At 37.5% G+C, this 57,671-nt stretch carries 42 protein-coding genes, 2 rRNA genes and 2 pseudogenes (2 of these 46 running past the window's edge); 25 read left to right on the top strand and 21 right to left on the bottom strand.

Annotation, left to right across the window (positions count from 1 at the left end; all coding sequences use genetic code 11):
• The 16 genes from AC0L6O_RS15590 to AC0L6O_RS15515 form a co-directional block, all read left to right on the top strand.
• Positions 1–322 (top strand): 23S ribosomal RNA (locus AC0L6O_RS15590); it begins 2,506 nt to the left of the window's first position.
• A 162-nt stretch (positions 323–484) separates the two neighbouring features.
• Positions 485–596, top strand: a 5S ribosomal RNA gene (gene rrf / locus AC0L6O_RS15585).
• A gap of 594 nt (positions 597–1,190) precedes the next feature.
• On the top strand, positions 1,191–2,402 hold the full coding sequence (locus tag AC0L6O_RS15580) for a saccharopine dehydrogenase family protein (protein ID WP_473303623.1): 1,212 nt from the start codon (positions 1,191–1,193) through the stop codon (positions 2,400–2,402).
• A gap of 90 nt (positions 2,403–2,492) precedes the next feature.
• Positions 2,493–2,927, top strand: coding sequence for an IS200/IS605 family transposase (tnpA, locus tag AC0L6O_RS15575; RefSeq protein ID WP_473303403.1), 435 nt, complete (start codon positions 2,493–2,495; stop codon positions 2,925–2,927).
• Positions 2,928–3,321: 394 nt separating this feature from the next.
• Positions 3,322–6,522, top strand: a complete 3,201-nt coding sequence (locus tag AC0L6O_RS15570) for an amidohydrolase family protein (RefSeq protein ID WP_473303621.1) — start codon at positions 3,322–3,324, stop codon at positions 6,520–6,522.
• 204 nt (positions 6,523–6,726) lie between these two features.
• Complete coding sequence (locus tag AC0L6O_RS15565; RefSeq protein ID WP_473303620.1) at positions 6,727–7,566, top strand: energy transducer TonB; 840 nt, start codon at positions 6,727–6,729, stop codon at positions 7,564–7,566.
• 130 nt (positions 7,567–7,696) lie between these two features.
• Complete coding sequence (locus tag AC0L6O_RS15560; RefSeq protein ID WP_473303619.1) at positions 7,697–8,353, top strand: MCP four helix bundle domain-containing protein; 657 nt, start codon at positions 7,697–7,699, stop codon at positions 8,351–8,353.
• Between the two features lie 39 nt (positions 8,354–8,392).
• Entirely contained in the window at positions 8,393–9,526 is a 1,134-nt protein-coding gene (gene nspC / locus AC0L6O_RS15555) for a carboxynorspermidine decarboxylase (protein WP_473303617.1), read from the top strand.
• 89 nt (positions 9,527–9,615) lie between these two features.
• The gene (locus AC0L6O_RS15550) at positions 9,616–12,273 is read left to right on the top strand and encodes a TonB-dependent receptor plug domain-containing protein (RefSeq protein WP_473303616.1); all 2,658 of its coding nucleotides are present in this window, start codon (positions 9,616–9,618) and stop codon (positions 12,271–12,273) included.
• A 6-nt stretch (positions 12,274–12,279) separates the two neighbouring features.
• Positions 12,280–13,389, top strand: a complete 1,110-nt coding sequence (locus AC0L6O_RS15545; protein WP_473303615.1) for a DUF4249 family protein — start codon at positions 12,280–12,282, stop codon at positions 13,387–13,389.
• A 92-nt stretch (positions 13,390–13,481) separates the two neighbouring features.
• Positions 13,482–14,585: a DUF4249 family protein gene (locus AC0L6O_RS15540; RefSeq protein ID WP_473303614.1), complete on the top strand. Its 1,104-nt coding sequence runs from the start codon at positions 13,482–13,484 to the stop codon at positions 14,583–14,585.
• Complete coding sequence (locus AC0L6O_RS15535; RefSeq protein WP_473303613.1) at positions 14,586–15,692, top strand: DUF4249 family protein; 1,107 nt, start codon at positions 14,586–14,588, stop codon at positions 15,690–15,692.
• An 85-nt stretch (positions 15,693–15,777) separates the two neighbouring features.
• Positions 15,778–16,617: a Nif3-like dinuclear metal center hexameric protein gene (locus AC0L6O_RS15530; protein ID WP_473303612.1), complete on the top strand. Its 840-nt coding sequence runs from the start codon at positions 15,778–15,780 to the stop codon at positions 16,615–16,617.
• A 150-nt stretch (positions 16,618–16,767) separates the two neighbouring features.
• Positions 16,768–19,047 carry a T9SS type A sorting domain-containing protein gene (locus tag AC0L6O_RS15525; RefSeq protein ID WP_473303610.1) on the top strand — a complete coding sequence of 760 codons (2,280 nt, stop codon included), beginning with the start codon at positions 16,768–16,770 and terminating at the stop codon, positions 19,045–19,047.
• Positions 19,048–19,113: 66 nt separating this feature from the next.
• The gene (locus AC0L6O_RS15520; RefSeq protein WP_473303608.1) at positions 19,114–20,937 is read left to right on the top strand and encodes a sodium:solute symporter family protein; all 1,824 of its coding nucleotides are present in this window, start codon (positions 19,114–19,116) and stop codon (positions 20,935–20,937) included.
• Between the two features lie 126 nt (positions 20,938–21,063).
• A complete protein-coding gene (locus AC0L6O_RS15515; protein ID WP_473303606.1) occupies positions 21,064–21,963 on the top strand; it encodes a hypothetical protein in 900 nt (299 codons plus the stop codon).
• Positions 21,964–22,070: 107 nt separating this feature from the next.
• Here the strand turns inward: AC0L6O_RS15515 and AC0L6O_RS15510 are convergent, their stop codons facing one another.
• The 4 genes from AC0L6O_RS15510 to AC0L6O_RS15495 all read right to left on the bottom strand — a co-directional run bounded on the left by AC0L6O_RS15510 (position 22,071) and on the right by AC0L6O_RS15495 (position 26,322).
• Positions 22,071–23,471, bottom strand: a complete 1,401-nt coding sequence (locus AC0L6O_RS15510; protein WP_473303605.1) for a TlpA family protein disulfide reductase — start codon at positions 23,469–23,471, stop codon at positions 22,071–22,073.
• 238 nt (positions 23,472–23,709) lie between these two features.
• The gene (gene msrA, locus AC0L6O_RS15505) at positions 23,710–24,345 is read right to left on the bottom strand and encodes a peptide-methionine (S)-S-oxide reductase MsrA (RefSeq protein WP_473303603.1); all 636 of its coding nucleotides are present in this window, start codon (positions 24,343–24,345) and stop codon (positions 23,710–23,712) included.
• A gap of 10 nt (positions 24,346–24,355) precedes the next feature.
• The gene (kynU, locus tag AC0L6O_RS15500; protein ID WP_473303601.1) at positions 24,356–25,624 is read right to left on the bottom strand and encodes a kynureninase; all 1,269 of its coding nucleotides are present in this window, start codon (positions 25,622–25,624) and stop codon (positions 24,356–24,358) included.
• A complete protein-coding gene (locus AC0L6O_RS15495; protein ID WP_473303600.1) occupies positions 25,624–26,322 on the bottom strand; it encodes an SGNH/GDSL hydrolase family protein in 699 nt (232 codons plus the stop codon). The genes kynU and AC0L6O_RS15495 overlap by 1 nt, the downstream gene beginning before the upstream one ends.
• Positions 26,323–26,512: 190 nt before the next feature.
• On the opposite strand from AC0L6O_RS15495, the gene AC0L6O_RS15490 reads away from it, so the two are divergent.
• The gene (locus AC0L6O_RS15490; protein WP_473303598.1) at positions 26,513–27,085 is read left to right on the top strand and encodes a DUF2911 domain-containing protein; all 573 of its coding nucleotides are present in this window, start codon (positions 26,513–26,515) and stop codon (positions 27,083–27,085) included.
• Positions 27,086–27,162: 77 nt separating this feature from the next.
• On the opposite strand, the gene AC0L6O_RS15485 is transcribed toward AC0L6O_RS15490, so the two are convergent.
• From AC0L6O_RS15485 to AC0L6O_RS15475, 3 genes are all read right to left on the bottom strand, one after another.
• Positions 27,163–27,609, bottom strand: a complete 447-nt coding sequence (locus AC0L6O_RS15485; protein ID WP_473303597.1) for a hypothetical protein — start codon at positions 27,607–27,609, stop codon at positions 27,163–27,165.
• Positions 27,610–27,684: 75 nt separating this feature from the next.
• Positions 27,685–28,341 (bottom strand): hypothetical protein, encoded by a 657-nt coding sequence (locus AC0L6O_RS15480; protein WP_473303596.1) that lies wholly within the window; start codon positions 28,339–28,341, stop codon positions 27,685–27,687.
• On the bottom strand, positions 28,325–28,816 hold the full coding sequence (locus AC0L6O_RS15475) for an RNA polymerase sigma factor (protein ID WP_473303594.1): 492 nt from the start codon (positions 28,814–28,816) through the stop codon (positions 28,325–28,327). Before AC0L6O_RS15475 ends, AC0L6O_RS15480 begins: the two co-directional genes overlap by 17 nt.
• A 153-nt stretch (positions 28,817–28,969) precedes the next feature.
• Between AC0L6O_RS15475 and AC0L6O_RS15470 the strand changes: the two genes are divergently transcribed.
• On the top strand, positions 28,970–29,545 hold the full coding sequence (locus AC0L6O_RS15470) for a DUF2911 domain-containing protein (RefSeq protein ID WP_473303593.1): 576 nt from the start codon (positions 28,970–28,972) through the stop codon (positions 29,543–29,545).
• A gap of 69 nt (positions 29,546–29,614) precedes the next feature.
• Here AC0L6O_RS15470 and AC0L6O_RS15465 read toward each other — a convergent pair whose 3' ends face one another.
• The 4 genes from AC0L6O_RS15465 to AC0L6O_RS15450 all read right to left on the bottom strand — a co-directional run bounded on the left by AC0L6O_RS15465 (position 29,615) and on the right by AC0L6O_RS15450 (position 33,263).
• Positions 29,615–30,484: a bile acid:sodium symporter family protein gene (locus AC0L6O_RS15465; RefSeq protein ID WP_473303591.1), complete on the bottom strand. Its 870-nt coding sequence runs from the start codon at positions 30,482–30,484 to the stop codon at positions 29,615–29,617.
• Between the two features lie 95 nt (positions 30,485–30,579).
• Positions 30,580–31,038, bottom strand: a complete 459-nt coding sequence (locus tag AC0L6O_RS15460) for a DoxX family protein (RefSeq protein WP_473303590.1) — start codon at positions 31,036–31,038, stop codon at positions 30,580–30,582.
• Positions 31,039–31,084: 46 nt separating this feature from the next.
• Entirely contained in the window at positions 31,085–31,651 is a 567-nt protein-coding gene (locus AC0L6O_RS15455; protein WP_473303588.1) for a Crp/Fnr family transcriptional regulator, read from the bottom strand.
• A gap of 85 nt (positions 31,652–31,736) precedes the next feature.
• Positions 31,737–33,263, bottom strand: a complete 1,527-nt coding sequence (locus tag AC0L6O_RS15450; protein ID WP_473303587.1) for a GNAT family N-acetyltransferase — start codon at positions 33,261–33,263, stop codon at positions 31,737–31,739.
• A gap of 358 nt (positions 33,264–33,621) precedes the next feature.
• Here AC0L6O_RS15450 and AC0L6O_RS15445 point away from each other — a divergent pair, with 358 nt between their 5' ends.
• From AC0L6O_RS15445 to AC0L6O_RS15425, 5 genes are all read left to right on the top strand, one after another.
• Positions 33,622–34,599: a pectinesterase family protein gene (locus AC0L6O_RS15445; RefSeq protein WP_473303586.1), complete on the top strand. Its 978-nt coding sequence runs from the start codon at positions 33,622–33,624 to the stop codon at positions 34,597–34,599.
• A gap of 179 nt (positions 34,600–34,778) precedes the next feature.
• Positions 34,779–35,108: a hypothetical protein gene (locus AC0L6O_RS15440; protein ID WP_473303585.1), complete on the top strand. Its 330-nt coding sequence runs from the start codon at positions 34,779–34,781 to the stop codon at positions 35,106–35,108.
• A gap of 102 nt (positions 35,109–35,210) precedes the next feature.
• A complete protein-coding gene (locus AC0L6O_RS15435; RefSeq protein WP_473303583.1) occupies positions 35,211–35,627 on the top strand; it encodes a hypothetical protein in 417 nt (138 codons plus the stop codon).
• A 14-nt stretch (positions 35,628–35,641) separates the two neighbouring features.
• Positions 35,642–36,061 carry a hypothetical protein gene (locus AC0L6O_RS15430; RefSeq protein ID WP_473303582.1) on the top strand — a complete coding sequence of 140 codons (420 nt, stop codon included), beginning with the start codon at positions 35,642–35,644 and terminating at the stop codon, positions 36,059–36,061.
• A 139-nt stretch (positions 36,062–36,200) separates the two neighbouring features.
• The gene (locus AC0L6O_RS15425; RefSeq protein WP_473303581.1) at positions 36,201–37,127 is read left to right on the top strand and encodes a ThuA domain-containing protein; all 927 of its coding nucleotides are present in this window, start codon (positions 36,201–36,203) and stop codon (positions 37,125–37,127) included.
• 77 nt (positions 37,128–37,204) lie between these two features.
• Here the strand turns inward: AC0L6O_RS15425 and AC0L6O_RS15420 are convergent, their stop codons facing one another.
• The 3 genes from AC0L6O_RS15420 to AC0L6O_RS15410 form a co-directional block, all read right to left on the bottom strand.
• Positions 37,205–38,323, bottom strand: a complete 1,119-nt coding sequence (locus AC0L6O_RS15420) for an FG-GAP repeat domain-containing protein (RefSeq protein ID WP_473308536.1) — start codon at positions 38,321–38,323, stop codon at positions 37,205–37,207.
• A gap of 271 nt (positions 38,324–38,594) precedes the next feature.
• Complete coding sequence (locus tag AC0L6O_RS15415; protein ID WP_473303580.1) at positions 38,595–40,079, bottom strand: NAD(P)H-hydrate dehydratase; 1,485 nt, start codon at positions 40,077–40,079, stop codon at positions 38,595–38,597.
• A 112-nt stretch (positions 40,080–40,191) separates the two neighbouring features.
• A complete protein-coding gene (locus AC0L6O_RS15410; RefSeq protein WP_473308534.1) occupies positions 40,192–41,313 on the bottom strand; it encodes an FG-GAP repeat domain-containing protein in 1,122 nt (373 codons plus the stop codon).
• 324 nt (positions 41,314–41,637) lie between these two features.
• Between AC0L6O_RS15410 and AC0L6O_RS15405 the strand changes: the two genes are divergently transcribed.
• Positions 41,638–44,274: a DUF7133 domain-containing protein gene (locus AC0L6O_RS15405; RefSeq protein WP_473303578.1), complete on the top strand. Its 2,637-nt coding sequence runs from the start codon at positions 41,638–41,640 to the stop codon at positions 44,272–44,274.
• Between the two features lie 249 nt (positions 44,275–44,523).
• A complete protein-coding gene (locus AC0L6O_RS15400) occupies positions 44,524–46,635 on the top strand; it encodes a MopE-related protein (RefSeq protein WP_473303577.1) in 2,112 nt (703 codons plus the stop codon).
• A gap of 31 nt (positions 46,636–46,666) precedes the next feature.
• Here the strand turns inward: AC0L6O_RS15400 and AC0L6O_RS15395 are convergent.
• From AC0L6O_RS15395 to AC0L6O_RS15365, 7 genes and pseudogenes are all read right to left on the bottom strand, one after another.
• A pseudogene (locus tag AC0L6O_RS15395) lies at positions 46,667–47,050 on the bottom strand (hypothetical protein).
• Positions 47,051–47,298: 248 nt separating this feature from the next.
• Complete coding sequence (locus tag AC0L6O_RS15390) at positions 47,299–47,871, bottom strand: hypothetical protein (protein ID WP_473303575.1); 573 nt, start codon at positions 47,869–47,871, stop codon at positions 47,299–47,301.
• Between the two features lie 445 nt (positions 47,872–48,316).
• Complete coding sequence (locus AC0L6O_RS15385; protein WP_473303573.1) at positions 48,317–49,111, bottom strand: polysaccharide deacetylase family protein; 795 nt, start codon at positions 49,109–49,111, stop codon at positions 48,317–48,319.
• 131 nt (positions 49,112–49,242) lie between these two features.
• A pseudogene (locus tag AC0L6O_RS15380) lies at positions 49,243–49,488 on the bottom strand (cupredoxin domain-containing protein); the annotation flags it as partial.
• Positions 49,489–49,879: 391 nt separating this feature from the next.
• Positions 49,880–50,515, bottom strand: a complete 636-nt coding sequence (locus AC0L6O_RS15375; protein WP_473303572.1) for a 3-keto-disaccharide hydrolase — start codon at positions 50,513–50,515, stop codon at positions 49,880–49,882.
• 100 nt (positions 50,516–50,615) lie between these two features.
• Positions 50,616–51,932, bottom strand: a complete 1,317-nt coding sequence (locus tag AC0L6O_RS15370; protein ID WP_473303570.1) for a rhamnogalacturonidase — start codon at positions 51,930–51,932, stop codon at positions 50,616–50,618.
• Positions 51,933–52,196: 264 nt separating this feature from the next.
• Positions 52,197–57,671, bottom strand: partial view of a choice-of-anchor Q domain-containing protein gene (locus tag AC0L6O_RS15365; protein ID WP_473303568.1) — the 3' portion only. The gene runs 4,056 nt beyond the window's last position; only the last 5,475 of its 9,531 coding nucleotides appear in the window; its start codon lies beyond the right edge, outside the window — the gene reads right to left on this strand; the stop codon is at positions 52,197–52,199.

The following is a 57,671-nucleotide window of genomic DNA, read 5'->3' as shown; positions in this document are numbered from 1 at the left end:
AAGTGGCACGCGAGCTGGGTTCAGAACGTCGTGAGACAGTTCGGTCCCTATCTGTGGTGGGCGTAGGAAGTTTGAGAGGCTCTGATTTTAGTACGAGAGGACCGAATTGGACATACCGCTGGTGTATCTGTTGTCTTGCCAAGGGCACGGCAGAGTAGCTACGTATGGACGGGATAAACACTGAAAGCATCTAAGTGTGAAACCCACCTCAAGATGAGACTTCCATAGAGGAACGTTGGAGATTACGACGTAGATAGGCTATAGGTGTAAGTGCAGCAATGTATGTAGCCGAGTAGTACTAATGAACCGATAAGTTCTCTTTTTTATATAATTTATTCTACTCAGTCTTTCTTCATCTCAATGATTTTAATTGCGAAAGGCTTAAAGTCGAAGGCAGAAGTAAAATCGTTAATGTCAGTTTGTTGATTTAGATATGAACTAAATTCATCAAAAGAAATTGGTTCAGTGATGAACCTGAAGATTTGATGGTGTTTATAGGACGGGTGTCCACCTCTTCCCATTCCGAACAGAGAAGTTAAGCCCCGAACCGCCGATGGTACTTGGATCAAACCTGGGAGAGTAGGTAGACGCCGCATTTTTATTAAACCTCAATACGTAACGTGTTGGGGTTTTTTTATGCATGAATAGTTGGTCTCGTCTGGGTAGGTAGACGGACTACGCGTCCCGACACCCTTTTTAGTAAACCTCAATACGTAAAGTGTTTTTTTTTATGCCTAATAAATTAGAGGAAACTTAGAACAGTTCCGTATATCTAGGGTCGGAGATGTAATTGAACGGATACATTGGAGTGACCTCTAGACTTAGAAAATCAAACGGGGCAAGAGCAAAGGTTGAGGGAAGAATAGATTGAAATAGATTGGGAATAGTCTAAAAAGAATGAATTGAACACTTCGAAATTAATTTTTCGAAGATCTGTTGGGTCAGAGGTAATATAGATAGGAGTTTGTAAAATGCTCCATTACCTCGCATAGTAATAGATCCTTTGTTTAGATAAGCTAACTTTAAAAACACGGTTTGCATAATAATAAGTAGAATGCACAATTTTAATTTCCAAGAATGTAAACATTCCCAAAATTCCTTTTTCTTTGTGAAGAATTAGAGTTGAGGTGAAAATCTGACATCCGGCTCATTAATAAAAGCTAAAATAATAGACAAACAATAAACCAAACATGTCAAAAGTAATCATCATTGGTGCAGGAGGTGTAGGAACGGTAGTTGCTCATAAATGTGCCATGAACAATTCTGTTTTTACAGATATTATGTTGGCGAGTCGTACTAAATCTAAGTGCGATAAAATAGCGACAGATATCAAGGAAATGCATGACGTAGAAATTTCTACAGCCGGTGTCGATGCCGATAATGTTCCTGACTTAGTGGCTTTAATAAAGTCATTTGGTCCTAAAATGGTTATCAACGTGGCATTGCCATATCAAGATTTAACTATCATGGATGCTTGTCTAGAAACAGGTGTACATTATATCGATACAGCCAATTATGAACCTAAAGATGTAGCCAAATTTGAATACAGCTGGCAGTGGGCATACCAAGAGCGTTTTAAAGAAGCGGGATTGATGGCACTTCTAGGTTGCGGTTTTGACCCAGGTGTTACACAGGTGTTTACGGCTTATGCCAATAAACATTACTTTGACGAAATGCATTACCTAGATATTATCGACTGTAATGCAGGTGACCACGGAAAAGCTTTTGCTACCAACTTTAATCCTGAGATAAACATCAGAGAGATTACGCAGCCAGGAAGATATTGGGAAAATGGCGAGTGGAAAGAAATAGAAGCTTTAAGTATTCACAAGCCAATAGATTATCCGAATATTGGAGAGAAGGAGTCTTACGTGCTTTATCATGAAGAATTGGAGTCTTTAGTAAAGAACTTCCCAACGCTTAAGAGAGCACGTTTCTGGATGACTTTTGGTCAAGCTTATATTACGCACTTACAGGTTTTAGAAAATATAGGAATGACGAGCATAGCTCCAATCAATTTCCAAGGCCAGCAAATAGTGCCTTTAGAATTCTTGAAAGCGGTACTGCCGCCACCAGAGTCTTTAGGAGAAAATTATACGGGTCAAACGTCAATTGGTTGTCAAATTAAAGGAATCAAAGATGGCAAAGACAGAACATATTATATCTGGAATAATAGCGACCACGCTTTGGCTTACAAAGAAGTGCGTTCGCAGGCGGTTTCTTATACCACAGGTGTGCCGGCTATGATAGGTGCCATGCTAATGCTGACCAATGAAGATTGGATGAAGCCAGGTGTTTATAACTGCGAAGAACTAAACCCAGATCCATTTATGGAAAAATTAAACATTCATGGTTTACCATGGAATGAGAAGGTAGATATTGAGTTACCTCATACGTATTAATTCAAACGATTTATTGGTCTCAGAAATAGTTAAAACTATGCAATTTATTGCATTTCGCTTTCAGCTTCTAAAAATGTGCTATTTTGGTATATGGATTTTCAAAGATCAAACGGGCATAGTATTTCCAGACTTACAGTTCACATAGTGTGGTCAACAAAATATCGCCATGCAGTTCTAAGTGGGGATATCAAGCTTCGTTGTCGTACCTTGTTGATACAGATTTGTGAGGCAGAAGGAGTTCAAATATTGAAGGGAGTCGTTTCAAAAGATCATGTACACATGCACCTGGAATACCGTCCCTCTCAGTCGATAAGTCAATTGGTTAAACTGCTAAAAGGACGTTCATCGAGGAAGTTGCAAATGGAGTTTCCTGAATTGAAGAAGCGTTACTGGGGTCGCCATTTCTGGGCAATAGGCTTTGGTTGTTGGAGTACTGGAAATATTACCGATGAAATGGTTAACGAGTATTTGGATCATCATAGAAATCCAAATGAGAGTAATAATACTAATTTTATCGTCGAATAGGCAGACTTTCAGTCTGGACTCAAAACTATGGACTTTCAGTCCATAGTGGTTTATTTTGAATTTAAAAATGACGCTTCCGTAAGGGGGCGTCATTTTTTCGTTTTAAAGAACTGAAATTGTTTACTTATACGGAGCGGATTAGTTTCGATGATTTAACAACTGTCAGTCCGAGCGAAGGCGAGGACTTGTTATAGTACATGGGAGTATGTAGAACTGTTCTCCTTTTCTAAAGGCTGGCAGGATTTGTAATAGAGGATAGGGATATGTGAGACTGTTCTCGGCTACGCTCGAACTGACACACGACTACTGCCTGCTCTTTTGTTTCACGATATCAAACGAAACTCGCATTTAAAAGCTAATTTTGAACAACAAAATCAACCTTAAATCAAGAGCTATGATAAACAAACTACTCATCCTTCTTTTATTTTGTGCCGCTTTGGTGGCAACTGCACAAGAAAAACCTAAATGGGATATCAGCGAGCCAGCACTCCCATATTCTGAACTTAAAATAGAAACAGACGAAGGCACTTGGATGAATTTGGACGTGAGTCCAGACGGAAAACAAATTGTTTTTGATTTACTTGGAGATATTTACGTCATGCCGATTTCAGGTGGCGATGCAAAATTAATTAGTGGCGGACATGCTTTTGAGGTGCAGCCTAGATTTAGCCCAGACGGAAAGAAGATAAGTTTCACTAGTGATAGAGGTGGGGCAGATAATATTTGGATGATGAACACGGACGGTTCTGACGCTACACAAATCACCAAAGAAGATTTTAGATTGGTGAATAATGCCGTTTGGAGCTTGGATGGCGAGTACATCATTTGTAAAAAGCATTTTACGTCTAGGCGTTCTTTAGGGGCGGGGGAGATTTGGATGTATCACACTTCTGGAGGTAAAGGCATTCAATTGACCAAAAGAAAAAACGACCAACAAGATGTGGGAGAACCTTGGCTCTCACCTGACGGGAAGCATGTTTACTTTAGCGAAGACATGTACCCAGGCGGAAGTTTTCAATATAACAAAGACCCAAACAGTCAAATATATGTCATTAAGAGATATAGCTTAGAAGATGGAAAAACGGAGACGGTAACAGGTGGTTCTGGCGGAGCTATTCGTCCTGTGATTTCTCATAATGGTGAGTTGATGGCTTTTGTGAAACGAATTAGAGAGAAGTCGGTATTGTATCTGCATGACCTAAAATCAGGAAAGAAGTGGCCTATTTACAGTCAACTAAGTCAAGACCAACAGGAAACTTGGGCTGTTTTTGGTGCCTTCACGGGTTTCAATTGGACACCAGACGATAAACATATCATAGTATGGGCACAAGGTAAGATTAGAAAAGTTGAAGTTAGCTCAGGCGAATCTACTATTATACCTTTCAAAGCTACAGCGAACCATAAAATTGTCGATGCTCTTAGATTTAGGAATGAGGCTGCACCAGACCAGTTTACGGCTAAAGCAATTCGCCATGCAGTGACTTCTCCAAATGGTGAACTTTTGGTGTTTAATGCTGCTGGCTATTTATGGAAAAAGCCATTGCCAGATGGTAAACCTACTAGACTGACAAATGGCGGAGATTTAGAGTTTGACCCTTCTTTTTCAAAAGATGGTTCTAAGGTGCTTTTTGTTACTTGGAATGATGAAAATATGGGAGCTATCCAGCTTTTGGATTTAACTAAGTCTAACGCTCAGCCTCAAAAATTAAGCACTGAAAAGGGGATTTATAGAACGCCCACTTTTTCGCCAAGAGATGAAAATCTTATAGTTTTTAAAAAGGAAGGTTCCAATAGAGAGTTGGGCTATGAATACACCAAGAACCCAGGGATATACCTTTTAAATACGAATACTAAGAAGACAGAACGAATAGTAGAAGGTGGGGAATATCCAATTTTTACACAAGATGGAAAGAGGGTTTATTATCAAGAAGGTGGCTTAACCAAAACCCTATGTTCTGTCAATTTAGCAGGAGGAGACAAGAAAGAACTTATTAAATCAAAGTATTCTCAAAGGCTGGTACCAAGTCCAGATGATAAATGGGTAGCTTTTACTAATTATTTCAAAATTTATATTGCAGCTATTCCTAAAACAGGTCAATTGATTGAAATTGATAATAACTCCAAGAGTTTGCCGATAGCTCAGGTGGCAAAAGATGCAGGCGATAATATTCACTGGTCAGGAGATAGTAAGAAATTGCATTGGACACTGGGTGAGCAATATTTTAGTAAAGAGATTAATCAACGTTTTGCCTTTTTGCCAGGTGCTCCAGATTCTATTGCTGGTCTTGATTCTGTAGGTTTAAAAATAGACCTAGTGCTAAAAGCTGATAAACCTGAAGGCAAAATAGCTTTTACCAATGCCCGTATCATCACCATGAAAAATGACAAAGTTATTGAGAGTGGAACGGTGCTTATTGAGGGTAATAAAATACTGGGAGTAGGACGCGTTTCAATTCCTAAAGATGCTAAAGTTATTGATGCCTCCGGCAAAACCATCATGCCAGGTTTTATTGATTCACATGCTCACCTTGGGCAATTTGGAACGGGGCTTAACCCTCAAAAGCATTGGGAGTATTATGCTAATTTGGCTTATGGCGTTACAACAACGCACGACCCGTCATCCACATCTGAATTGGCTTTTTCTCAGTCTGAAATGGTTAAAACGGGTACAATGGTAGGCCCTAGAATCTTCACCACGGGAACCATCTTGTATGGAGCAGATGCTCTTTTTAAGGCTAATATTAATGATTATGAAGACGCCAAATCGGCAGTTTATAGAACTAAGGCTTATGGAGCATTTACCGTTAAAAGTTATAACCAACCTCGCAGAAATCAACGTCAGCAAGTCATTAAGGCTGCTCATGATTTAAAAGTGGGTGTGGTGCCTGAAGGTGGTTCTACTTTATATCATAATTTAACTATGATTCTAGATGGGCACTCTAGTATTGAGCATAATATTCCTGTAGCCCCACTTTATAAAGATGTTATTCAGCTTTGGGGAGCTAGTAAGACCTCTTATACACCTACTTTAATAGTAAATTATGGGGCAATAAATGGGGAGTATTATTGGTATCAAAACAGTAATGTTTGGGAAGATAAGAAGCTGTTGACCTTTACACCTAGAGATATAATAGACGCTAGGACCCGACATAGAACCATGGTACCCATGGAGGAATATGAAAACGGCTATATCAAAGTTTCTAAAAGTGCTAAAAAACTGAGTGATGCTGGTGTAAGAGTAAATCTTGGTGCTCATGGCCAGCGTCAAGGACTCGGCGTTCATTGGGAGTTATGGATGCTGTCTCAAGGTGGCATGAATAACATGGAAGCTTTAAAAACGGCCACTACTAATGGTGCTCTTTTGTTAGGCATGGAAGATGAAATAGGTTCTTTAGAAAAAGGAAAGCTTGCAGATTTAATCGTCTTAGATGAAAACCCATTAGAGGATATTAGAAATTCAAATACGGTTATCTGGACTATGGTAAATGGCAGACTTTATGACGCTAATACCATGAATGAAAAAGGCAATTATGACAAGCCTAAAGGCAAATTCTTCTGGGAAGAAGAAAATGCCGTTTTAAACTTTGAGAAATGATAAATAGGTATTAAACGTCATTTTGACACTGATTATTTAATTCAAAGCTTATAACTAAATATTTAGTTATAAGCTTTGTTTCTTGAAATAATCCTTCTACATTGAGTTTGAAAGCTGGCCAGCAGCCTGTCTAATACTAGTTAATTTCTTTAAAATATTCCGGAATTTCTGGCAGGGGATTTCTTTGACCAAAAACAAATTTCAATGATGGAAAATGAGAAAGATTTACAAACACTAGACGACATGCTTTTTGAAGGAAAAAATAAAGCCTACGGTGCTTATGACCTTCGCAAAAAGTATAGCTCACATCTAACTAAAGCTTTTATTCTGGGCGTTTCGGGCGTCGTATTTATTTCACTTAGCAGTTTTTTTGTGGTGAAGTCACAAAAAGTGCCAAAGGTTATAGATGAAACCCCTTACATCATACATGATTTAGAAGATTGGTTCGAGCCAAAAGTAGAATTGCCAAAAGGAGAAACATTTCAACCTCCCGTAAAGCAAGAAGTACTGAAGCAGGTAGTAATCCCCGAATTTGTGGAACCCGTAGCAGACAATAAAGATATTCTGGAAGTGGATTTGCCTACGGAAGAAGAAATTGAAACAGCTGTAATTAGTACAATTAAGCAAGAAGGAAAGGTGTCAACTAGTCCTTTTGATAATTCTGGACCTAAAATTCAAGAAGGACTTGCTATTAAAGCTCTAGCACCGCCCGTTCCGCCAAAAGAAGAAAAGGAGTTTTTGAGGTCTGAAATTATGCCTGAGTTTAATGGTGGACTAAAGAAAATGTACAAATGGCTCGGGAGAAACTTAAGATACCCTCACAATGCTGCTGCAAATGAGGTAGAGGGCAAGGTAATAGTGACATTTATTGTAGAGAAGGATGGTGGCATATCTGATGTGAAAGTTTTAAAAGGAATAGGTTTTGGCTGTGATGAAGAGGCCGAAAGGGTCATTAAGAAAATGCCTAAGTGGAAAGCAGGTATTCAAAATGGTAAGGCTGTGAGAGTTAGATATACCATTCCTTTGAGTTTTCAAATTAACTAGAACTTGAAAGTGTCTCATCCATCAAAAGTGAGGCACTTTTTTTTGTAAAACATGTGTTCACAATAATGCTAGGAATTATGTATGAATAATTGTATAATTGATGGAAATATTTCAATAAATAGATTTTGGTATGAGTTTAAAAAAGTGGGCATACGGAATTAAGGGTAAAGTGAAGATTGCAGCAGTACTCGGTGGTGTACTTTCTCTATTGCTTTGGAGTAATTTGATGGACAGGAAGCGTGTAACACAGCTTCAGACGTCGTTTTCGGCTATATATGAAGATAGATTGATGGTGGAGAGTTTTATATTTGATTTATCGTCTATCCTGCATGAAAGAGAGCAGCTAATAATAACCAGTTTAAGTTCAAAAGAATTAAATGATGCAAGTAAGGCTCACTTGAAGGCCTTAGATAGTAAAATGATGACCATTGTAGATGATTACGAGGCTACCCGATTTACTGATTTAGAAAAGCGTGTGTTCTTGGAGTTTAAGGAGCTTATACCATCTATTTCCCAAATGGGGTATAACTTGCAAGAGAATGACTTGGCTCAAACCAACAAGACACTTACCCATAAAGGGTTATCTAAACTTACTGTACTGTCTAATATTCAAACCTCAGAAGGGCAGCGACTGTGGGAAGAGACCAAGGCTATCATGCTTCAAAAACAATCTTCTTCGCAATTTGAAATCATTTCCTTGATAGCTCTAGCCATAATGATTCAGGTGCTTTTATTTTCTTCTACATCTGTTTTCAAAAAAATACAGCAGAAACCGCATTTGAACTAAGGGAAATTGCAACTTTTGTAAAAAAAACAAACTGTTGTAATGGATATTTCATCAATACCCTCTCCTTGTTACGTTTTAGAGGAAGCCAAACTTATAGATAACCTAAGGTTAATTAGCTCTGTTCAGGAGCAAAGTGGCGGCCATATTATATTGGCTTTGAAAGGTTTTTCTATGTACAAGATGTTTCCGCTGGTCAAACAATATTTGAGCGGAGCCACGGCTAGTAGTTTAAATGAGGCCCGTCTCATATTTGAGGAGATGAAATGCAAGGCTCATACCTATGCCCCAGTTTATAAGGAAAATGAGTTTGACGAATTAATGAGCTATAGTTCGCATATTACTTTCAATTCCTTAAACCAATTTGAACGTTTTAAAGATAAGGTAGCCGCTAATAAAGAGCATATATCTATGGGTTTGAGAATAAATCCGCAGTATGCTGAGGTAGAAACAGATATGTATAATCCCTGCATAGTGGGGAGTAGACTAGGTATTACCAGAGAAGCTCTAGGAGAAACACTACCAGAAGGCATAGAAGGATTACATTTTCACTCTTTGTGTGAGAATGACTCTTTTGTTTTAGAAAGAACGCTTGTTCATGTAGAAGAGAAGTTTGGTGACTTGCTGCATCAAGTTAAATGGCTAAACATGGGCGGAGGTCATCTTATGACACGCTCTGGCTATAATATTGGGCATGTAGCTAAGCAAATTGAAAGATTAAGGAAGACCTATAATATTGAAGTGATTTTGGAGCCGGGTTCGGCCATAGCTTGGGAAACAGGCGTTTTGGTGTCAACAGTTCAAGATATTGTGGATGCTCAGGGAGTCAATGTTGCTATTCTTGATGTTAGTTTTGCTGCACATATGCCAGACACTTTAGAGATGCCTTACAAACCACGTATTTTAGGAGCATATCAGACCGAACTTCCCGGAAAATATAACTACAGAATGGGTGGAACCACTTGTTTAGCTGGTGATTTTATGGGCGACTATGCGTTTGACGAGCCTTTAAAGATTGGAGATAAAGTGATTTTTGATGATATGATACATTACACCATGGTGAAAACTACCACATTTAATGGTGTTGCGTTGCCATCTATTGGTGTTTTGTCGACAAATGGGGAGTTTGAGCTGCATAAGAGCTTCGGATATGAGACTTTTAAAGAAAAACTATAAACCTTTGATCTTCTAAACTATGGAGTTAAATGAATAATTGAATTCATAGTTGAATTTGATTAACCACCTTCATCATAAATATATAGGTATTGAAAAAAGTACTACTAATATTTCTTTGTGCTCTGAGTATTTCGGCATCTGCACAGATAGAAAAACAGGATTTCTTTATTCCAGCTTCAAAAAATGGAATGACGCTAGGCCAAGTAGCAGAAGAAAAGTTTAAAGAGTTTGGTTTAGAAATTATTTTTCAAAACGAAGGGGTTAAAAATACCCTAATTCAAAACATTCTGGTTAAAAGGCATTTCTTTGATTATGTGGAAGATACTTTTCCTAATCTTATAGGCTTGAGAGTGAAAGACCAGCTATATGTGGTACTTGAAAACTCGCTTAAATCTAAGTTATACGACGAAGATGGCAACCTTAATTTATACTTCAGACCATTAGACGCCTCATCGGTGAAAGGAAGGTTGGTAAACAAGGCCGACTATACTGCCGTAAATGATGCAGTAGTTTATAACCCGGATACTAGAACAGGTTCAGCTGTAGATGGCTCTGGAGTTTTCGAAAGTAACTTTTACAACGATTTTCTTCAATTAGAAATAAAGCACCCAGGTATTAATAAACAAAGCCTTGTATTCATAAGGCATAAATCTGGGGAGTCTTCGCTTATAGATATTCCTTTAGATACAAAGCTAAATTATTTAGAAGAGTTAAGAGTAACTGCTACTAAAGCTGATGCTAATGTGAGCGATAATCGCTCAGGTATTCAGAAAATGAGTATTCAAACCATTAAGCAAATTCCAACTTTTTTAGGAGAGATAGACCCAATAAGAAGTATTACTACCATGCCAGGAGTTACCTCAAGTGGTGATTTGGGTGCTGGCTATAATGTTAGAGGAGGTGAAACAAGTCAAAACTTAATTCTACAAGATGGGGCTTTGATATTTAATCCAAGTCATTTGTTTGGATTCTTTTCTTCGTTTAATCCTGATATAATTCAGAGCATTCAGCTTTTAAAAGGTTGTGGGCCTTCTAGTTATGGTGGCAGGGTAGCTTCTGTTTTAGATTTACGTACTAGAAATGGTGATGTAACTAAATTTAAAGTAAAAGGTGGTATAGGATTAGTATCTAGTAGATTAACTGCGGAAGGGCCTATTGAGAAAGGAAAATCATCATTCTTAATTAGCGGAAGGAGTTCTTATTCTGATTGGTTAATTCATCAGTATGATGACATTGATTTGAAAAACTCCACAGCTAAGTTTAATGATATTTCAGGTAAGCTATTTTTCACTTTTAGCGAAGACGATATCTTAACGTTTACTGGGTACAGAAGTGCAGATGATTTTAGACTGGGGAGTTCGGAAACCTATTCATGGGAAACTGCGAATGTTTCATCTAACTGGAACCACAAATTTACAGATAAGCTAAGGTCTGACTTAGTGTTGGCTTCGAGTAATTATAAATCTTCAGAATTAAGTGACGACGAACTCTTTGGCTTTATTAATAAAAATCAAGTAAATGTTCTAACAGCAAACTTGAATTTCAATTATTTAAAATCGGAGAAATACGGATTAGATTTTGGTTTTAGTGCCAATAGATACAAAATTCTACCAGGTGAGTCTAGACCAAATTCAGTAAGAAGTCAATCTGAGCCTTTAGATATAAACTTTCAATATGGACTAGAGCTGGCTGGTTATATTGAAAACAGTATAGACATTACTCCAAAGTTAGGAGTAGATTTAGGACTGCGTTATGCACACTTCCTAAGACAAGGTCCTGGTGAAATTTATACGCTTAATTATGAGGTTAGAGACGGAAGACTACCAAGTGTTTCTGATAGCGAAACTTTTGCAAAAGGTGATGTGGTTTCACAGTCTTCTGGTTTTGAGCCTAGGTTTTCATTAAGATATAACTTAAAGGAGTCATCATCTATTAAAATGGCTTTTTCTAGGACTCAGCAGTTTGTGCAGCAGGTTTCTCCTACTATTAGTCCATCACCAATAGACTATTGGGTACTAAGCAGTAATAATCTTAAACCTCAACGTAGTAACCAGTTTTCATTAGGCTACTTCAGTAACTTTAATGAAAACAAACTAGAGGCCTCTTTAGAAGCTTTTTATAATAAAACATTTAACTCCTTAGACTACCTAGATGGTGTTGATTTAAAATTAAATCCTTTTTATGAAGCAGGTTTGGCTCAAGGCTTGGGAGAGGCTTATGGTTTAGAATTTTTCTTAAAGAAGCGTGGTGGCCTTTTTAATGGTTGGATAGCCTATACGCTATCTAAGAGCTGGCGTACATTTAATAGTGAGTTTGAGGGACAGTCTATTAATGAAGGAGTGAGATACCCTTCTACTTTTGACCAGCCTCATCAATTATCTGTGGTGATGAACGTTAATATGCCTAACAGGGTAGTATTCTCATCAAATATCACTTATAACAGTGGTAGACCTATCACAATTCCTATTTCGAAGTATTCATATGATGATTTACTGTCTATTAATAATTATTCAGGAAGAAATCAGTTTAGAACGCCAGATTATATGAGATTGGATATTTCTTTTGCTTTTAATGGAAAGCATATAGAAGATAAATTACTTTCTGGTGATTTGATATTTTCTGTGTTTAATCTTTTGTCAAGAAAAAATGCATACGCTATATGGTTTGACAATACTGGACAAGCGTTTAAGACTTCTATTTTGGCGTCAATGTTTCCATCTCTTACGTACAACTTTTCTATAAACTAAAGAGCTGTGAAAAAATATTGGTTTTTCGTAATCGCTGTTGGGTTTACTTCCTGTTTGGAAAAGTATGATTTCAACGTATTGAACTTAAATGAAGGTTTGGTGGTAGAAGGCTCTATCTCAAATGTTTCATTTAATGAGTCTCAGGGTTTTCCTTCTGTTGGACGTTACTTTCAGGTAGAACTATCAAAGACTAGTGATGTAGACAATCAAAGAGATGAAAAGGTTAATGGAGCTACGGTTAAAATTAAAACCAGCGAAGGACAAGAGTTCTTATATACTGAAAGTGGTTTAGATGATGGCATTTACTTATTAAAAGACGATTTATTCCATGCAAACGGTACAGCAGAATATCAATTACAAATAATACTTGAAGATGGGCAGTTGATTGAATCTGATTGGGAGGCATTACCTGCAGTAGAGAACACGCTAGGTAGTTTAGAATACATAGAAGATAGTAGAGAGCAGTATGTATTTGAAGCTGGCGAAAAGGTGATAGGCGTAGGAAAAGGGATAAAGTTAGAATTGAAAGTGCCAGAGGGGGACTTTGAAGAAAATCAATTGGTAAAATGGACCTTTGACCCTTTTTGGACGTATTCGGCAGCTTTACTTGATTCAGATAGTCCTATTAAAAAATGTTGGGTTTCTTCAAATCTATATCTAAAAAATGTTGTTTTAGGAAAGTATAAAAAAGGCGGTTTTGGGCAGGAGCTATTTTTTATAGAGACAAAAGGAAACTGGCGTTTATATGATTATTTCTCCGTTTTGATTCATCAAGAAAAATTAAGTCCTGGCTATTATCAGTTTTGGAAAGATTTAGAAGCACAGGGAGACAAAGGAGGGCTTTTTGACCAGCCACCTTTTGGTTTATCAACCAATTTTACTAATACCAACGGTAATTGGACGGTGAATGGTTATTTCGGAGTAGTTAATGAAAGTACAGTTCGTTGGACATTCGACCCTGAAAATCTATCTTATATTATAGAAGATGATTTGTATGACTTTTGCCTTGCCAATGCTCGGTTTGACCCTAGGCTACCCGCTGATCAATGTTATGATTGCAGGTCGCATACTTTAGGGACAGCTGTAAATACTCCTCCATTTTGGTGGGAAGAATAAAAAAATATAATAAGGTCTTTCACTCATGAAATGTGGTTTCGATATGTTGAATAATAATGAGTGTTTGGTTGAGAGGAGACAGGAATAGTATTATGAGAATAGTTTTTATATTTCTTTTTTTTATACTGACTTCGTGTAATGAGAAATACGATTTTAATGTTACGTCTGACTCGCCAGGGATAGTAATTGAGGCTTCTGTTTCTGACGTTTCGTATACCGAGTCAATTGATTTTCCATCTGAAGGCCGATACTTCAAGGTAAGGTTAAGTCAAACGAGCACCGTAGACAATGTTAGAGATGTATTAATTAGTGGAGCTCAAGTGGTCTTAAACGATTCAGAAGGTAACTCTTGGCAGTATGAAGAAAGCCCTGATGAAAAAGGATTGTATTATTTGAGAGATGACGCATTCGGGGCTCAGCGAGAGCTCCTATATCAATTAGCAATTAGTCTAGTAGAAGGACAGCATTTTGAGTCTGACTGGGAAAAGCTCCCTAATACCAAAAATTCATTAGGAGATGTGTCTTTTGATGAAGTTAGCAAGAGCGTATTTGAATATGAAGCTGGCGAACGAATCATAAAAGAAAAAGAAGGCGTTAATGTTAGAATTGATGTAAGCGGTGAGACAGCAGAAGAACCAAGGTTCTTTCGATGGAGTATTGACCCGCTTTGGCTTTATAAAGCAGAATTAACAGACACTAGATCACCAGTTAGGTATTGTTGGGTTACTTCTAGGTATAATTTCAAAGACTTTGTTCTACAAGAAGATAATGGTAAAGATGGCTATCAAAAAGAACTTTTCTTTTTAGAAACTAAAGGGAATGAATTTGTATATCAATATTTTTCGGCTTTGATTCATCAAGAATTGATGTCGGAGGGATATTATAATTTTTGGAGAGATTTTGAAGCTCAAAAAAATAAGGGCGGGCTTTTTGACCAACCACCATTTGGACTTCCAAGTAACTTCACAGCTACTAATAGCGATTGGACGGTTAATGGATATTTCGGCGTAGTAGCTGAAAAAACAACACGATGGGAATTTACAGTTGACATGCTTTCTTACAATGTCTCAAATAACTTAAAGGCGATTTGTGAGGAAATCAGTGACGGAACTGATCAATGTGTAAACTGCCTTCGATATAATATAGGAACACCAACTAATGTTGCTCCATGGTGGTGGACTAGAGAATTGTTTTAAATGAAGAAAACAGGTATACTATTCTTAGTGTTTCTCACTAGCTGTGTAGAAAAGTTTGATTTCAATATTACACGCGAAAACGAGGGTGTAGTTATAGAGTCTTATATCTCTAATATGTCTTATAACGAAAGCCTTGTTATACCTTCTGATGGAGAACATTTTAGAGTAAAAGTGAGTCAAATAAGCGATGTAGATAACATCAGGGATGTGAAAATAGAAGACGCCAGTGTATTCTTAAAAGATAGTGAGGGAAATGAATGGGAGTATACGCCCTCTAATATAACACCAGGTGAGTATGTCTTGTTTTATAATGATTTGAAGGCAAAGCCAGGTGTGAATTACCAGTTGAATGTGGTATTAAGCGGAGGGCAACATTTCGAGTCTGCTTGGGAAGCCCTACCAGAGTTTTCTAATGAAGAAATGGGCAACTTTGTTATAAGTGAAGAGGCTAAAGAAGAATACGTTTATGAAGCAGGAGAGCCAGTAGTTAAAGAAATTGAAGGACTTAATGTTTCAATACAGATTCTTCAAAAAACTAATGAAGAACAATACAATTATAGATGGTCTTTTGAACCACTTTGGATGTACAAAGCTACTTTAGCAGAGGTAGTAAGGTCTGATAGAGTAGACTGCTGGGTTAGAAATGATTTTTATCAGAGAGAATTTGTTTTAGGGCAAGTAAAGAATGGTGGGGTGCCTAAAGAACTTTTCTACTTGCAGACTAAAGGGAATGAAAAAGCTTTTCTATATTTCTCTACTTTAGTAAATCAAGATATACTCTCTGATGGTTATTATAACTTTTGGAAAGAATTAGAATCTCAAAAAAATAAAGGAGGCTTATTCGACCAACCACCTTTTGGCTTGTCTACAAATTTTAAGGCGACTAACAGCGACTGGACAGTCAATGGCTATTTTGGCGTGGTTGCTAGAAGTGGTAAAAGGTGGACTTTAGACCCTAAAGAACTGAGCTATATTATAAAGAATACCACTTATGATACGTGCTTACTCCGAATTAATGAACCAGGGCCAAAGGTAGACCAATGCTATTTCTGCGATGCTTATAATATGGGAGATGCTACTATTACCCCTCCAAATTGGTGGGAGTAAGGCTAGGCGATTATTGATGTGTTTTTTTATATTTTTACATCAAATCGTTCTATCTAACAGAATCCCTATGTCATTATTCATTGAAATGAAAAAGATACTTTACGCTCTATTTATTTTTGTTACTGTTCCTTCTTTTGGACAGCTGACGGCAAATGAAGTTATAAACAAAATTAAAGCTGAAGTAAACTGCAACTGGGCGGCGGAAACTGTTGACAATATAAAGGCTGGCAACCCTAATACAGAAGTCAAAGGAATTGCCACCACTTTTATGGCTACACTAGAGGTACTTAAAAAGGCGAATGCTAGAGGTCTGAACTTTGTTATTACCCACGAACCTACTTTTTACTCTCATACAGATGATTTAAGCACACATGCCAACTCGGCAATTCAGCAGGCAAAGCTTAAGTATATTAAGGATAATGATATGGTGGTTTGGCGTTTTCATGACCATATCCACAGAAATAATCCTGACATGATTTATGAGGGTGTAGTTGATGTTTTTGACTGGCAACAGTACAGAAAAGACGGTGTGTTTTTTGAAATTCCTGAAATGACTTTGGCGGAAATAGTAACTCATATTGAAACAAAGTTTGGAGCCAAAACGCTCAGAGTTGTAGGCGACCCAGAAGAGAAATTTACCAAAGTAGGCATGGCATTAGGAGCTTCAGGTTCAGGAAGTCATTTTACTAGATTAGATAATCCCAACACAGAGTTACTGATAGTAGGAGAAACCAACGAATGGGAAACGGTACCTTATGTGCAGGATGCCATTGAATTGGGATATAAAAAAGCTTTGATAGTGATGGGACATGCAGACTCTGAAGAAGCAGGTATGGCTTATTTTGCCAAATGGCTGAAAGGTTTTTATAAGTCATTGCCCATTGAATTTATAGAAGCGAGAAATCCATATTGGCGTTCAAAATAAGTTTATAATTAGAGTTTTAACCAATCTGATTCATAATAGTTGACGTGTCAATCCGTTCATTTTGAAACTTTTAGTATCTTCACAAGCTCAAAATAGCCCCTTCAATTGAAAAATCGTTATTTAATCCCACTTACAAAAAGCCTATTTTTAATGGTAGTAATACTTTTTGGCTTTTCAGCCAAAAGTCAAATAGCCATTCAGTTCCCTACGGAGAGAGCTGTTTTTCAAAGAAACTTATCTAACGAAGGCGATATCTATATTAGTGGTACCATAGCACAGCGAGTAGACCAAATTCAGGCTCGTCTATTAGAATATCGTGATGGGGAGCTGTCAGAATTTCAAGATTGGGTCGCTATTGAAAACAATTCAAGCATAGGAAGCTTTAAAGGAAAATTGACCGTCAAAGGTGGTTGGTATCAACTTCAAATTAGAGGCTTAGTAGGAGAACAAGAAACTGGGCTGGCTACGCTTAGCAAAGTCGGAGTAGGAGAAGTATTTATCATTTCAGGTCAATCAAACGCTCAAGGAGTTCCGGGTTACGGAGGAACAGGAGCAAAGGATGACAGAGTGAATACTGCAGATTTTTTGAATCAAAACTTCAGCAAAGAGCCTAATACAGACCTTGTTTTTAGTCAACTAAACGACAATGCTAACATTGGACCCATTGGATTAACACCATGGTGTTGGGGGCAAATTGGCGATAGCCTTGCCAAAAGCTTAGACGTGCCTATCATGTTTTTTAATACAGCTCTCACGAGAACACTCAGCAGTAATTGGTATCAAAGTTCTATAGGGCAGCCTACAAAAGATGCTATTTTTCAAGGCTACTTTCAGCCGGGTTTTCCTTATGAATACCTAAAAACTACTATGAAGCATTATGCTTCTCTTTTTGGCTTGCGAGCAGTTTTATGGCACCAAGGCGAGACGGATACATACCCAGGTGTGCCGGTAGAAGATGAGATTTTTGGATACTATAAAGGTGTGATTGAGAATATAAGAACAGACTTTGGCCATAACATGGCTTGGATGTTTTCACGTGTCTCTTACAGTGATGGAAGAACCTCTCAAGTGGTTTTGAATTCGCATGATAGAATAATAAATGAACCGAATTTTAATATTTATGAAGGCCCTTCAACCGATGCCTTGATGATACCAAGATATGACGGTGTGCATTTTGGTAATAAGGGAGACATTAAAGGACTAGAGCAATTAGCGGAAGCTTGGTTAGAGAAATTGAATAACAGTTTTTTTGATTCTTGTAAGCCAGTCTTGTTAAATCCTTTGGTGGATTTGACTGTGGAGTGTTTTCAAAATAATCAGGCAAGAATAAGTGTTCCTGAAAATTATAATATTTACAAATGGTCTGATGGTGGCGGAGGAAATGAACGTTTTATGCCTGCAGGGGTGGTTTCTGCCGATTTGACAAACAGTTTAGGAAACTTTAAAATAGGAACAGCGGTCAATATGGATGCGGTAGTTTTTGACCAACCAACTGTATTTTCAAATAAGACTTTTATCTGTGATGAAGAGACTTTGGTGCTTTCTAGCGATGCCAGATTTACAGATATTATTTGGAATAATGATTCTTTAACTTCTGCCATTGAAATTAGGAACGGAGGTGCTTTTTCTTATCAAGCACAAAATGCGATAGGCTGTGAATATGAATCGGAGGTTTTGAGTATTGAGGATATAGCTCTTCCGGAGTTTGCTGAAAGTATTAGTTTTTCTATCAATAGTAGTGTGGCCACAGGCGACACCACCGTAGGTTTTTGTGATGGAACTAATCTTTCCATAGAAGCAAATACTGGTTTTGATACCTACTTTTGGTCAGATGGAGTTGATTTACAAAGTCGCCTTATTGATGATGTAGCCACTGTTTCTTATTTTGGTAGTTATGCTCCTGGTTGCATTTCGAAAACATCACCTGTTTTATCTGCAGTGAAATATGAAAATCCAGTGAAGCCAGTAATTTCGTCAGAAGCTATATTTGACTTAAATATTAATAATAGTTTAGACTACGATGGTTTTCAATGGGAAAAAGACGGTGTCGCCATTTCTCAAACAAACTCTAATATCAAAGTTTTGGAAAGTGGCGAATATGCTGTGAGTGGCTTTAAGACTTATGAGGATGGCGTGATTTGTTATTCTGAAGTGTCGGAAGGTTTTCAGAAAGACTTGGTAACTGGAGACATGAATGTGGCTTACCCCAATCCGGCAGAGAATTTTATTTATTTGGAGTCGCCAGAAATTCAAACAAATGTAAAGATTAGCCTTTACGATGAAATGGGTAAAAGAGTTCTTCCAATAATTCCAAGAGCTACTTGGGAAACAAGAATTTCTATTCCTGTTAGTAAATTGTCAGGTGGAGTCTATATTTTAGTGTTAGAAAGTGACCAAAGCCTGTTGAGAAAGAAAATAGTGATTCCTTAAACTTCTTGCTTAGATTTTGTAGCATTGTAAGCTTTTCTTTGAATCTCAAAGTTCTGCCTTATTCAAATGAAGTTATACCTTATAGATTTTTTAATAATACTGCTCTATTTGGTCGCTACGGTGGCCATAGGTATTTTTTTAAAGAAAAATGCGGAGCGTTCTAAAGCCGACTATCTCTTAGGTGGCAACAAGATTCCCTGGTATTATCTCGGTCTTTCTAATGCCTCTGGCATGTTTGATATTTCTGGCACCATGTGGCTGGTTACTTTGCTTTTTGTTTATGGTTTAAAATCTGCTTGGATTCCATTTCTTTGGCCCGTATTTAATCAAATATTTCTAATGGTTTTCCTTTCCATATGGCTTAGGAAATCTAATGTGACCACAGGGGCCGAATGGATTAATACTCGTTTTAGTGGAAAAGGGGCTTCGCTATCTCACAGTATTATTGTGGTGTTTGCCATCATTTTAGGCATGGGCTATTTAGCTTATGGCTTTATAGGCATAGGCAAGTTTGTTGAGATTTTTGTGCCGTGGGAGCTAATCTCTGCCTATGTTCCTTTTGATGTATCTCCCGAATATGTACCTCATTTTTACGGCATTATTTTTACTTGTTTTGCTGTGTTTTATTCGCTTTTAGGGGGGATGATGAGCATCGTTTGGACAGATATTTTGCAGTATGCTCTTCTCATGATATCTGGAATAGTGATTGGCGTAATAGCCATGAATGCAGTGGCAACTCACGGACTCAATGTGCCAGACGGCTGGATGACACCTTTCTTTGGCAAACGGTTAGATTTAGACTGGACGCATATCATTCCAGAAGTAAATGCTAAAATAGAGAGCGATGGTTATAACCTCTTTTCATTGTTTTTTATGATGATGCTGATGAAAGGGCTTTTGGTGTCTTTTGCTGGTCCTGCACCTACTTATGATATGCAGAAGATTTTGTCAAGCAGGTCGCCACGCGAAGCTGCTTTAATTAGTGGGTCTGTAAGTGCTATTTTGATGCCTTTGCGTTATTTCATGATTGCAGGTTTTGCGGCTTTAGCCCTAATCTTTTATGAACGATTAGATTTGGTAGTAGGTGGGGAGATTGATTTTGAACAAATTTTGCCTTCCGCTATTCATGAGTTTGTGCCAGTAGGTTTTCTGGGGCTTTTATTAGCTGGCCTTTTGGCAGCTTTTATGTCAACTTTTGCAGGGACACTGAATGCAACCCAGGCTTACCTGGTCAATGATATTTTTCTGAAATATATTAATCCAAAGGCGAGTAACAGAACCATTAAGTATAGCAACTGGCTGGCAGGTATTGCTATGGTCTTAGTTAGCCTTGTGCTTGGCTTTTATGCTAGAGATGTTAATGATATACTTCAATGGATAGTTTCAGGCTTATATGGCTCTTATGTGGTTTCTAATATGCTGAAATGGTACTGGTGGCGATTTAATGGCACTGGTTTTTTCTGGGGAATGGTAGGTGGTTTGATTCCTGCTTTGTCTTTCAGATTCATTTTTGAAGGTGTTTTAGATTTGTACACGTTTCCACTTATGCTTTTCATAGCATTGCTGGCAGCTGTGGCCGGAACATACGCTGCTCCACCTACAGAAGAAAAAACGTTAAAGAGTTTTTATAAAAACATTACGCCATGGGGTTTCTGGAAACCTATAAGAGAAAAGGTTATGGCGGAAAACCCAACATGGGAAGGGCAAACCTATTTCAAAAGAGATATGTTTAATGTCTTTGTAGGTATTGTATGGCAAACGTCTCTGGTCATTTTTCCTATGTACCTGGTTTTCTTAGAAGTGGTACCCTTCTTTATCACTTTAGGTGTCACAGTGCTTTGCACGCTCATTTTGAAGAGAACGTGGTTCGATACTTTGCCGAAGGATTGAGTCTGTCTAAAACCTGTGGAGTCTAGAAACAGGTGTGCTCTCACTTATCCATTACCATAAAATAAAACCCTCCTTAGAAATTTTGATAATGGGCTTGAGAATGCGTTTTTTATGAAAAAGTAAAAGATGAAATCTCCCATTATTGTATTGTTTTTTGGAATTATTTTAAGCCTAGGTGTAGATGCTCAGGTAGTTATGCGGCCTGCTGACGCAGGGCTTCAAATGTTTTTGGGAACTGATAATGATAGACCAGCAGTTTTTGGTGTAGATAATGAAGCAGTTATGATTATAGAACCATCTTATGGAAATATAGGCGTTAACACAAGTTTTTATTCAGGTAACACCCTATATTATCCTACTCATGCAAAGTTTCATATACGTACTACTTCAACAGGTAGCAATGATGGAAGCGAACAAGGGCCTCAATTACTTTTAGATGAAAGCAGCACTACTGGATATGCTAGACTCAGATTTAGGAATTCGTCTCTAGTAACCACTGGTTTTACGCAAACGGGAACAGAGATTAATGAATTACAGGGATTTAGAAGGTATTGGGATTTGGCCGCTTTTGGCGGAGGAGATTCAGAAGGGGAGGATAAACTTAATTTTTTCCATAGTGGATTTGGGAACGCTATGAGTATTCTTGGAAATGGAAGGGTTGGAATAAATACTACTTCACCACAGACCACTTTAGATGTGAATGGATTCACTAAAAGCGGAAGCGAATCTACAGCATATAAAACGAAATTTGTTAATGTACAGGAAACAAGCGATTGCACTAATAATGAAACTGAATCTATTGCTTTAGGGGTGAGTGAACATCGTATTATTTCAGTAGATGTTCTTGTTAATGCAGGTACCGGTGGCTGGTACGGACCTGGTGACCGCTATGATAACCATGAATACAGCTACAAGGTAAATGGTAGTAATCTAGATTTTAAATTTGCTGCAGTTTCCGGTTGTGATTTTATTATTAGACAATATCGAATTTTGGTTACCTATTCGTCCACTAATTTGACTTATTAATTACTCACCTTCTTTCAGTAACTCAGGAAACTTAGCCTTAAACCTATTTAATCTAGGAATAGAAACCGACCTTACATAAGGCTGATTTAGGTTGAGTTTTTGATAACCTACAACCCCTTAAGTCTTTTCAACGTTTCGGATTCCGAAGGACGTGTCATATTATGTTCAATCAAAATTCCTTTGTCATCGATAAGAATGTACCTAGGTACTCCAGATATATCATAAGATTTGTAGAAATTTGTAATAGCTTCTTGGTTAGACATGTTGAGATTAAGAGCAGTTAGTTCAGTTTGTTTAGCTAAATAGTTGAGCCATTTTTCTTTATCTTGGTCAATTGATAGAAAAACAAAAAGTAGGTTTTTCTTATCAGCAAGTTCTTTTTGTAATTTGATTGAGTATGGAATTTCAGCAATGCAAGGAGCACACCAGGTAGCCCAAACATCTATGTAAAGCCATTTTCCTTTCAAATCGGATATGGCAGTCGATGTGCCATTCACTGTTAGTGCTTCAAAGTATGGAGCGGGTTTGTCTCTGTTCAATTCTATTAATTCTTGATGTCTTTTTTTTAGAATTGAATAGTAATAGGACTTACCATACTCCACTTCAAATAGGCTAAGTAGCTCCTCCCAATCTTTCATTGATAAAGCATTAGAGAACTCATGAATGATTGAAGCCTTTAGATATTCCTTAAATTCTTCGTTATACGGAAATTCGCTTATCCTATTTAGGAAAGGTACTATATGTGTTTTTGCTTCGGCTTCTGGAAGGAGAACTATAAATTTGAAGAACTCTAATCTGAGCATTTGGCTTAAAATTCCATGATAATTTATAGTATTTGTGTGAAGTAATTTATTGTCAAATTCAATTCTGGAAATTAAACTGTTGGCTACTTTGACATCACTGCTGTAATTGGAAGCCTCGGAAAATAAATTTGGTGTCCAGATAAATTCAAATAGAAATATATTAGCATTAAGGATTTCTCTAATTAGAGTTTCCGTCTCTTGATTTAGGTCTTCTTTTGCAAAGAAACTATTCCTTTTTGGCTCTAAGTTATCTCTAATTAGCTTGTGTCCAGTGGTTAATTCATCTTTATCCCATTCGAAATATTTTTTTTCTTTATATCGGAAATTTCTGAAAAAATCTTGTTCTTGTCTTACGTAATTATTTACTTCTCCTAAAATACCAGAAAATCTAATTTTGGGTTGTGAACTGTTCTTAAACTCGATGTTTACTGAAATTTCAGTTTCGGCTTTCACAAGTAAGTTAATGGTTGTTTTACCCCAGTCAAGCCATATTTCCTTAATTCCAGAGATGCCTTCAAAGCTTAATGAAGTTGAATTAGTTTCATTGAAATAGGCTGTATCTAAAGCAATTTTCTGATTTAGAATTTGATAATAGGCGAATATGGGTTCTTTTGAGAGGGAATCTGATGTGATGTGTACCTGCGTATTGGCAAAAGAATTTAGTGTAAAAATACTTAGGAATAGGATATAATGTTGTGCTTTCATATTCAAGATATTTATGATAGTAAATATATTTAAAATGCTACGAATATGTAATTATTTAAAGAATTATTGTCCTATTTTTTTGCAGATGTAAGTCACTCTAAAGTTCGAAACTCCATTCATATAGATACTTGGGAGTATTATTGAGGGGAGAAATTTAAGAACACCGCACGTAGTATATAGGTCTGATATAGATTACTATGACTCTTCCTATAACTAGTAGTAAATTTTCGTAAATACTTTACTCGCCCTCCTTCAACAACTCAGGGAACTTAGCCTTAAACCTATTTAATCTAGGAATAGAAACCGACCTTACATAAGGCTGATTCGGATTTAGCTTCTCATAGTTTTGGTGATAGTCTTCTGCTTTCCAAAACTTTTCAAAAGGTACTATTTCTGTTACAATTGGCTTTTTGTAGTCTTTTGCTACTGCTGCTTTAGCTGCATCTGCAATGGCTTTCTCCTCGGCGTTTTTGTAGAAAATAACAGAACGGTAAGAGTCGCCAAAGTCAGGCTGTTGTCCAACGGTAGTTGGGTCTTGAGAACCGTAAAATACTTTGACCAAAGTTGTAAAACTAATTACTTCTGGGTCATAATACACTTCTACAGCTTCAGTATGGCCTGTTCTGTGTGAACCTACTTGTTGATACGTAGGGTTTTTCTCTTTACCACCAGAGTAGCCAGAAACTACTTCTTTGACCCCTTCTAAGCTTTCATAAATAGCTTCAACACACCAAAAGCAACCTGAGGCAAAATAGGCAGTTTCGTATTTGGCGAGTTCTTCACTTGGAATTTCTTGAACATTGTTGGTTTGATTGCCGCTTTGGCATTCCTGAAGATTGAAAAGAAGTACAAGGCTTATTAATAAGGTTTTCATAATGTATGTTTTAAATAACGCCACTTTTTAGGGACGAATGATTTTCAAATTCTTTAGTATCCACTATTTCTACTAAGCGTATTACAGCCTCGCAGAGTTCCGAAAAGCTTAAATATAAAGGTGTAAGAGCTATTCTGATAATATCTGGCGGACGGTGGTCGGTGATAATAGTCTTTCTATTTATACGAGGATTAATCAAAGAAAGATTTATTCGATAAGCTTCTTTATGCCTTAAGGCTATATGAGAGCCTCGTTCCTCTGGGTTTAATGGTGTAGAAATGGTATATTCTCTTTCTTTCAGAAATAATTGAAATAACTGTAAAAATAACTCAAACAATAATTCCGATTTGTTTTGAATGTTATGAATTCCTGCATTTAGAAAGATGTCAATACCTGGTTCAATAGCTTTCATTGATAAAACTGGAGGTGTGCCTACAGCAAAATTCTGGATATTTTCAGCCCCTTCAAAAGTAGAACTAAAATCAAAAGGAGCGGCATGCGAAAACCAACCTGCAATTGGGTTTTGAAGCTTGCTTTGTAACTCCTTAGAAACATAAAGAAAAGCGGGAGCACCAGGACCACCGTTAAGGTATTTGTATGTGCAGCCCACTGCCATGTCAATTTTTAAAGCTTTAACATCAATAGGCACAGCACCTACAGAATGACTCAAATCCCATAGGTTTAGAGCTTCCATTTCTTTTGCTTTTTCATTGATGCTTTTTACATCATAACGGAAAGCATTTTGAAAGGTTACATGACTTAAACTTAGCAAAGAAGTGTCTTCTGTAATTGCACTTAAAATGTTGGCATTGGCGTCTTCAAATCTGTCTTGATGGACTACATTCAAGGTTTTGTCAGGAAACGATTGTTTACATAATTCCTGAAAAATGTAAAGGTCGCTAGGGAAGTTTAGGCTGTCTGTAAGTAGCTCACTTTTCTTAGTTTGATACGTTAAACTAGCAAAAGCCAATTTATAAAGATTGACAGAAACACTATCCGCTACAATGATTTCGTCTGGCTCAGCATTTATGAGTTTTGCTATTTTAGAAGCTATGCGTTCTTTACTTTCTAGCCAGTCTTCGTTCCAACTTCGTATAAGTCGGTAGCCCCATTGACGGTTTATGCTGTCTTCTAAAACTTGTTTAGTTTTCTTTGGCAACATGCCCAAAGAGTTACCATCTAAATAGATGGTGGTGGCATCTAAAACGAACTCATTTCTGAATGCTTTTAATGGGTCTTCTTGGTCTAGTTGGTTTATTTTGGCTTTGATGTCTGTCATTATTTCGCCAAAGTTAAAATATCGTTAAGCATTAAATCAACCCACAGTCCATACATTTTTCCAGACGGGTGCAGTCCGTCTCCTGCTACTAATTCAGGGTCTTTAAGACCTTCTCTCGAAATAGGTGTAATGTCAAAAAAAGCAATGTTTCTTGCAGTACAAATGTCTTTCTGGACCTGATTATATTCATCTATTTCTTTCGCTATTTTCTCTGGGTTTCTGCCTTTGCCAAAAGGTGTAAAACCGTAATCAGGAATAGAAACCACAAATACTTTTGATTTATCACCACCAGCAAAAGCTATTGCTCTATCTAAAAGTGGTTCAAATTCTCTTTTAAAATCTGTAACAGAGCGTCCTCTGAATTGATTATTTACACCGATAAGTAATGAAACTAAATCGAAGTCTTTTTCTGGAGCCGCTCTATTGATAGCATTGTCTAGTTCATCGGTAGTCCAGCCAGTTTGGGCTATAATTTGAGGTGAGCTTATTTCTAAACCTTTACTTTTTAGTTGTTCTGTTAACTGTACGGGCCAGCGTTCTCCTGAGCTTACGCTTTCACCTATGGTGTAAGAATCGCCTAAGGCTAAATACTTTAAAGCCACTTCTGAGCTTTCTTCTTTATCAGACGATGCAGGGATATTTTTTTTGGTGCACTGTACCATCAAAATGCTGGCGATTATGATTAATATACTTTTCAAAATTTGGGAGGTCTTGTTGATGAAAATTGATTTAAAATTAAGTGATATTTCCTTCTAAAGTTGGTCTTTACAGATTTGAAAGAAATCTATTCAGGTACGTATTTCTCGGTAATTTTGTCTAATTGGTAAACAGAATTTACTTAAAAGGTTTAATTTCAGACTTTATTAATCAAAATTGACTTTATAGAGGATGAAAAAATTATTTATTGTTTTACTAAGCTTTTTTGCTTTTCAGGTTTCAGCCCAAGATTTTGCTCCAGTAGACAAAAGTGTCATGGATATAGCCTATTACCCAAGTGGTGCTCACAGAGCAGGTTTTGCCAAGACAGCAGATGAAAAAGCAGCTCTTATGCCTCGTGTCAGAATTACGTACTCTAGGCCATTGGTGAACGACAGAGAGATTTTTGGGAATTTGGTAAAATATAATGAGCCATGGAGATTGGGAGCCAATGAGTCTACAGAGGTTATTTTTTATTCGCCAGTTAAAATAGGAGAGAGTGTATTAGCAGCAGGTCGTTACTCGCTTTACTGTACGCCATCAGAAGATAGCTGGACGCTCAAAGTACATCCTAATGTAGATGGCTGGGGAAGTTATGGTTATGATGAGTCTAAAGATTTAGCATCTGTTTCAGCAGTTCCTACTACCTCTGAAAAGAACATAGAAGCCTTATCAATTACGATGTATAAAGCTGATTCAGGACAAGTTCATATCAAAGTAGGTTGGGCAAATAGTATTGCTGAGTTTCCTATTACGGTGCTTTAACTGAGCTTGCATGATATTTTAAAAGCCACTTGTGAAAACAGGTGGCTTTTTGTTTATTCAGGTATTTGGCTAATTCATTAAATCACATTCCCTTCCGCTTGAGCTTTGGCATCCATGTTTCTTCCTATTAATAAACCCACAAACATACCTAAGCAAATGCCCAAAGAAATACCCATAGACCTTTCAAAACCAGAAAGGAACACGATTCCAAAAAGAACACCAAATGAGATTCCTAAACCCATAGAGATGCCGGTGTAATAGCCTTTTGAGATTAAAGAGAGGCTCTCTTTTAGGAAGTTTTCAAAATCTGTCAGTGATTTTTTGAAGAATTTGATGTCCTTCTCAGCTGTCAAATTCAAACTGTCAAGCTTGCTTTCTATTGATTGTAGTTCTGCACTTGAAAGTTCTCTGTTATTTAATTCGGTAAGAATATGTATGAACTTATCGTAAATCTTTATTTCGGATTTTTTACTTGTTTTGTTTCTTAAGTTTTCGAAAAAACTTTTGGCTTCTTGTAATGTCATGATTGATTATCTTTTTTCTTGGTTAGTGGCTCATCGTCATAATTATTACACCTTAAAGCAAATTATTTTTACTTTTTACGCTCTCAAACTTTCCAAGTCGGTTAATAGCTCTTCTAGTTTTTTGAATACCCTGCCGTAAATCATGTTTAAATCCCATTTGTAAATTATACCACCAAAGTATGCCAAGATGCCCATGATTAGAATTACAGCAGCTATCCCAATCAAAGGGATTCCAAATACTAGATAAAGGTCAGGGAAGCTTTCTGAGATTTTGGTGAGTAACCTTTCTCCTAAAAAAGCACCCTTAGCATCCTTAAACCAAAACCCTAAAATAAAGGCTAAAAAAAAGATGGGATACATAAACGTTGCCATTCTTTTATTGATAGCCAATTGTTTGCTGAGCCATTGACTAAATGCTTTTAAATACTGGTAACTGCTTTCGCCTTTATCTATTTTATATAGTCCGTCTAGCAATTTCTTATTGACCCAAACCATTACACTAAGCGTCAAAAAAAAGAGAAAGCCCATAACGGGAATACCCATAAAAAAGGAAACTAGTAAGAAAGCAAAAGAGAAGACCACTATTGCAATCAGGTTTATCTTAAACATCCTTGTAAACTTATCAATGATGTGAATTGACTTTTGATTGTAAAGGTTATTCACCTTCGGTGCAATCAAGGCATCGCTTTTTAGGAAACCTTCTTTCCATATATTTTCAATTGATTTTTCCATCGAGTAGTTTTTTTAATCTGGTTTTGATTCTTGTAACACGTACTCCAATATTGTTTGGGTTGGTGCCAATTATTTCAGCAATTTCCTGATAAGACTTTTCTTCCAAATAGAGCATAATAATAGCCCTGTCAATTTCAGAAAGCTTTCTAATGGCAGCATAAAGCAGGTTTAGCGACTCATCTGAAAAGGCATAATTGTCTTCTGTTTCTTCAGAAGGAAGTGAATCAGACACAAAATGCTGGATATTGTTTTTTTTCTTTTTAAGTAAGGTCAAACACACATTTAATGATATGCGGTAAACCCAAGTGCTCCATTCAGACTCTTCTTTAAAGTTTTCTCTGCTCCGCCAAATTTGTAAACAGACCTCCTGAAAATAATCTTCAAAGTCTTCTTGGGAGTTGGTATACGCCCGGCATAACTTGATGATTATCCCTGAAAATGGTAGAATAGATATTTTATAAAAGTCGCTGCTCAATATTGCTTTTTCTTACTTAGTGGCTAAAAATTCTAATTATTACACGTATTGTTAAATTTATTAAAATAAAAAGGCTCAAAGCTCAAAAAGCTGAACTAAAACCAAACCTTGAACATTATGAATTCGTAACTCTAAATCAAAAAATACCAATCAATGAGAAAATTATCGTTTGTGCTTTTAGCACTTATTTCTATTCAGCTTTCAGCTCAAGATTTCCCGAAGATGGATGCTAGTCCTTTAGACATGGCTTATTATCCTTCAGCCTCGGCACATGACTTTCTATTTGCCAAAACGGTAGATGAAAAAGCTGCTGCCATGACCCAAATTAAAATCATGTATTCTCGTCCTCAAGCTAAAGGTCGTGAGATTTTTGGTGGCTTAGTTAAGTTTGGCGAGCCTTGGAGAATTGGAGCAAATGAAACCACGGAAGTAACTTTTTTGAAGTCTGTTAAAATAGGAAATGAAGTATTATTTCCTGGAACTTACTCTATGTACATCATTCCAGAAAAAGATAGCTGGACGCTCAAATTTCATCCAACGGTCAATGGATGGGGTACTTACAACTTTGATTACTCAAAAGAGCTAGCAAGCTTAACCAGTAAAGTGTCAAAGACCTCTGAAAATGTGGAAGCATTGTCTATTGTAATGTACGAAGCAGCTTCGGGTGCTGTACATATCAAAATTGGCTGGGCAGATAGTTTCGCTGAATTTCCTGTGACTTTGTTGTAATTTGATACAAGGTTTTTTCTATTAAGCCACTATGCTTTCCCAGCATAGTGGCTTTTGTTTTAGATAAGTTTATTCCGCCATTTCTCGCTTCCCAAGCTTCCACATGAGAATACCTCCAGTGATAAACATCCAGATGGAATAAGCTCCAGTAGGAATACCAAGTTCTACATTATTAAGGATGGTGGTAGCTATCACAAAAGCCAGCGTGCCGTTTTGTATCCCACTTTCTACGGTAATAGAAATAGCACTTTTAAAGTCAAGTTTGAATATTCTGGCTGTCATAAATCCAAAACCCATAGTGGCTAGGTTTAGAAGCAAAGTAACTATGCCCACTCTTTTTAAGGCTTCGCCCAAAAGACTGAAATTGGCAGCTATCACGGCTATAAATATCACAATGAAAATAACGGTGGATGCTGTACGCATTGGTTTTTCCATCCTGTTGGCAAAAGCTTCTTTGTATTTTCTAATGGTCATGCCTATTGAAATTGGGATAACGGTAATCACCATTATTTGAAGTATGGTGTCCATTATGGGCAGCTTGATGGTTTGACCAGTGGAGGAACCAAAGTATTCCAAGGCATTGGAGAGAATAAAAGGAATGGTAAGGATGCTTACAAAACTGGCTATGGCCGTGAGAGTGACAGACAAGGCAATGTTGCCTTTACAAACTTGACTTATCAGATTACTCGTAGGTCCGCCAGGAGCAGAAGCTAAAATCATAATACCTACTGCCATGGTAGGGTCTAGGTCAAAAGAAATGGCCAATAAGAAACCAATGATGGGTAAGAAAATGAGTTGATTAGTAAGACCAATTAAAACGGCTTTGGGGTATTTAACTATTCGTCCAAAATCTGCTGGAATAAGGGTCATGCCCATGCCAAGCATGATTATGGCGAGCGATAATGGCAAAAAGACTTTGCTTAATAGGGTGGCTATCATGTTTTTTATTTAGAGTTTTCATTAGGGTATTAATTTTAAAGATATTGATAAATACTGAATTGCTCCTTAATATTTAATAGGAATTATTTTTAGGCTTAAAGGATGTTTTTAATAGCCGAAAAGTAGACCCAGATAATAAATAGTAACTGCAGCGGCACTCTAAACCATAGATAAGAAAGGCCTTTACCATCAAGTTGTCCAGTCTGGTAGTTTAAACCATGCATAGACGCCTTGATGTTTGCTGGTAGAATTAGTAGGAAAAAAATGATAAGAATTATGCCAGCTATGTGACTGTATTTTGGAACAAGCAGAGCAATTGCAAAAGCAATTTCTATTACTCCTGTGGCTTGAACTATTAAGATTTTATAAGGAATATTATCAGGAATCATCCTTGCCATTCCATTTGTGAACATAAAATGGCCAAAAGCTGTAAAGAGTAGCATGATAGCCATGCTTACTCTACCAGCCAATTGGTAATTCGTTGAGCCATGTATCCAATGCAGGATTATTTGGCAAATAACAAAAGAACCTAGTAAGACAAAAAGGGGTTTCATTTCTGCAAAATTCCGATTTTGTCTTAACTATGGCAATGAACCTAAGTTAAGAAATTCGTTTTCTAATACGACTCAAGGCTTGAGGTGTAATGCCTATATAGGAGGCTATGTATTGCAGTGGTATTTTTTGAATTAACTCTGGTCGTTCGGTAAATAAATTGAGGTAACGTTCTTCAGCAGTGTAATTTAAAAGTGCTAGTTCTCTTTTTGCTTTCTTTAAATACTCTTGTTCACTGGCCTTTCTCCCAATGGTATTTCCGGCTTTGGTGTTTTTGTAAATATCTTGGAGATCAGCATGGCTTAAACGCCAAAGAACGATCTCAGATATAGTTTCCACGGTGTACATACAAGGCATCTGAGTTAAGAAAGAGTCATAAGCACAGGTGAAAGAGTTTTCAAAAACGAAACAGAATGTTTTCTCCGTGTCTTGTTTAGGTACAAAGTATCTGATTATTCCGCTTTCTACAAAAGACAAATGGCCTTCAGTTTCACCTGCCTCCAAAACTTTTGTCTTTTTGGGTATTTCTACACGCTTTAGTTTAGAAGAAAAGTAGGCCCAATCTTCATCAGAGATATCTGTGATTTGTTTAAAAGTATGATGAATGCGTTCCAAATTCTTAGTTTCGTTGATTTAGTAAAAAAAATGGTCTACTCTGAATATAACAGAATAGACCAAAGATAGCTTAGCTTATTTGATTTTACGCCTTTGAAAGCTTATAAACATCTTTCCTTCTGTCTTTCAAGTTTCTTACTGCACCAAACTGATTTAGCTCTCGCAGCATATCGATATCTACATCAGCCAGTACAATCATCTCGGTATTTGGCGTAGCCTCTGCTTTAATTCCATTAGCAGGGAAAGCAAAGTCACAGGGTGTAAATACCATGGATTGAGCATACTGGATATCCATATTGTGTACTTTAGGTAGGTTACCTACACTTCCTGCTATGGCTACATAACACTCATTTTCAATGGCTCTGGCTTGAGAGCAATAACGCACTCTGGAGTATCCATTTTGGGTATCCGTTAAAAATGGCACAAAGAGAATATCCATTCCTTCATCGGCTAGCAAACGGCTTAATTCGGGGAACTCAGAATCATAGCAAATCAAAACACCAATTTTACCGCAGTCTGTATCAAAAGCTTTTAAACCCGAACCACCCTGCATACCCCATACTTTAGCCTCGTCTGGCGTAACATGGATTTTCTCATAGCGTTCCACAGAGCCATCTCTTCTACATAGGTAACCTACATTGAAAAGTTGCTCACCTTTCATTTCAGGCATACTACCCGTAATAATGTTGATGTTATAAGAGATAGACAGTTCAGAGAATTTTTTGACAATTTCTTCAGTGTATTTGGCAAGTTCTCTAATAGCGTTTGGCTCCGACATGTGGTTGTTTTTTGCCATTAGCGGAGCATTGAAAAACTCAGGGAATAGTGCAAAATCTGCCCTGTAACCAGATACAGCGTCCACAAAGTATTCTACTTGTTCCAGTAACTCATCAAGGTCATTATAAGGCCTCATTTGCCATTGAATAAGTCCAATACGTACCACCTTCTTTTTGGTAGCGGCCTTTCTTGAAGGCTTTTCGTAGTAAATATTATCCCACTCTAAAAGCACTGCAAACTCATTTGAAGCTTCATCGCCTTCTAAGTATCCTCTCAGAATCTTAGCTGCGTGAAAGTCGTTTGAGATTTGAAAGTTTAAAACGGGGTCGTGTATTTCTTTACGCTTTACCTTCTCTATGTATTTAAGCGGAGTAAGTTCCGCGGCGTATTTGTGATAGTTTGGTATTCTGCCACCAAAGGCTATCCCTTTTAAATTTAACTTTTCACAAAGCTCTTTTCTATAATCATAAAGCCTACGGCCAAGACGCAAACCCCTAAACTCAGGTTTAATAAAAACGTCAATACCATAAAGCATGTCACCTTCATCTGTATGCGAATCAAACGTATAGTCTTTTGTGATTTCTCGATAGGTATGATTGTCAGAAACAACTTCATAATCTACAATAATGGATAGAGCACAACCTGCTAGCTGTCCATTTATTTTCATCACCACTTGCCCTTCAGGAAATTTAGAGATAAGTGATTCGATGTGATGCTTTTTCCAATATGCATCAGGCATAGAGTTATATGACGTAATCATGGCAGCCTTCAGGTCCTCATAATCGTCAATAGTTAAGTATTTTAACTCTATGTTATCTATTTCTTGTTTGCTCATTATTAATTAAATGGAAGTATATTTTTTATTATCACAGCCGCCAGATTTTACTAATTTCTTAGCTTCTTAATTTAAGGTACTTGGCTTTCGGAATTTGGGTTCAAATGTATGCTGATTTATCCTTATAAAAAGCTGTCAAAGCCAAATTAATTTTGACTTAAAATAAAATAGTATTTGCGATTTTAAAGTGATTCATTCTGTTGATTGGTAGTTCTTTAGCTCTGGTTTTTGTTTTGATGATAATTAACTCTTTTGGTGAGCCCGTGTTTTAATTCATGAACTAAGGGCATATTTCATATTTTTGAAGAGAAAATAACACCTAACCAAGGACAAAAGCATTTGTCAAACCCTATACAACATGTATCAAAAAGCATTCAAACTCCTTCTTCTTATTATCATTAGCACGGCCAGTTTACAGGCTCAGCCTTTAAAAGTGCAGCACGACTTAACCGTGGCAAAAGATGGCTCGGGCGATTTTCAATACATTCAAGATGCTATAAATGCTGTGCGAGTTTACCTACCTAAAGGCATTACCATAAAAATTAAAAATGGTGTTTATATTGAGAAATTAGAGGTATACAGCACATTGACAAACATTACATTTCTGGGCGAGTCCGCCGATAGCACCATTATCAGTTATGATGATTACTCGGGCAAAGGGAAGTTAGAAACTTTTGACTCCTATACGGTCAAAGTAATGGGTAATGATATTCGTTTTGAAAATTTGACTATTGAAAACACGGCAGGAAGAGTAGGGCAGGGTGTGGCTTTGCATGTAGAAGGCGATAGATGTGTTTTTAAGAAATGTAAGTTTTTGGGCAATCAAGACACCATTTTTGCCTCCGGCGAAAACTCAAGACAGTATTTTTCTGAATGTTATATAGAAGGTACTGTGGATTTCATTTTTGGCTCTGCCACCGCGTTTTTTGAAAACTGTCAAATTCATTGTAAGTCAAACAGTTTTATCACGGCGGCATCTACACCCAAATGGGTGAAGTACGGCTATGTATTTAAGGAATGTGAAATTACGGCTGCCGAAGGTATTGACAAGTTATATTTAGGAAGGCCATGGCGAGATTATGCCAAAACTGTTTTTATTGATTGTGACTTAGATGCCCCTATTTTGGCCGAAGGCTGGGATAATTGGTCTAGAGCTGGAGTAGAAAAAACGGTTTTTTATGCTGAATATGGAAATTATGGTATAGGCGGGCTTTCTATTGACAGAGTCCCTTGGTCTCATCAGTTAAGTCCAGAGCAAGCAAAGCTTTATACCAAAGAGAAAGTGTTGGCTGGTCAGCTAATTTCAGAAGGTTCTAATTCTTGGTTTAACAAGTAGAAATAGGCTGATTTAGCCAGCTACCTATCTTGGTTCTAGTTTTTTTTGTAATGCGTCGTGTGTTTTGAGCTATTGGTAGAATAATGTGGGGTCTTGGTAGAGTGCTTATAATCAGTCTTAAACCTTTGGTGCTTTTGCATGTCAAAGTAGTAATTCAATAAAAAAAACAAATTACTATTATGAAAAAGTTATTAGCATCTATTATCGTTCTGTTGGGAATCAGTTTTCAATCAAATGCAGCCGAACATCCTTGGTTAGAAGTGAAACACGTCATTCATACCTATCAGGTAGATTCTGGTAAGTTTCTGCAGATTTCTAAAGAAGAGCAGACCGAATTTTATTCAGCAGCAAATTTGATGAAAAAAGGCCTTTCAAAACACACAGATTTTATTTCTAAAGCTAGAGTTAAAGAAATAGATGCGGCCATAAATGTGTTTCGCTTTATTTGGGAAAGTAAGCCTGAGTTTACAGAGATTGACCTTAGCATTAAGGCACCAGAACTTATTTAATTGACGTTTTGCTTTATTTAGCCAGTACAGAAATGTGCTGGCTTTTTTGTATACAACCATTTGTTGGCTGTCTTCGTTTAGGTAGTAAGATTGAAGAATAATATGAAAACAGTACTTATAATATTAATGGCGGCTCTTTTAGGAGCTTGCACTAAAAGTGTGGAGCCTAAAGAGCTTATTGGTAAATGGGATAACTCTTATGAAATAAGAATAAAAGAGGGATCTGGCGAGTGGACGGAATGGACAACCATAAATACCTATGCTGCCTTACCATCTTTAGAGTTTACTAACAAGGGAAAAGTACTTTGGGACGGAAAACCTTCAGAGGCCTGCTGCACTTTTAATGCTTTTGAGGTAAAAGGAGATACTTTAAAACTAAGTGAAATTGTAGTAAAGGATGAATGTGAATTAGTGAATTGTGCTCTTTGTGATACTTGGACCATCGTTAAACTTACAGATAAGCAGCTTGAACTAAACATTTGCGACAACTCCATGGTACGATATAATAAAGCGAATTGAAACTTTGAAATAATATGAAAAGCATACTTAGCTTGGTATTAGTAGTTCTTTTTGCTGCCTGTGGTGAAAATAATATTAAACCAAATGAGCTAGTAGGTAAATGGGAGAATACTTATGAAAAGAGGACAAAAGGTGAAAATGGGGAATGGACAGATTGGGAAACTATAAACTACTATATTCTGCTGCCATCTTTAGAGTTTACTGGTGACGGTGATATTTTATGGGTAGGACAAACTCCAACAGGGTGCTGTAGTTTTACAAAATACGAACTAAAAAATAAGACTATAAATCTAAGTGTACCACCTGCAAATGCTAGCTGTGCATTGGTAGACTGTAGTGGGTGCAATGAATGGACTGTAGAGAAACTCTCTGATGATATATTAGAATTAAATAGGTGTGATGAGTTTATTGAAAGATACCAAAGAGCTAAATAAGTTTCTTTAGTAGAAAGGCATCAGAAATCGTAAGAAAAGTATCAAGGCTTTATTTATCTGAGTTTAAGCCTTTAGAATAGGCTGAATTTTAGCAAAAGTCTGATTAATTTGCATTCATAAATATTCAACCCTTTCTAAAATGAGATTAAAAATATCATCTTTTCTTGCACTTGGTCTATTGGCATTTTGTGGCGTATCAAATGCCCAAAGTTTACCAGAAGTACCTTTAACAGACTCTTGGCTTCAAGAAATTAAAAGCAAAGCTCCTAGTAAATTGACTTATCCTACTGCTGAGAAGAGGAAGGTCTTAGTTTTTTCACTGCATACAGGTTTTAAACATTGGGTCATTCCTCATACCGAGGCTATGATTAGAATATTGAGCGAAAAATCTGGCGGCTTTGAAATGACTTATACCTATGACATTTCTGCATTGAATAAGAAAAACCTAAAGCAATACGATGCAGTGGTTATGAACAACAACTGTAGTATTGGTGACCACAGAGACATGTTTTGGGATGTGCTAAAAAATGAAGCTGGTTTAGACTCAGCGGCTGCTATGAAAAAAGCACATAAAATGGAGAAAGACTTTATTAAATATGTGAAAAAAGGTGGTGGAGTAATGGCTTTGCATGGTGGCATAGTGATGCAAAATAAGTCTATGGCTTTTAGCGAAATGATGGGAGGAAGTTTTCATTACCACCCAAAGCAACAAGATATAGATGTAGAGTTGGTAGATGCGAATCACCCTTTAGTTGCCGCGTTTAATGGCAAAGGTTTTACCCATAAAGATGAGCCTTATGTTTTCAATAATGCATACACCAAAAAGAATTTCAAACCTCTTCTGTATTTTGAAGCATCTAAAATAGAAGGACTAAGAAACCCTGACGGGGATGCTATTCGTTACGTTTCTTGGATAAAGGAGCATGGCAAAGGAAGAGTGTTTTATTCTTCACCTTCTCATAATGCACAAAGCTTCAGTAATCCTGCATTGTTGCAGTTTTTCTTAGATGGCTTGCAGTATACTACTGGTGATGTCGATTGTGATGATTCGCCCATGAGTAAGTAATAACAGCAATAGACATAAACAACAAAAGACCTCTTTCGGGAGGTCTTTTGTTGTTTTAAAGTGTTGGTTTTGCCGTGTTACATATCATTCTCCAACAAAAACACGCCATTCTTATTAGAAACAATAATGTCCATTTTGAAATCATTATTGATGTCAGCCACGGCTATGTTTAACCCAGCACCAGAATCAATGTCAATTAAGTGCTCTTTATAGTAAGGTGCAATATCAGAAGAAAAATCAAACCACATTAAAACAGCAGCATCGGTATCGCCTGGGTCTTTGCCATTATGTGCTAGGTATCTTTTTCCAGTGATAAAGTCTTTTTTATCGTCGCCATTGAGGTCTGCCATGACGGTAGCATGAGTTTGGGAAGTAGTTTCACTCATTAAATGCTTCCTGAAGTTACCATCTTCTAGCTGCTCAAACCACCAAACACCTAGATTATGTGCAGATGCGGTTACCACATCATTTCTACCATCTATATTAACATCGATAACCTGCATCTGAGAGCAGTCATCGCCTAAGTTTACTAGATGAAAACGCCAGTCTCCAGATGATTTGTCGGCTTTACCTTCAAACCAACCTTCTTTAATGACTACGTCTTTTATGCCATCGCCGTTAATATCGCCGTAGCCTAAACCATGTGCAAAGCTATCTGTTCCAAACACATTTTCGTTAGTAAGTGCATGACGGGCCCATGCGGTTTGACCGGGTACCGTAGGGGCTTGCAGCCAAATGACCTGATTGGTGCTAACATCTCCACAGAGCAAGTCTATTCTACCATCAGCATCTACATCCACAAAATTTGGAGATTCATTTCCTATTAAAATGTTGTTTCCAATACTATGTTTTGTCCAATGTCCCGTTTCATTTTTAGGGTTTTCAAACCAATACGCGGGAGTGCCGGGGTGGTCAATATTTACCACATCTTCCCAGCCATCCATATTCACATCAAGTGTATAGTTTAAAAACGATTTGCTAAATTCTTGCCGTGGGTCATAAGCTCTTGAGGAAGATATTTCGTGCTTGGTCCAGTTTGGTGCTTCAAACCAATAATAACCCGCCACTATATCTTTTAAACCGTCATTGTTAATATCTGCCACAGCTACACCTTCAGATAAGAAATCTTTGGTGATGACAGTTTTTATAAACGTGTCTGGCTGTACTAACTCTGTTTCACAAGCCAATAGAAGCATGGAAACAAATAATATCCAAGTGCTTTTACTTCTTATTTCTATTAGGGCACGGTAAAAGGGCTTGGCAGCAGGTTTGTTATTTGTCATAGAAATCACGTAGGTCGTCAGTTCATTTACCCTAACGCTGGTTCCTATGGATTTGATTTAAAAGAAGCCTCTTTTTTCTTGAATGAGAGGAATTCTTATGCCTTTTTGCGTATAGAATCAGGTTTATTAAAGTTGAGTTATTTCAGGTGATGAAATAAATTTGAACAGGAAAAAGGTGTAAGACTTATTCTCCTATACGTAAATGTTCTGTTATATCTGAAGCTATTAATGCGTTTTGTCCTTTGACTTTGGCTGCCTCATCACCAGCCTTACCGTGGAAATGAACGCCCAATAATGCAGCCAAGAGCGGTTTGTAACCTTGAGCCAATAACCCTGTAATTATCCCTGTCAAAACATCACCACTTCCTCCAGTGGCCATTCCGGCATTTCCTGTTGTATTAAAGAAAATATCTCCATTGATATTGCAAATGGAAGTATGAGCATCTTTTAGAACTACAATACACTTGTGTTTTGTGGCAAATTTAATTTGCTTTTGTAATCGTTCTTCGCTGTTTTTCCAAGAACCGACCAACCTTTCAAATTCCTTTGGATGGGGTGTTAAAACGCTATTTTCCGGAATTAGCTTTTTTAGCTTTTCATCTCCTGCCAAAATATTGATAGCGTCGGCATCTATCACTAAAGGTTGGTTTGCGTTTTGTAATAATAACTCTAAAGCTTCTTTGCATTCTGGATTTTGTCCAATTCCTGGTCCAATTCCAATGGCATTATAAATCGAAATTTCAGGAATACCAGAAATATGATTTTCATTTTTATCCGTTTGGCACATGGCTTCAGGAATGGAAATTTGCATAATATTATATCCCACTTTTGGGATATAGGTGCTTATAAGTCCTACACCACTTCGCAAACAAGCCTTTGAGGACAAAACAGCCGCACCCATTTTTCCATAGGAGCCTGCTATTATTAAAGCGTGCCCATAAGTGCCTTTATGGGAGAACTTTTGACGGTTTTCTGCCAAGGTTTCAACGCTTTTATCCAACAAGAAATAAGGGGAATTAAGCGATTGAATATAATGCTCATCTAAACCAATATCTACTATATGCCATTTATTTAAGTGTTTTGAACTTTCAGGAAAAAAGAAAGCCAATTTTGGCCTTTGAAATGAAACGGTTAAAAAAGAGTTGACAATAAACGGAGAATCGGAAAGCTTATCGGCATACATGCCAGTTGGTATATCAATTGAGATAACTTTTTTCTTTGAAAAGTTTATGCCCTGAACCACGTCTGCAGCCAATCCTTCGACGGGCCTTGTAAGGCCAGAACCAAAAATAGCATCAATAATAATATCAGATTCAGCCAAATGAGGGAGGTCTTCTTTGCTGTCTATTATCTTGATATTTTCCAAACGGTCAAAATTGGCTTGACAATCCGTGGACAATTTATCGTTGATTTTCACCAAAAAAGCCGACACTTGATATCCTTCTGATTGCAAAATTCTAGTAACGGCGAAGCCATCGCCTCCATTATTTCCTATACCACAGAAAATGTATATTTTGTCAGATTTTGAAATCTCTTGTCTGATGGCACTAATGAAAACATTTGACGCTCTTTCCATCAATTCTAAGGATGAAATTGATTGGCTTTTAATGGCTTGTTTGTCTGCGTCTCTGGTTTGCTCAGATGTTAATATTTGTTTTAAATGCTTCAATGATAAATTGGATTATACCTTTCAAAAGTAAGAAAACTGTAGCCTGAAACAAGAAGAACATAAGACCACTATCTTTTTGTATGTTGTTCTAGAAAGGGAAAAACTAAATCATTTACAGCTCATTCTCCAATAAGAAAACACCATTTTTATTAGAAATGATGATGTCTAGCTTCCCATCTTTATTCATATCAAATACTTCTAAATTTAGCCCTGCACCCGAATCACTGTCAATTAAATGCTCTTTATAGTATGGAGCTTTTTCTGGCGTAAACTCAAACCACATAATTAAAGGAGCGTCATCATCGCCTGCATCATTACCATTATGAGCTAGGAAACGTTTGCCCGTGATGTATTCTTCTTTTCCATCACCATTTAAATCGGCCATGATAGAAGAGTGGGTTTGAGAAGTGGTTTCACTCATCAAATGTCTTTTGAAATTGATTTTTCCATTTTCTGATATTTGTTCATACCACCAAACCCCTAATTTGTGAGCAGATGCTGCTACTACATCATTTTTCCCATCTGCGTTTACATCTAAAATTTGCATGTGAGAGCATGGCTCGCCTAAATCCGCAGGGTGAAAAGTCCAATCGCCAGATGATTTATCTGCCTTACCTTCATACCAACCAGTGGTTATTACCACATCTTTTATGCCGTCGTGGTTTATATCGCCATAGCCTATTCCGTGTGAGAATCGGTCTGTTCCTGCTACGTTTTCAGTACTGATGGCATGTTTTTTCCATACCGTATCTCCTTTCTTTTGAGGGGCTTGCAGCCAAATTATTTGTTTCTTTTTCACATCTGAGCACAGAATGTCTTTTCTGCCATCACCATCCATGTCTATAAATCCTGGCGATTCGTTTCCTATGCCTACCGAGTCGGCTATAATGTGTTTTTTCCAAGCTACTTTTTTGTTCTTAGGGTTTTCAAACCAATACCCTGGAGTACCAGGATAATCAATGTTTACCACATCATCCCAGCCATCTTGATTTACATCCAAAGCATAGTTTAAAAACGACTTGCTATATTCTTTTCTAGGGTCAAAGGGTCTTGCAGGAGACATTTCGTGTCGAACCCATTTAGGAGCCTCAAACCAATAGTAACCAGCAATTATATCTGTTTTTCCGTCTTTATTAAGGTCTGCTACGGCTACACCTTCCGATAGAAATTCTCTTGAAAGTACTGTTTTTTTGAATCCGTTTGTTTGTGCACAAGAAAGGGTAGAAGCAAGCATTGAAGTGGCTATGCTACATATTATTAGCCTTTTAGATATCATTTTTTATAAGGGTTGAATTATAGAAAGACTAATGTAATTTATTTTTCATTCTTAACTGTCCTATGCTTTTCCAAAGAGCCAAAAACATCGACCTAGTGCCTTGCTTTCTGCGGGCAATCGTTTGCACTTGCCTGTATTCTGTTGTTTTTTAGCTATTTAGTCATTTTTTGGAATGTTAAGAGCTTACTTTTCTTTCCCTATGGCTTTGAACCATTAAAACCTATGCATCAATAGTTTTATCTTTGATGTTAAATTAAATGCTTTAGCAAATACCCTCTTACAATGTCTAAAAACTATTTAGCCCTCTTTAGCCTTTTGGCTTTGTTCTCCTGTTCTAAAAATCAAACCTCAGATATAGAGGAATTAACAGAATATTTCACTCCTGCCAGTTTTGACCCCACTACTTTTGAGCCCGATAGCACGGCTTTAGTTATGGAAAATATAGCTGGTCCTGATGTGGTTCCTAGCCCTGCTTGTTTGGCTGTGTTGCCTACTGGTGAAGTTTTTGTGGGTGTAGATATGATGGGTTCTTTAGGAAAAGAGCCAGGGAAAGGAAGTATCGTAAAACTAATTGATGCCGACAATGACGGCACTTACGAGCAGCACATTGAATTTGCGAAAGCAGATAACCCAAGAGGTATAATGGCTGTGGGTGACCAAGTTTTTGTACTCCATACTGTATTTAGCGAAGCCACTGGTGAAGCGGCAGGTATGGATTTGGTGGTTTTTGAAGATAAAAATCAAGACGGTGTAGCCGACGGTCCATCTAAACCTTTGATAAAAAATATATGTTCGCCAGCTTCTTTGAGAAGTAGAGGAACAGACCACTCTACCAACGGTATCCGTATGGGTATTGACGGTTGGATTTATATTGCTGTAGGAGACTTTGGCTTCCATGAAGCAGAAGATGCTACTGGTAAAAAAATGACCATGTTAGGTGGAGGTATAGTGCGTGTAAGACCTGACGGAACAGAAATGGAGGTTTACGCTCACGGAACGCGTAATATTTATGATGTGGCTATTGACCCGTTTATGAATATTTATACGCGTGGAAACACCAATGATGGCGGAGGTTGGAACATCCGTTTTATTCATTATCAACAAAGTGCCGAATTGGGGTACCCAACTTTATTCAAAAACTTTACCGACGAGATTATTCCAGCCCTTAAAGATTTAGGTGGTGGGTCTGGTACAGGTAGCTATTTTATGGACGACGATAGATGGCCTGTAGCTTATAATCATGTGCCAATGATGGCAGACTGGGGTAAAAGCCAGCTTTATATTCATAGAGTGACTATGGATGGACCAACTTTTACGCAGGCTGACGAAGAGTTTATTAAGCTTTCTCAAATTTCTGATGTAGATGTAGATGGTTCTGGAAGAATGTTTTTAGCAGCATGGGACGGAGCAGGTTATAAAGGAAATCCTGATAAAGGATACGTAGTAAAAGTAGTTCCTAAAGATTGGACTTACGAAGCTTTTCCTGACTTGAAAGCAGCTTCTGTAGAAGCTTTAGGAGACTTATTAAAAGCAGGAAACTCAGTAACACGTTTTCATGCTCAGCAGGAATTATTAAAAAGACCAGCAGAAGAAGCTGCAGCTGCTGCCTTAAAAGTAGCAACAGATAAAACATTGCCATTGCAAGTACGTGTAGCAGGAGTGTATACCTATGCACAAATAGCTTGTGCTGATGGCGTGACAGAGTTGCTTAAAATTAGTGAGGAAGATAAAATGCGTGAGTTTGCTCTACGTGCTTTGGCGGATAGAAAAACTTGCTTAGATGCCGTACCGGTCAAACCATTTATAGCTGCGGTGCAAGATGCAAATCCACGTGTGCAGGCTACGGCCATCATTGCTTTAGGTAGACTAGGAAATAAAGAAGCTGCGGATGCTTTATTAGAAATTCAAGTACCAACATCGGCTAAAATTCCTGAAACAGGAACAGAAGGCCCACATGCTACACCTAACGCTGCGATTGTGTTGCCACATTTGGCGGTACGCTCTTTAATAGCACTTAATGCTGTGGATGAAACTTTAGAAGCTTTGGATAATAATCCTAAATTAGCTCTTTGGACTTTAAGATACATGCATGATACTAAAGCTGTAGATGGGCTGATAGCTGCTTATGATGATGCGGAAGATAAAGAGGAGGTACTTAGTACACTTGCCAGAATATATACAAAAGAGGCTCCTTATGACGGTAGCTGGTGGTGGAGTACTAGACCAGATACACACGGTCCGTATTATAAAGGAATTACTTGGGAAGGTTCTGATGCCATTAAAGCTTTCTTGCTGAAAGAAATGGAAGCCGCTGGTGCTGAAAAAGCGGATTACTTTGCTTGGTTAAACGACCGTAACAGAATGGGCATTGAAGAGCTAGGAACTGCCGTGGTGGAAGAAGTAGAAGAGGTAGTGAATAAGGTAGATTTTAATGCTATTAAAAATAAGAAAGGTCAAGTGGGAGAGGCGTCTATAGAAGATGTGATACTGGCCATGGGAGAGATTAAAGGCGATGCCTCAAAAGGAAAAGCTTTATTTACAAGCCAAGGATGTATAGCCTGCCATAGCATAGAAAAAGGACAGGTAATGAAAGGGCCGTTTATGGGTCAAATTGGTTCTATTATGAATAGAGACCAGATTACGGAGTCAATTCTTAAACCTAATGCTTCAATTTCGCAGGGCTTTGCCACGTTTATGATCGAAACTAAAGATGGTAATTCTTACATGGGTTTTATAACTGCAGAATCTGCTGATGAACTTACCATTAGAGATATTGCTGGTAACGCAACTAAGCTAGCCAAAAAGGATATCAAAAGCCGTGAAGAAATGGAGAATTCTATGATGCCAGCAGGCTTGGCAAATTCTCTTTCTTATGAAGAGTTAGCTTCGCTTGTGACATTTTTACAAGGGAAGAAGTAGGAATAAATAGAAACTGAAATATTGAAGGCCCCTGAATTTTGTAATTAGATTCAGGGGCTTTTTTGATTTGATGGAGAGGTTTTTGCTTTTAATCAGATTGATGCCAAAAAAAGGATTTTTTTTGACACAGTTTAGTGTAAATAACAGAGATAATTAATTTGAGCAGTGTATTTCCATTACTAGCTTTATACCAAAGATTGTCATCAAATAGTTTTACCCAAAAAATACCACATAATTCTTACAACTTTTATGAAAAGCAAGTCAGTTTTTAAACTCATTCTTTTAGTTTTCATTTGTTCATTCCCAGCGTTTTCACAGGTTTCTACGCTTTTAAAAGATATTAATCCCGGAAGTGGCTCATCGCTCGTTTATGGAGAGCAAACTTATTGCAGCTTTAATGGCAGTTTGGTTTTTGCTGCCCAAAACGCAGAATTTGGTCATGAGGTTTGGATTTATAAAAACAATGAGGTTAGCCTTTTAAAAGATATCAACCCAGGGAATAAAGGTTCTGAAGCGGATTACTTTTTTGAGTTAAACGGGAAACTTGTTTTTTCTGCAGAAACTGAGGAATCAGGTTTTGAACTTTGGACTAGCGATGGTACCACTGAAGGAACCCAGCTATTAGCAGATTTTAATGCTGGTACAAAAGATGGCGTTTTTGCTGGTCCAGGCAGCTCTTTAGACCGGTTTTTAGTGTTTGATAATAAATTGTATTTCACTGGAATACAAAATTCTAGCTACACACTCTGGTCTACCGATGGTACTAAAGAAGGAACTATGCCAGTGAAAAACATATCTTCTAAGCATTCTTTTCCTGTAAATCTTACTGCTTATAAAGACGAACTTTACTTCAATACTGCTTTTGATGGTGTATTTAAAATCAACAAAGAAACGGAAGAAATAGAGGAGGTGGTAGCTTTGAGAAGTACCTATAATTTATTGGCTACAGATGACTTGCTTTACGTTCTTGGTGGTTCTGAACTATGGACCACAACAGGAACAAAAGCAGGTTCGAAAAAAGTGTTGGACATAGATAGCCCTACGGTAAACTGGAGAGGGAATAGACTGGTAGAACTTAATAAAAAGGTTTACTTTCCCAATTACACTTCTGACACTGGCAATGAACTGTGGCAAACGGATGGAACAAGCTTAGGAACTAAAATAGTAAAAGATGTTTGGCCAGGTTCTAAGGGTTATGCCCCACAGAATTATACGCTCTTTAAAAATAAATTGTTTTACAAAGGAGAGCAGGAAAATACAGGAATTGAGCTATTTGAAACTGATGGCACTGCCGATGGAACACAAATGGTAATAAATATTGATGGCACTTCTAATTCGTCTTTTCATTTGCCTACTACCTTGATTTCTGATGACAAGAGATTGTATTTTAATGCGTCAGATTCATTTTATTCTGATTTATTTATTAGTGATGGTACCAAAAACGGGACAAGGAAAATTAGAGTAACTAATGACCGCTCAGGAGCAGATGAGCCAGAAAACTTCTTTCTTTTTGACAATAAATTAGTGGTTTTTGCTGACGATAATGAAACAGGTTATGAACCTTATATCATTGATTTCGACGTAGAAATTGATGACCCAGATGCTGATGGTTATGTAGGCGAGGATGATTGTGATGAGACTAATCCAGCTGTAAATAAGGGTGCAGCGGAGATATTTTATAACGGATTAGACGACGACTGTAATCCTTTAACGCTGGATGACGATATAGACAACGACGGCTATATTGCTGTGGATGATTGTGACGACACTGATGCAAATGTGCATCCTAACGCAATTGAAATACCTTATAATGGTAAGGATGATGACTGTAACCCTGAAACTTTGGACGACGATTTTGATAGAGATGGCTACATAGCTGCTGAAGACTGCAACGATGGCGACGCAAGTATAAATCCTGATGCGGAGGAGATTCCTTATAACGGGATAGATGAGGACTGTAATCCGGCAACTTTGGATGATGATTTTGACAATGACGGTTATTTAAGCTTTGAGGATTGTAATGACAATGAAGAAAGGATTAATCCTGGTGCGACGGAGATTCCAAATAACGATGTAGATGAAAACTGTGACGGAATAGCGGAACAAATTTTAAGTTTAAATTCTGAAGATGAAACAATAGCTAAAGTATATCCTAATCCGTCAAACGGAATAATGCATGTAGAAAATGTGGAAGTAAAAAGCTTAAAAGTCAATGATAGTAAGGGCAGAAGGGTAGTATTCAAAGTGGAAAACAATACCTTGAAATTAATAAACCCTTCAATAGGTACATTTTTTATAGAAGGTAAAACCAAGTCTGACAAGAAACATTTTACGCGAAAAGTTTTGATTCTTAGTGAGTGAGGAGCATGGATGTATTTAAGCTGACAGGCTATCAATACCCTGTCAAAACCGCTACCACTATGGCTGCTGCACAAAGCAGTAAAATGAACAATAGAGGTTTTAAAGCAAACTTCAGCCATTTGTTATAAGAGATTCCTGCTATGGTCAAAATAGCCATTAATGCACCATTGGTAGGTACTATAAGGTCTGCCATAACAGCACCGTATTGCTACGCCAAAATACAGGTTTGTCTGCTGAGGCCTATTAAATCAGAAAGGGGTATTAAAAAGGGCATGGTCATGACTGCCTGCCCAGAATAACTAGGAATAGGGAAATGCAGGACAAAATGAAAAACCATCATACTAACGGCCGAAACGGAGAGAGAAAGCGATTTTAAAGGAGAAAAAAGTCCGAAAACAATAGTGTCAATAATCATCCCTTCTTTTAAAACCAGCTATATAGGCTTCTGAGGTGCCGTTAATTCCCATTTTTGCTATTAAACCTGCCGCAATACCCGATGTGAAAAAGTAAGCTAAAGCCTAGTCTAATATTAGTGAACCATAAATTACTTCTAGTGCTAACAGAATCTCCTTTGACTCTACTTTACCTTTTGTAATCTGTCTGAATACCAAAAACTGTTTTTCGAGAGTTCAAAAAAACTAGCGGAGTGACTTCTTTGGAATACTAACCCACTTTATGGAATACGGTTTTCCAGGAACGATCATTACCGATTAAGGTAGATTTTGCATTGGTCTGAACGGTAATAGATTTGCGATCACTACTCAGTTTCCAAACCTCTGTTACGTAAACAAATACTCGTTCCTGAACATTAATTAGGCCAGGAGTGGTAGTCGTCAGATGTACAATTGAGTTAATAGTCATTGTTCGTCTATCAGCTGACAACTTTGCGGTGTACTTTTTTCCTCTATCCGGCCCATGATTAATCTGGCTTTGTTTACCGTCGAAGAGCAGTTTCTCCTGGCTTACAGCCAACGGTGCATCGGGAGATGGGTTGGGCACATCTATGGTAAGATAATTAGCCTGTTCCATTATTTTCATTGTGTTGGATAACATACGATCACCTTCGTCATAAGAACAAACAATATTTCCGCCCATACTTATGGACTCTGTGGATTTCCATTCGCCAGAAAAGTTACCCAGATGGGCACTATTTTTTTGTTGAGCCTCTACGGCAAAATGAACTACACCTATTAATAGAATAATCAGGTAGGACAAAATGTATCTTTTATGTTTCATTTGTTGCTTTTTTAATGCTCATGAAGCGATTATAATTTAATAAGCAAAATCATAATTGTTTCAAATTTTGTAAACATGTATGCAGCAAAACTAATTTGATAGTCATCCAACTAAAGAATTTGCATTGTAAATTTTGTGTAAATTATTGTAAATAAAGTTTAATAGTGCTTTTATTCTTATAGTTCTAAAGACCTGAAAATGTGTGTCTAGAGTTTAAAAGATGTCACGGAGCAGGTAAATGTCTTAATCTCTACTTTTTTTGATTAATGGATTTATTTGATTTTTTGTTGAGCCGCTTGTTTGAATTTGATTAGTCTTTTGAATTCTAAACTTTTTGTGTAAAAATTCAATAGGATGCCTACTCCTAAATCATAACAATTATCCTTCTCATTAAGCATAAAATCATTTAATCAGCTTAATCATAGTGCAGACAGTTGCAGCCAAATCACTCCAACTCCCTATTCGCCCTAACATACTCCGTAATCTCTCCAACAGGTGCCACCCAAATAGCGTCTGTTTCGCTTAGGTATTTTAGGAGTTTTTCTAATGATTTTGTTTTGGTGGTTTGAGGGCCGTCTTTGTTTATTTCGTGACCTGCTAGTACTAACCAAAGTCCATCTTGTCTTGCTAAGTCAATAATGGCCAAAAGTTCTTCAAAGCTTTTTCCGTCCATTTCTACACCGGTTAATTGGTATAAATCGCAATAGGCTGGGTCGTTTGGAACCTCGTCTAGCCATGTTCTACCAGACTTAAATTTATTTGCCACAAGCGGAACATAACTTTTAGTCTCTGTACCTCGCTGAATAAATGTTTGACCGCAAGGGTAGGCAAATTGGGTAGGGGTAACTCCTAGCATTTGAGCTATTTTCTCATTGGAAGCTTCAAATTCCAAGTCCATTTTTTCTTCGGTATATTCTTCTAAAGCATTTTTACGAGCCCATAAAAAATTACCAGAACAAGGATGATTATAGCTGTGGTTTCCTATTTCATGACCATCTTTTACGGCTTTCTTCCAGCCACTTAGTTGGTCGTACACTGGGCCAGGTAATACATAGAAGGTCGCTTTGGTATCAAATTTATTTAAAATGTCTGTTCCAATTTGCACTTGGCTTGGTCGGGCGTCATCCCAAGTAAGACTAAGTGCCATTTGTTTGCCTTCTGGCCATTTGAACTCTTGTTCTTGAGCACTGATGTTAAAACTTAGCAATAGGAGGAATAAGACAATAAGGTTTTTTGACATTTTCTAATAGGTTTTGGGTCTTGGTTTAAAGAAAACAAGTTAAACAGATTTTATCAATTCTAATCTTAATTCAGTAGCTCTTTAATCAACATCATTTCTTCATGATGCTCATGTGACCCTGATTTTGACCATTTTTCGCTTAGGTTACTTTTTATACCTAGTTTCTCCATGGCGATGTCGTGCGTCATGGTTTCGGTATTTGTAATTATGATTTTTACTACATCTCCTTTGTTGGCTTTTAAGGTTGGGTTTCGTGTCCCGTCTTTAGCGAAATAACCTAGCATGGAGGCTTCTAAGCTGTATTCTTGGTCTATTGTTTGAGATTTTAGCTTGGTTATAAGTAGTAATAAGGAAAAAAGAAGTGTTAGTTTTTTCATTATATCAGGTTGATTACTCTTTGAGTTATAATAAACTTCATTAATTGAACTTCTCCCAAAGCGTATTCTTTGGTTGTCCTGCCACCTGCCTGTCGGCAGACAGGGACGGGCATTACTTTTTTTTCGCAAAAAGCCGAAACGTCGGACCGAACCAAAAACCATAACCAAAATAAACTTGCACAATTAAAATTCAACTAAAATTGTATAGGTGAATTATTATTATTGGTATGAATTTTAATCATGCTTCAAACAGTATTTTGACAATAATGAATTAAATACGTTACATCTGACTCTAGACATACAACACTAAACATCAAAATATCCATCTATCAACGAGCTCCAAACATCCAACATCCAACACCGGACATCTATCACCAGACATCCAACAATATCAAAGTTTGGTAATAAAAATAGCTTTAAAAGCGGCCTCCGCTTTGGCTCCTCCGTGAATTTGTAGCCCTATTAAACCTGACTGCGGAATGCTGTCGTCTTCTTCGGTGTAATCTACTGATTGGTGGCCGTTTATGTATAGTCTGATTCTTTTACCTTCTGCTTTTATTTCGTAGTCGTTCCAGTCGTTTGGTTTTATCCACGTGAGTACTTCGGTGGAGTCTGGAGCTATGAGTGTTACATTTCTTCTTGATTCGTCGTAGAGCCCTGCCCAGTAGTTTTCACCCCAGTCGGCCTGATAGCCAATCATTTCATAGGCTGGTTCTTTTAACCTTTCGCTTCTAAACTGAATACCTGAGTTGACAAAGCCTTCGGTACCTGTAAGTTTTATTTTAAGTTTTAGGTGGAAGTTATCGTACAGGGTAGTGGAACACAAAAAGTCATTATGAGGAACCGTTTCATTTAGGTTGCCACCAATAATTACCCCGTCTTCTATTCGCCAAGTGTTTAATGTGTCTCCTTCCCAACCATTAAAGGTTTCACCATCAAAAAGTGAGACGCTGCTTTCTGTTGTTTGATTTTGACAAGAAATGGTCAACAAAGAAATGAAAAGAAGGCAGTGGGAAATTGACTTCATAGGGCTTTACGTTATAGGGTTGATTTAAGTAAATTTAAATAATATCTGCCTGTAAGGTAACAGTTTAGAAGAAAAATAAATGTTAGCCTAGCTTGTCCTATTAGTCTATTTTGTTGCCGTTTACTATCACATTTTTGACCGTCAAGCCATCAATAATGCTTTTATCAAATGAGGCATTCTTGGTTTTAACTTTCATGTTTTCAAAAGTGAAATTTGACAGCTTATCATGCTCTGTAATAGCCACATCGAAGAAAATATCACAATCTAATTTGATATTTTTCATGGTGATATGGTCTGAATGAGAGATAGGCACTGTGGCTCTGCCTTTCAGGTCAAAAAACTGGGTCCATGGTTTTACATATATCAAACTACGAGCCTGCCCTTTAATATTTTCTACCGTGATGTATTCGTAGAGTTGCGGCGTATCAGGACGCATTTTTAACCAAAGCAATCTTACTGCTTGGTCTACTTTACAGTTTCTCATGACAATATTTCTGTTATGAATAGACTCGCTTCCGCAGGTCAAAGCACCATGACAAAAACCAAATTCACAATCCTCTATGATGATATTGCTGTTTCCTCCATTATTAGGAACCAAGTCTGCCCATGGGCCTTTTCCACCTTTCAGGGCAATGGCATCATCATTTACAGCCATGTAACAGCCTTTAATAAGCACATTCGAGCAAATGTCTAAGTCGATAGCATCCGTGCTTGGAGCTTTGACAGGTTGATGTGGTGAAGAAATATGCAAGTCTAAAATCTTGACATTATTGCATTGATAATAATGGCTGCTCCAAAATCCAGCGTTTTGAAGTCTAACATCTTGTACTTGTACATTATTGCTTTTCCATATAAAGACTAATCTTGGTCTTGAAACTTCTAAATTGGTACACTTTGGGTTTTCCTTTCTTCTTTGCCAAAAAGCTTCCCAAAATTTCAAACCATTTCCGTCAATGGTGCCATGCCCCGAAATGGTGAATCCATCAACACTGTACGCATTTACCAATGCCGCAAAATAATCTAGGTTTTGCCCTTCCATACGTGAAGGAATTTTAGGGTAATGGCTAATGTCGTCAGAGCCTTTTAGCTTTCCACCTTCTGCTACGTGTAGGTGTGTGTTTGCTTTGAAAAATAAAGCTCCACTAAGGTAAGTTCCTTTAGGTATGATGATTACACCGCCACCTTGCTTATGAGCTTCGTCAATAGTTTGTTGAATAATAGCTGTTTGAAGTATAGTGCTGTCGTTTTTTGCACCAAAATCTGTAATGGTAAATGCTTTACCTAGGTCGGCCAGTTTTACTTTGGAGTAGTCATGAAACCAATCTGGAATTATAGTTCCGTCAGGGAATTTGTCTTGTGCAATAGAAGATGATACAAAAGCTAAGAAACTTAAAGCTACTAAACAGATTTTTTTCATATAAAGCGGGGTTCTAATAATTTGGTCGACAATATATGGAATTGTTATTTTAATCCCGTCCTATAGAAACCTGATTGATGCTAGGCAAAGGAGTTTTTTGACTGTTTAGAAAACAGCTTCGCATCTACTTATCTCTTTAATTTTTGAGATAAGAAGATGCTTGACTAACATACAACTATGGCTGATATGAAGTTCAGGAAAATGTTATAATCTCACTTCACTTTCTCCTTAGGTACACTATTTCCTCCATCAAAACTTGTACTTTTATAAAGGACACGGATTTTGAATTTTGGCTTCAAAAACAGAACCACCCGAAACCTCAAAACCTGGGTTTAATTCAATGTGCTTACCTGCTTGAAAACTTCCTTCACTACTGTTTAAAATGTCATTGTTGGCTTTTATGACACCAATGGCCTTGTCTGAATAATTTTCCGTAACATAGTCATCCGAAGGCGATTTTAAACTCAAATCACTACCTATCACATTTAGGTTTATCAGACTTGGTTCTGAAGCCACAATAGGATTGGTAGAAACTACCATCAATTTGTATTTGCTACTTCCTTTTAAATACATAGGTATTTGGCAAGAAATATTTGAAGGGTCATTTCCTGCACCTATTAGGGTTCTAGTCATGAAATCACCATTAGTATCTGATAAATAAACTTGATATAAATTGCCAGTACCAAAAGGATATGCTGCATTATTTTCGGCCATAGTAGAAATATTAAAAGTATTACCCACACAAACTTGGCTGACAGAAGAGGTTGGAAGTGTAATGCTCCTTCCTTTTTTTAGAATATTAAATCGGATAACATCTGGACCCGTAATTACATTTCCATTGGCATTGTCTTGGTCATACCCTCTAGCTATAAACGTATAGAAATTAGGAGCTAAAACATCTCCCACATTGACATTATAAAAATCGTGGAGGTTAAAAGGCATTTCATTGTCAATTTGGTACTGTAAATTAGAGGTACCTGATAATTGCAATTTTACACTTTCAATACTTGGTGTTTCGCAAGCAGAAACAGCAATTACCGACATAGGTCTTGACGAAGCTTGCACTAGCAAATTAGACACTAAGGGAGAAATGATTTGAGGGTTTCCGTCAGCGAAAACTAGGTAATAATTTAACGACTGAGAACTACAATTTACCGATACCTGTGTGCTAGCCGTAGCCGAACAGTTATTGGCGGCCGTAACAGTCACAGAATATATGCCTGCATTTGCAGGAGTAGCAGAAATTAAACTAGGGTTCTGCTGCGTGCTGAAAAAGTCATTTGGTCCTGTCCAGGTATAAGAATTGCCACTGGTGGCGTTTAAATCTATTTTTTGTCCTTCTTGATAGGGACCAGTATTAGAAGCGGTAGCCAAAATTATAGGGTCTGTTAAAACCTGAGCTGTATTAAAGGAAGCTTCACAGCCTGCCACTGTTACAGAGAAATCTGAATATGAACCTGCCGAAAGCCCTGTCAAGGTAAATGCATTGCTCGCTACGTTCACAACTTGCGAAGTACTCGCTCCGCCTTTTTTGAAATGAATGGTTTGAGAACCTGATAGATTAGTACTGGCCAAAGCAATGCTTGCATCTGTTCCTAAACATGTGCTAGGCTGAGTTAATGTTCCTGCCGAAAGGGTAGGAGTAGGAGGGTCTGTTAAAACCTGAGCTGTATTAAAGGAAGCTTCACAGCCTGCCACTGTTACAGAGAAATCTGAATATGAACCTGCCGAAAGCCCTGTCAAGGTAAATGCATTGCTCGCTACGTTCACAACTTGCGAAGTACTCACTCCGTCTTTTTTGAAATGAATGGTTTGAGAACCTGATAGATTAGTACTGCCAAAAGCAATGCTTGCATCTGTTCCTAAACATGTGCTAGGCTGAGTTAATGTTCCTGCCGAAAGGGTAGGAGTAGGAGGGTCTTTTAAAACCTGAGCTGTATTAAAGGAAGCTTCACAGCCTGCCACTGTCACAGAGAAATCTGAATATGAACCTGCCGAAAGCCCTGTCAAGGTAAATGCATTGCTCGCTACGTTCACAACTTGCGAAGTACTCACTCCGTCTTTTTTGAAATGAATGGTTTGAGAACCTGATAGATTAGTACTGCCAAAAGCAATGCTTGCATCTGTTCCTAAACATGTGCTAGGCTGAGTTAATGTTCCTGCCGAAAGGGTAGGAGTAGGAGGGTCTGTTAAAACCTGAGCGGTATTAAAGGAAGCTTCACAGCCTGCCACTGTCACAGAGAAATCTGAATATGAACCTGCCGAAAGCCCTGTCAAGGTAAATGCATTGCTCACCACGTTCACAACTTGCGAAGTACTCACTCCGCCTTTTTTGAAATGAATGGTTTGAGAACCTGATAGATTAGTACCGCCAAAAGCAATGCTTGCATCTGTTCCTAAACATGTGCTAGGCTGAGTTAATGTTCCTGCCGAAATGGTAGGAGTAGGAGGGTCTGTTACATTTACAGATGTACTTACTACTAAATTACAGGTCAAATAATCTAACTTGAAGTTTTCATAAGTACCTTTTGATAAGTTATCTAAAACAAAATCATTACTTGAAACAGTTATACCTTTAGAGGTACTCACAGTATTAAGCTCATATTTTAAGGTATAGTTTCCGTCTGGTATTCCTATAGTTTGGAAAGAAATACTTCCATCCGAACCACTACATGTGGTAGGATTGTTTTGAGAATCAAAAGTAAAAGCAGGTAGGAGGCTTTGGTATTCATAAGCTCCAATATCTATTCTATTATCAAAAACTCTTGGATTGCCATCCATATCTACCAAACCTAAATTAAGGCCTGTGGTATCAGAAGTACCAGCATTAATTAATGGAGAGCAAGCTTGTAACCTAAAATCTCCAACTGTAGAAGGAGCACTAGAAGGTGCGTTTGTTATAAAAAGAGGGTCAATACCATTGCCGGATGTTATACCATGGGCACCGTTAGGGTCCATTACGTGGTTATTTAGATTGGTATTAATCGTACCATCATTTATGATATCTTTTGTACCCCTGGATATATTTTTTGCTATAATTGAATTAGTCAGATTCGCAGTGCCACCATAGATATAAATGCCCCCTCCATATCTTGCCTTATTTCCGCTGATGGTGGAATTGGTAGAGTTCAATGTTCCACTAGAAGTATAAACTCCCCCTGCCAAATTTGCCTTATTCCCGCTTACAGTTGAACTGGTCAAATTTACTGTGCCTGAGCCTGAATAAATTCCACCCCCGTCATCTTCGGCCGCGTTTCCGCGGAGGTTTGAATTAACTAAATTTAATTTAGCAGAACCAGAGTTACGAATCCCACCCCCTCGATAACCATTGTTTTTACTGATAATGGAATTAGTTATAGTCAATCTGCCAGAACTATTATGAATTGCCCCGCCTCCATAGTCATCAGCGTTGTTTTCGCTTATGTTCGAATTATTCACATATACTATGAAAGTATTGTAAATTCCACCGCCAAAACTGCTTGCTTTGTTTCCATGGATAGTGGAATTGGTCAAATAGAATGTGCCACGATTGAGAATTCCTCCCCCCGAAGCTGCGAATCCATTCTGAACTTTAAGGTCAGATATGTGAAGGATATTACCACTTGCAATCTCAAAGATTCTGCTATTGGCTTGGCCATCTATTATGGTGTTGTTAGAATCGTTACCCTTGATAAAAAGGTTTTTATCTAAGAGTATCTGCCCAGAAGTAAGTTTGATGGTATCTCCATCAATTATATTATCAAAACGTATGGTATCTCCTGCGGCAGCATTTTCTACTGCTAACCGTAGCGAACCGCAGCCATAGTCATTAGTATTGATTACCAATAAAGGTTCAAAAACAGGTGCTGACTGAAGCTCAAAAGCTCCGATGTCTATTCTATTATTATACACTCTGGTGTTTCCAGCAATATCTACCAAACCTAAGTTAAGACCTGTGGTGTCTGTCGTACCGGCATTTATAGCCTCTGAGCAAAACTGTAGTCTAAAGTCTCCTAAGTTTGACGGTGCCAAAGAAACATTTTCTACAAAAAACGGATTCACATTAAGTGTGTTTGTTAGCGTATGATTTCCAACAATCTCATTGATTACATTATACTCCCCTGAAAATACACTCGGATTATTATTTATGATATAAATGTCATTCCCGCTGGTGAAACTTTTATTTTGGGCAACTATACTATTACGTAAATCTACATTTGCATTATAAAAAACGGCTATTCCTCCGCCAGTACTGGCCTCATTACCACTAATAGTGCTATTGTATATTTTGACATCGGATTCATATATGTATATTGCTCCACCAGAACCATTGCCAGACTTGTTGCCAGAAATGATTGAATTAGTGATTTCAGTCTGGCAGTTTTTTATCAGTATGGCTCCACCATATCCTATATAAGCCTGATTTTCGATGCTGTTACCTCTTACGTGTACTGATTTTAATATAAGACTACCCGCTGTGCTATAAATGGCACCACCGCTACCTTGTGTTGTGGCGGGAACAGCATTATTTGTCAATACCACTTCTATTAAACTCAAGTTTCCACTATTATAAATACCTCCACCCTTGGACTGGTTCCCAACTATTTTAGCCTTCCCATTTTGGATGCTTAAGCCCTTGATGAAAATATTTTTAGTAGAACTTATCTCAAAAATTCTGTCATTGGCTTGCCCATCAATAATGGTGTTTTCCATCCCGTTACCCAGAATGACAAGATTTTTGTTTATTAAAATCTGCCCAGAGGTCAATTTTATGGAATCCATGTCAATTACATTATCAAAACGGATAGTGTCGCCAGAAATGGCATTTGCTACTACATACCGTAGTGAACCGCAGCCATTATCCTTCGTATTGTAAACTAACAGAGGGTTTGGAAGTATGCTTTGATACTCATAGGCTCCTATATCTAATCTGTTTTCAAAAACCCGTGGATTACCTGCCAAATCTTTGTTCCCAAGATTAAGGCCAATAGTATCTGCTAAAGCTGCATTTATGGCAGGTGAGCAGGCTTGTAGACGTAAATCACCTAAAATAGTAGAACTCGTAGTGGTTGTAGATGGCACATTTGATACAAACTCTGCACTTAATGGTGCACTAGTTGTTCCTACTAAATTACCATTTACTCCATTTTGTACTCCATTTCCTTCATCACTACCTATCAGGCTGTAAGCACTTGTTAAGCCAGATACATTAAATGTAGATATGTCTGGACCGAAATCAGAATAATTACCCGCAACAATGCTATTCTTTAAGTTAAAACCATTAGCAGCATAAATTCCGCCACCCTCTTGTGCTCTATTTCCACTTATTACGCAACTTTCAATTGAAACATTAGAATTTTGTAAATGAAGTCCCCCGCCAATTAAACCTGAAGAAGAACCACCACCTATATATGCAATATTCCCTGTTATTGAAGATTGTTTTAATACTAGGCTTCCCCTAAAGTGGAAAACCCCACCACCCGTGATGTCAGTTTTATTCCCTGAAATTGTGCTTCTTAAGACTTGCAGATTTCCCGTATTTAATATACCGCCGCCAGATACATTCGCTTGACAATTAATAATTTTAGAATTTCTAAAAACCAGATTACCGTAATTAATAATTCCACCACCAGACTCCCCGTGTGCTATTCCGTTTTGAATCCTGATACCTTCCATGATGACACTTTTAGCGGTTTTAATTCTAAAAATATTACTATTTATTTGTCCGTCAATAATTGTACTGCTTATATCGTTTCCAAT

It is taken from the genome of Arcticibacterium sp. GJ41-1, assembly GCF_055808875.1.
This window is presented reverse-complemented; position numbering and strand designations above follow the sequence as displayed.

Bases quoted from the DNA above. Each gene is read 5' to 3' on its own strand.
- AC0L6O_RS15580 (WP_473303623.1), top strand. From the start codon at position 1,191: ATGTCAAAAGTAATCATCATTGGTGCAGGAGGTGTAGGAACGGTAGTT.
- tnpA (WP_473303403.1), top strand. From the start codon at position 2,493: ATGGATTTTCAAAGATCAAACGGGCATAGTATTTCCAGACTTACAGTT.
- AC0L6O_RS15570 (WP_473303621.1), top strand. From the start codon at position 3,322: ATGATAAACAAACTACTCATCCTTCTTTTATTTTGTGCCGCTTTGGTG.
- AC0L6O_RS15565 (WP_473303620.1), top strand. From the start codon at position 6,727: ATGATGGAAAATGAGAAAGATTTACAAACACTAGACGACATGCTTTTT.
- AC0L6O_RS15560 (WP_473303619.1), top strand. From the start codon at position 7,697: ATGAGTTTAAAAAAGTGGGCATACGGAATTAAGGGTAAAGTGAAGATT.
- nspC (WP_473303617.1), top strand. From the start codon at position 8,393: ATGGATATTTCATCAATACCCTCTCCTTGTTACGTTTTAGAGGAAGCC.
- AC0L6O_RS15540 (WP_473303614.1), top strand. From the start codon at position 13,482: ATGAGAATAGTTTTTATATTTCTTTTTTTTATACTGACTTCGTGTAAT.
- AC0L6O_RS15535 (WP_473303613.1), top strand. From the start codon at position 14,586: ATGAAGAAAACAGGTATACTATTCTTAGTGTTTCTCACTAGCTGTGTA.
- AC0L6O_RS15530 (WP_473303612.1), top strand. From the start codon at position 15,778: ATGAAAAAGATACTTTACGCTCTATTTATTTTTGTTACTGTTCCTTCT.
- AC0L6O_RS15525 (WP_473303610.1), top strand. From the start codon at position 16,768: ATGGTAGTAATACTTTTTGGCTTTTCAGCCAAAAGTCAAATAGCCATT.
- AC0L6O_RS15520 (WP_473303608.1), top strand. From the start codon at position 19,114: ATGAAGTTATACCTTATAGATTTTTTAATAATACTGCTCTATTTGGTC.
- AC0L6O_RS15515 (WP_473303606.1), top strand. From the start codon at position 21,064: ATGAAATCTCCCATTATTGTATTGTTTTTTGGAATTATTTTAAGCCTA.
- AC0L6O_RS15510 (WP_473303605.1), bottom strand. From the start codon at position 23,471: ATGAAAGCACAACATTATATCCTATTCCTAAGTATTTTTACACTAAAT.
- msrA (WP_473303603.1), bottom strand. From the start codon at position 24,345: ATGAAAACCTTATTAATAAGCCTTGTACTTCTTTTCAATCTTCAGGAA.
- kynU (WP_473303601.1), bottom strand. From the start codon at position 25,624: ATGACAGACATCAAAGCCAAAATAAACCAACTAGACCAAGAAGACCCA.
- AC0L6O_RS15490 (WP_473303598.1), top strand. From the start codon at position 26,513: ATGAAAAAATTATTTATTGTTTTACTAAGCTTTTTTGCTTTTCAGGTT.
- AC0L6O_RS15485 (WP_473303597.1), bottom strand. From the start codon at position 27,609: ATGACATTACAAGAAGCCAAAAGTTTTTTCGAAAACTTAAGAAACAAA.
- AC0L6O_RS15480 (WP_473303596.1), bottom strand. From the start codon at position 28,341: ATGGAAAAATCAATTGAAAATATATGGAAAGAAGGTTTCCTAAAAAGC.
- AC0L6O_RS15470 (WP_473303593.1), top strand. From the start codon at position 28,970: ATGAGAAAATTATCGTTTGTGCTTTTAGCACTTATTTCTATTCAGCTT.
- AC0L6O_RS15465 (WP_473303591.1), bottom strand. From the start codon at position 30,484: ATGATAGCCACCCTATTAAGCAAAGTCTTTTTGCCATTATCGCTCGCC.
- AC0L6O_RS15460 (WP_473303590.1), bottom strand. From the start codon at position 31,038: ATGAAACCCCTTTTTGTCTTACTAGGTTCTTTTGTTATTTGCCAAATA.
- AC0L6O_RS15450 (WP_473303587.1), bottom strand. From the start codon at position 33,263: ATGAGCAAACAAGAAATAGATAACATAGAGTTAAAATACTTAACTATT.
- AC0L6O_RS15445 (WP_473303586.1), top strand. From the start codon at position 33,622: ATGTATCAAAAAGCATTCAAACTCCTTCTTCTTATTATCATTAGCACG.
- AC0L6O_RS15440 (WP_473303585.1), top strand. From the start codon at position 34,779: ATGAAAAAGTTATTAGCATCTATTATCGTTCTGTTGGGAATCAGTTTT.
- AC0L6O_RS15435 (WP_473303583.1), top strand. From the start codon at position 35,211: ATGAAAACAGTACTTATAATATTAATGGCGGCTCTTTTAGGAGCTTGC.
- AC0L6O_RS15430 (WP_473303582.1), top strand. From the start codon at position 35,642: ATGAAAAGCATACTTAGCTTGGTATTAGTAGTTCTTTTTGCTGCCTGT.
- AC0L6O_RS15425 (WP_473303581.1), top strand. From the start codon at position 36,201: ATGAGATTAAAAATATCATCTTTTCTTGCACTTGGTCTATTGGCATTT.
- AC0L6O_RS15420 (WP_473308536.1), bottom strand. From the start codon at position 38,323: ATGCTTCTATTGGCTTGTGAAACAGAGTTAGTACAGCCAGACACGTTT.
- AC0L6O_RS15410 (WP_473308534.1), bottom strand. From the start codon at position 41,313: ATGCTTGCTTCTACCCTTTCTTGTGCACAAACAAACGGATTCAAAAAA.
- AC0L6O_RS15405 (WP_473303578.1), top strand. From the start codon at position 41,638: ATGTCTAAAAACTATTTAGCCCTCTTTAGCCTTTTGGCTTTGTTCTCC.
- AC0L6O_RS15400 (WP_473303577.1), top strand. From the start codon at position 44,524: ATGAAAAGCAAGTCAGTTTTTAAACTCATTCTTTTAGTTTTCATTTGT.
- AC0L6O_RS15390 (WP_473303575.1), bottom strand. From the start codon at position 47,871: ATGAAACATAAAAGATACATTTTGTCCTACCTGATTATTCTATTAATA.
- AC0L6O_RS15385 (WP_473303573.1), bottom strand. From the start codon at position 49,111: ATGTCAAAAAACCTTATTGTCTTATTCCTCCTATTGCTAAGTTTTAAC.
- AC0L6O_RS15375 (WP_473303572.1), bottom strand. From the start codon at position 50,515: ATGAAGTCAATTTCCCACTGCCTTCTTTTCATTTCTTTGTTGACCATT.
- AC0L6O_RS15370 (WP_473303570.1), bottom strand. From the start codon at position 51,932: ATGAAAAAAATCTGTTTAGTAGCTTTAAGTTTCTTAGCTTTTGTATCA.